At 61.4% G+C, this 57,671-nt stretch carries 46 protein-coding genes and 1 tRNA gene (1 of these 47 running past the window's edge); 16 read left to right on the plus strand and 31 right to left on the minus strand.

What is annotated here, in order from left to right:
• From A6U98_RS21205 to A6U98_RS21225, 5 genes are all read right to left on the minus strand, one after another.
• On the minus strand, nucleotides 1-3,093 hold a 3,093-nt coding region (locus tag A6U98_RS21205; RefSeq protein ID WP_197496419.1), incomplete at its 3' end, for a M10 family metallopeptidase.
• 257 nt (nucleotides 3,094-3,350) lie between these two features.
• Entirely contained in the window at nucleotides 3,351-3,599 is a 249-nt protein-coding gene (locus A6U98_RS21210) for a hypothetical protein (protein ID WP_064652494.1), read from the minus strand.
• 68 nt (nucleotides 3,600-3,667) lie between these two features.
• Nucleotides 3,668-4,471 (minus strand): hypothetical protein, encoded by an 804-nt coding sequence (locus A6U98_RS21215; RefSeq protein WP_064652496.1) that lies wholly within the window; start codon nucleotides 4,469-4,471, stop codon nucleotides 3,668-3,670.
• The gene (locus A6U98_RS21220) at nucleotides 4,468-5,073 is read right to left on the minus strand and encodes an RNA polymerase sigma factor (protein WP_062942521.1); all 606 of its coding nucleotides are present in this window, start codon (nucleotides 5,071-5,073) and stop codon (nucleotides 4,468-4,470) included. Before A6U98_RS21220 ends, A6U98_RS21215 begins: the two co-directional genes overlap by 4 nt.
• A gap of 48 nt (nucleotides 5,074-5,121) precedes the next feature.
• Nucleotides 5,122-5,658, minus strand: a complete 537-nt coding sequence (locus tag A6U98_RS21225) for a tetratricopeptide repeat protein (RefSeq protein WP_064652498.1) — start codon at nucleotides 5,656-5,658, stop codon at nucleotides 5,122-5,124.
• 168 nt (nucleotides 5,659-5,826) lie between these two features.
• On the opposite strand from A6U98_RS21225, the gene A6U98_RS21230 reads away from it, so the two are divergent.
• The 3 genes from A6U98_RS21230 to A6U98_RS21240 all read left to right on the plus strand — a co-directional run bounded on the left by A6U98_RS21230 (nucleotide 5,827) and on the right by A6U98_RS21240 (nucleotide 8,703).
• Complete coding sequence (locus A6U98_RS21230; RefSeq protein ID WP_064652500.1) at nucleotides 5,827-6,879, plus strand: type III polyketide synthase; 1,053 nt, start codon at nucleotides 5,827-5,829, stop codon at nucleotides 6,877-6,879.
• Nucleotides 6,876-7,379: an isoprenylcysteine carboxylmethyltransferase family protein gene (locus A6U98_RS21235; RefSeq protein WP_064652502.1), complete on the plus strand. Its 504-nt coding sequence runs from the start codon at nucleotides 6,876-6,878 to the stop codon at nucleotides 7,377-7,379. The genes A6U98_RS21230 and A6U98_RS21235 overlap by 4 nt, the downstream gene beginning before the upstream one ends.
• Before the next feature lie 76 nt (nucleotides 7,380-7,455).
• Entirely contained in the window at nucleotides 7,456-8,703 is a 1,248-nt protein-coding gene (locus A6U98_RS21240; protein ID WP_064652503.1) for an FAD-binding oxidoreductase, read from the plus strand.
• Here the strand turns inward: A6U98_RS21240 and A6U98_RS21245 are convergent.
• From A6U98_RS21245 to A6U98_RS21290, 10 genes are all read right to left on the minus strand, one after another.
• Nucleotides 8,693-9,232, minus strand: a complete 540-nt coding sequence (locus A6U98_RS21245) for a gluconokinase (protein ID WP_064652505.1) — start codon at nucleotides 9,230-9,232, stop codon at nucleotides 8,693-8,695. The genes A6U98_RS21240 and A6U98_RS21245 overlap by 11 nt on opposite strands.
• A 27-nt stretch (nucleotides 9,233-9,259) precedes the next feature.
• Entirely contained in the window at nucleotides 9,260-10,213 is a 954-nt protein-coding gene (locus A6U98_RS21250) for a peptide ABC transporter ATP-binding protein (protein ID WP_064652507.1), read from the minus strand.
• Nucleotides 10,210-11,226: an ABC transporter ATP-binding protein gene (locus tag A6U98_RS21255; RefSeq protein ID WP_064652509.1), complete on the minus strand. Its 1,017-nt coding sequence runs from the start codon at nucleotides 11,224-11,226 to the stop codon at nucleotides 10,210-10,212. Before A6U98_RS21255 ends, A6U98_RS21250 begins: the two co-directional genes overlap by 4 nt.
• Entirely contained in the window at nucleotides 11,226-12,116 is an 891-nt protein-coding gene (locus A6U98_RS21260) for an ABC transporter permease subunit (protein WP_064652510.1), read from the minus strand. Before A6U98_RS21260 ends, A6U98_RS21255 begins: the two co-directional genes overlap by 1 nt.
• Before the next feature lie 9 nt (nucleotides 12,117-12,125).
• A complete protein-coding gene (locus tag A6U98_RS21265) occupies nucleotides 12,126-13,130 on the minus strand; it encodes an ABC transporter permease subunit (protein ID WP_064652512.1) in 1,005 nt (334 codons plus the stop codon).
• 87 nt (nucleotides 13,131-13,217) lie between these two features.
• Nucleotides 13,218-14,813 carry an ABC transporter substrate-binding protein gene (locus tag A6U98_RS21270; RefSeq protein ID WP_064652514.1) on the minus strand — a complete coding sequence of 532 codons (1,596 nt, stop codon included), beginning with the start codon at nucleotides 14,811-14,813 and terminating at the stop codon, nucleotides 13,218-13,220.
• A 339-nt stretch (nucleotides 14,814-15,152) separates the two neighbouring features.
• Entirely contained in the window at nucleotides 15,153-15,635 is a 483-nt protein-coding gene (gene rirA / locus A6U98_RS21275) for an iron-responsive transcriptional regulator RirA (protein ID WP_029874102.1), read from the minus strand.
• A gap of 108 nt (nucleotides 15,636-15,743) precedes the next feature.
• On the minus strand, nucleotides 15,744-16,793 hold the full coding sequence (locus tag A6U98_RS21280; protein ID WP_064652516.1) for a M48 family metallopeptidase: 1,050 nt from the start codon (nucleotides 16,791-16,793) through the stop codon (nucleotides 15,744-15,746).
• Nucleotides 16,783-17,865 (minus strand): YjgN family protein, encoded by a 1,083-nt coding sequence (locus tag A6U98_RS21285; RefSeq protein WP_064652518.1) that lies wholly within the window; start codon nucleotides 17,863-17,865, stop codon nucleotides 16,783-16,785. The genes A6U98_RS21280 and A6U98_RS21285 overlap by 11 nt, the downstream gene beginning before the upstream one ends.
• A 168-nt stretch (nucleotides 17,866-18,033) precedes the next feature.
• A complete protein-coding gene (locus tag A6U98_RS21290; RefSeq protein WP_020048532.1) occupies nucleotides 18,034-19,530 on the minus strand; it encodes a CoA-acylating methylmalonate-semialdehyde dehydrogenase in 1,497 nt (498 codons plus the stop codon).
• A gap of 180 nt (nucleotides 19,531-19,710) precedes the next feature.
• Here A6U98_RS21290 and A6U98_RS21295 point away from each other — a divergent pair, with 180 nt between their 5' ends.
• Nucleotides 19,711-20,025 (plus strand): putative quinol monooxygenase, encoded by a 315-nt coding sequence (locus tag A6U98_RS21295; protein WP_064652519.1) that lies wholly within the window; start codon nucleotides 19,711-19,713, stop codon nucleotides 20,023-20,025.
• A complete protein-coding gene (locus A6U98_RS21300) occupies nucleotides 20,022-20,903 on the plus strand; it encodes a LysR family transcriptional regulator (protein ID WP_064652521.1) in 882 nt (293 codons plus the stop codon). The genes A6U98_RS21295 and A6U98_RS21300 overlap by 4 nt, the downstream gene beginning before the upstream one ends.
• Here A6U98_RS21300 and A6U98_RS37230 read toward each other — a convergent pair.
• The 3 genes from A6U98_RS37230 to traA all read right to left on the minus strand — a co-directional run bounded on the left by A6U98_RS37230 (nucleotide 20,900) and on the right by traA (nucleotide 26,520).
• Nucleotides 20,900-21,067 (minus strand): hypothetical protein, encoded by a 168-nt coding sequence (locus A6U98_RS37230; protein ID WP_017959047.1) that lies wholly within the window; start codon nucleotides 21,065-21,067, stop codon nucleotides 20,900-20,902. The genes A6U98_RS21300 and A6U98_RS37230 overlap by 4 nt on opposite strands.
• A 43-nt stretch (nucleotides 21,068-21,110) precedes the next feature.
• Nucleotides 21,111-21,548: a DUF4174 domain-containing protein gene (locus A6U98_RS21305; protein WP_017959046.1), complete on the minus strand. Its 438-nt coding sequence runs from the start codon at nucleotides 21,546-21,548 to the stop codon at nucleotides 21,111-21,113.
• Between the two features lie 325 nt (nucleotides 21,549-21,873).
• Nucleotides 21,874-26,520, minus strand: coding sequence for a Ti-type conjugative transfer relaxase TraA (traA, locus tag A6U98_RS21310; RefSeq protein WP_064652523.1), 4,647 nt, complete (start codon nucleotides 26,518-26,520; stop codon nucleotides 21,874-21,876).
• Between the two features lie 322 nt (nucleotides 26,521-26,842).
• Here traA and A6U98_RS21315 point away from each other — a divergent pair, with 322 nt between their 5' ends.
• Complete coding sequence (locus A6U98_RS21315; protein WP_064652525.1) at nucleotides 26,843-27,838, plus strand: nucleotidyltransferase and HEPN domain-containing protein; 996 nt, start codon at nucleotides 26,843-26,845, stop codon at nucleotides 27,836-27,838.
• A gap of 346 nt (nucleotides 27,839-28,184) precedes the next feature.
• Here the strand turns inward: A6U98_RS21315 and A6U98_RS21320 are convergent.
• Both A6U98_RS21320 and A6U98_RS21325 read right to left on the minus strand, forming a co-directional pair.
• Nucleotides 28,185-28,261, minus strand: a tRNA-His gene (locus A6U98_RS21320).
• Nucleotides 28,262-28,391: 130 nt separating this feature from the next.
• Complete coding sequence (locus tag A6U98_RS21325) at nucleotides 28,392-28,841, minus strand: phasin (RefSeq protein WP_003545621.1); 450 nt, start codon at nucleotides 28,839-28,841, stop codon at nucleotides 28,392-28,394.
• A gap of 213 nt (nucleotides 28,842-29,054) precedes the next feature.
• Between A6U98_RS21325 and A6U98_RS21330 the strand changes: the two genes are divergently transcribed.
• Nucleotides 29,055-32,906 (plus strand): ATP-binding protein, encoded by a 3,852-nt coding sequence (locus A6U98_RS21330; RefSeq protein WP_064652527.1) that lies wholly within the window; start codon nucleotides 29,055-29,057, stop codon nucleotides 32,904-32,906.
• A 215-nt stretch (nucleotides 32,907-33,121) separates the two neighbouring features.
• Here A6U98_RS21330 and A6U98_RS21335 read toward each other — a convergent pair whose 3' ends face one another.
• A complete protein-coding gene (locus A6U98_RS21335; RefSeq protein ID WP_064652528.1) occupies nucleotides 33,122-35,074 on the minus strand; it encodes an acetoacetate--CoA ligase in 1,953 nt (650 codons plus the stop codon).
• 280 nt (nucleotides 35,075-35,354) lie between these two features.
• Here A6U98_RS21335 and A6U98_RS21340 point away from each other — a divergent pair, with 280 nt between their 5' ends.
• Nucleotides 35,355-37,247, plus strand: coding sequence for an AsmA-like C-terminal region-containing protein (locus tag A6U98_RS21340; RefSeq protein ID WP_064652530.1), 1,893 nt, complete (start codon nucleotides 35,355-35,357; stop codon nucleotides 37,245-37,247).
• A gap of 31 nt (nucleotides 37,248-37,278) precedes the next feature.
• On the opposite strand, the gene A6U98_RS21345 is transcribed toward A6U98_RS21340, so the two are convergent.
• The 5 genes from A6U98_RS21345 to A6U98_RS21365 all read right to left on the minus strand — a co-directional run bounded on the left by A6U98_RS21345 (nucleotide 37,279) and on the right by A6U98_RS21365 (nucleotide 42,882).
• A complete protein-coding gene (locus A6U98_RS21345) occupies nucleotides 37,279-38,097 on the minus strand; it encodes an ABC transporter permease subunit (protein ID WP_020048525.1) in 819 nt (272 codons plus the stop codon).
• 3 nt (nucleotides 38,098-38,100) lie between these two features.
• Nucleotides 38,101-39,012 carry an ABC transporter permease subunit gene (locus tag A6U98_RS21350; protein WP_003545610.1) on the minus strand — a complete coding sequence of 304 codons (912 nt, stop codon included), beginning with the start codon at nucleotides 39,010-39,012 and terminating at the stop codon, nucleotides 38,101-38,103.
• Between the two features lie 4 nt (nucleotides 39,013-39,016).
• On the minus strand, nucleotides 39,017-40,159 hold the full coding sequence (locus tag A6U98_RS21355) for an ABC transporter ATP-binding protein (RefSeq protein ID WP_064652532.1): 1,143 nt from the start codon (nucleotides 40,157-40,159) through the stop codon (nucleotides 39,017-39,019).
• 89 nt (nucleotides 40,160-40,248) lie between these two features.
• Complete coding sequence (locus tag A6U98_RS21360) at nucleotides 40,249-41,346, minus strand: polyamine ABC transporter substrate-binding protein (protein ID WP_064652534.1); 1,098 nt, start codon at nucleotides 41,344-41,346, stop codon at nucleotides 40,249-40,251.
• A 126-nt stretch (nucleotides 41,347-41,472) separates the two neighbouring features.
• Entirely contained in the window at nucleotides 41,473-42,882 is a 1,410-nt protein-coding gene (locus A6U98_RS21365) for an XRE family transcriptional regulator (protein ID WP_064652536.1), read from the minus strand.
• Between the two features lie 188 nt (nucleotides 42,883-43,070).
• On the opposite strand from A6U98_RS21365, the gene aceA reads away from it, so the two are divergent.
• Nucleotides 43,071-44,360, plus strand: coding sequence for an isocitrate lyase (gene aceA, locus A6U98_RS21370; protein WP_064652538.1), 1,290 nt, complete (start codon nucleotides 43,071-43,073; stop codon nucleotides 44,358-44,360).
• A gap of 21 nt (nucleotides 44,361-44,381) precedes the next feature.
• Nucleotides 44,382-44,618: a hypothetical protein gene (locus A6U98_RS21375; RefSeq protein WP_003545603.1), complete on the plus strand. Its 237-nt coding sequence runs from the start codon at nucleotides 44,382-44,384 to the stop codon at nucleotides 44,616-44,618.
• 20 nt (nucleotides 44,619-44,638) lie between these two features.
• On the opposite strand, the gene A6U98_RS21380 is transcribed toward A6U98_RS21375, so the two are convergent.
• Nucleotides 44,639-45,508: a LysR family transcriptional regulator gene (locus A6U98_RS21380; RefSeq protein ID WP_064652539.1), complete on the minus strand. Its 870-nt coding sequence runs from the start codon at nucleotides 45,506-45,508 to the stop codon at nucleotides 44,639-44,641.
• 90 nt (nucleotides 45,509-45,598) lie between these two features.
• On the opposite strand from A6U98_RS21380, the gene A6U98_RS21385 reads away from it, so the two are divergent.
• A complete protein-coding gene (locus tag A6U98_RS21385) occupies nucleotides 45,599-45,835 on the plus strand; it encodes a hypothetical protein (RefSeq protein WP_064652541.1) in 237 nt (78 codons plus the stop codon).
• On the opposite strand, the gene A6U98_RS21390 is transcribed toward A6U98_RS21385, so the two are convergent.
• The 4 genes from A6U98_RS21390 to A6U98_RS21400 all read right to left on the minus strand — a co-directional run bounded on the left by A6U98_RS21390 (nucleotide 45,808) and on the right by A6U98_RS21400 (nucleotide 52,276).
• Nucleotides 45,808-47,655: a methyl-accepting chemotaxis protein gene (locus tag A6U98_RS21390; protein ID WP_064652620.1), complete on the minus strand. Its 1,848-nt coding sequence runs from the start codon at nucleotides 47,653-47,655 to the stop codon at nucleotides 45,808-45,810. The two genes, A6U98_RS21385 and A6U98_RS21390, sit on opposite strands and share 28 nt — an antisense overlap.
• Nucleotides 47,656-47,854: 199 nt before the next feature.
• Nucleotides 47,855-50,386 carry a HAMP domain-containing methyl-accepting chemotaxis protein gene (locus A6U98_RS21395; protein ID WP_064652543.1) on the minus strand — a complete coding sequence of 844 codons (2,532 nt, stop codon included), beginning with the start codon at nucleotides 50,384-50,386 and terminating at the stop codon, nucleotides 47,855-47,857.
• 311 nt (nucleotides 50,387-50,697) lie between these two features.
• Nucleotides 50,698-50,841 carry a hypothetical protein gene (locus A6U98_RS37235; protein ID WP_165422406.1) on the minus strand — a complete coding sequence of 48 codons (144 nt, stop codon included), beginning with the start codon at nucleotides 50,839-50,841 and terminating at the stop codon, nucleotides 50,698-50,700.
• A 214-nt stretch (nucleotides 50,842-51,055) separates the two neighbouring features.
• The gene (locus A6U98_RS21400) at nucleotides 51,056-52,276 is read right to left on the minus strand and encodes an NAD(P)/FAD-dependent oxidoreductase (protein ID WP_064652545.1); all 1,221 of its coding nucleotides are present in this window, start codon (nucleotides 52,274-52,276) and stop codon (nucleotides 51,056-51,058) included.
• A gap of 88 nt (nucleotides 52,277-52,364) precedes the next feature.
• Here A6U98_RS21400 and A6U98_RS21405 point away from each other — a divergent pair, with 88 nt between their 5' ends.
• From A6U98_RS21405 to edd, 5 genes are all read left to right on the plus strand, one after another.
• Entirely contained in the window at nucleotides 52,365-53,801 is a 1,437-nt protein-coding gene (locus A6U98_RS21405) for a glutamine synthetase family protein (RefSeq protein ID WP_003545596.1), read from the plus strand.
• A 10-nt stretch (nucleotides 53,802-53,811) separates the two neighbouring features.
• Nucleotides 53,812-55,110, plus strand: coding sequence for an FAD-binding oxidoreductase (locus A6U98_RS21410; protein WP_064652547.1), 1,299 nt, complete (start codon nucleotides 53,812-53,814; stop codon nucleotides 55,108-55,110).
• A gap of 136 nt (nucleotides 55,111-55,246) precedes the next feature.
• Entirely contained in the window at nucleotides 55,247-56,722 is a 1,476-nt protein-coding gene (gene zwf, locus A6U98_RS21415; protein WP_003556617.1) for a glucose-6-phosphate dehydrogenase, read from the plus strand.
• A 10-nt stretch (nucleotides 56,723-56,732) separates the two neighbouring features.
• Nucleotides 56,733-57,431 carry a 6-phosphogluconolactonase gene (gene pgl / locus A6U98_RS21420; RefSeq protein WP_064652549.1) on the plus strand — a complete coding sequence of 233 codons (699 nt, stop codon included), beginning with the start codon at nucleotides 56,733-56,735 and terminating at the stop codon, nucleotides 57,429-57,431.
• 77 nt (nucleotides 57,432-57,508) lie between these two features.
• Nucleotides 57,509-57,671, plus strand: partial view of a phosphogluconate dehydratase gene (edd, locus tag A6U98_RS21425; protein WP_064652550.1) — the start only. It continues 1,661 nt past the right edge of the window; the window shows 163 of its 1,824 coding nt (coding positions 1-163); it begins with the start codon at nucleotides 57,509-57,511; its stop codon lies beyond the right edge, outside the window.

Raw genomic sequence — 57,671 nt, forward strand, 5'->3', positions numbered from 1 at the left:
ATTGCCGGTGCCGGTGAAGCTGGCGGATCCCGTATAGAGCAGGTTCTCGACATTGCTGGCGAGCGTATAGATTGAAAGCGCCGTCTTGATCAGATCGGTTCCTGCATTCAGCCCTTCGGTGACCACGTCGCCAACGTCATCGACAATATAGGTGTCGTTGCCCGCACCACCGATCAAGCTGTCCGCACCGGCCTTTCCGTCCAGGGTGTCGGCACCTGCCGCGCCCCTGATCGTGTTGGCAAGGTCATTGCCCGTGCCGGTAAAGGCTACCGTGCCGATGTAGGTGAGGTTCTCAAGATCGCTGCCAAGCGTATAGCTTGCCAGGGCCGTGCGAACCGTGTCGGCTCCTTCATCGGCGGCTTCAGTGACGCTGTCGCCGGCATTGTCGACGCTGTAGGTGTCGTCGCCCTCACCGCCGATCAAGCTATCCGCACCGGCTCCGCCATCAAGCGTGTCATTGCCGGCGCCGCCAGTGATCGTGTTGGCCAGCGCATTGCCGGTGCCGGTGAAGTTGGCGGACCCGGTGTAGGTCAGGTTCTCGACATTGACCAATGCGGCGATCGAGTAGGCTGCAAGCACCGTGCGGATTTCGTCGGTGCCGGCGCTGTCCTTGATCACGTCGCTCGCACTGTCGAGCACATAGATGTCGTTGCCGGCACCGCCGTCAAGCGCGTCATTGCCGGCGCCGCCGTCAAGCGTATCGTTGCCAGCGCCGCCGTTGATCGTGTTCGCGAGACCATTTCCAGTTCCAGCGAAATCGCCGGTGCCGATGAAGGTCAGCTTTTCAACATTATTGGTCAAAGCATAGGAAGAAAGCGTCGTCTTGACCAGATCGGCTCCTTCATTCGGCCTTTCAGTGACGACGTCGGCAAGGTTATCGACAATATAAGTGTCATCGCCCGCTCCGCCGATCAGTATGTCTGCTCCAGCCTTTCCGTCCAGCGTGTCGGCACCCGCCGCACCCCGGATCGTGTTGGCAAGGTCATTGCCTGTCCCGGTAAAGGCAACTGCGCCCATGTAGGTGAGGTTCTCGACATTGCTACCAAGCGTATAGCTTGCCAGTGTCGTGCGAACCGTATCGATCCCCTCATTGGCGACCTCGGTGACGACGTCAGAAGCGTTGTCGACGATGTATGTGTCGTTACCCGTCCCGCCGATTAGCCTGTCGGCGCCAGCCCCGCCGTCCAGCGTGTCATCACCGGCACCGCCCGACAAAATATCGATGACCGCGCCACCGGTGATCGTATTGTTGAGGTTGTTGCCAGTGCCGGTAAAGGCAGTCCGTCCGAAGTTAATGAGGTTCTCGACGTTTGCGCTCAATGTGTAGCTCGCCAGATACGTCTTCACCGTATCTATGCCCTCGTCGGCGTTTTCAATAACGGTGTCGCCGTCACCGTAAACGACGTAAATATCGTAGCCGATCCCCCCAGCGAGCGAGTCATCTCCCCAGTCACCACTCAGGGTATCGTTTCCTGCCCCACCAGAGAGCGTATCGTCGCCTGTCCCGCCAGTGATTATATTGTCGAGGCTATTCCCGACACCGGTAGAATTGCCACTACCTGCGAAGTATAGGTCCTCGACATTAGCATTGTCCGCCAGCGAATAAGCCGCAAGATCGGTCCGGATCGTGTCAGCGCCGCTGTCGGCCGCCTCGACCACGACATCGCCGAGATCATCGACAATATAGGTATCGTTGCCCGCACCGCCGATCAGCGTGTCGGCGCCGGCCTTCCCATCAAGCCAATCAATACCTGTCCCGCCATTGATCACATTGGCCCCCGTATTGCCAGTACCGGAGAACCCAAAGGTGCCAATGTAGACCAGGTTTTCTACGTTGGTGCTGAGTGTATAAGAACCCGTCGTCCGGACCGTGTCCGTCCCCTCATCGACATTCTCAATTACAGCATCGTTGGCATTGTCGACGATGTAGACGTCGTTACCCGTCCCGCCCGACATCTTGTCGATTCCGGCACCGCCATCGAGTGTGTCATTGCCGGAATCGCCAGTAAGGGTATCGTTTCCGGCATTGCCCCAGAGCGCATTGTCCGCCTCGTTGCCGACAATCGTATCGTTGCCGGAGCCGGCCCGAACGTTCTCAATCAACGACGCGACATTGTCATGATAAAGAAGGGCGTTGAAAATGTTACCGCGGGCATAGCCATTATTCGGACCTCCGCCCAGGTCGGCCAACTGGCTCTGGGAAAAGACCGAGTAGCCCCCTGCTCGCAAGTCGATCTTGAGGGCGGTGGTATAAGCGCTCAAATCATAGGTATCGATACCGCCGCCGTCCCAGATTGTCGCGAAGATGCGGTTGGCAGCGGGCGTGATGGCCGCAACGCCGTTGACATAAGTGATGCCCTGGTTCGGATTCCACTTGTAGACGGTATCGCCGCTGTTCGTCGTGTAGTCCGCACCATACATTTCCTGCAGGGCGGCGATGTCGAGCATCATGAAGGTTTGTGGCGCGCCATCGTGCTCATACTTGGCCCCCCTCTCATCGTCTCCAATAAATGTGTGGTAGGTCATGATCGTGTATTCGAGCGAGTCGTAGGCGCTCGGAACGACTGTCCCCCCTTCGTGAGCATGTTTCAGTCCGAGAGCGTGACCCAGCTCGTGCGCCAAGACCTGGCCCGCATAGTTGCCGAACCTCGGGAACCGATAATCATCTTCGGTGCCAGCATATCCCGTCCCGAACCAGATATCCCCACCCCGCTCGCCGGCAGCTGGCAAATAGGCCCCTGCCGTCTCCAGATAGGGATCCGAGGTTTGCGCAAACCGCACCGTTGCGGTATTCGCGCTTCCGGCCTCAAAGTTGGCGTTCGTGAACCCCTCGACGGAGAAGCCGTCATTTGCCGCACTCCCGTAGGACTGCTCCATAAAGTACAAGGCGAGAGACTGCTGCTGCGACGATATTGGAGAGAAAGAATAGTACTTTTCGTAGTATAAATCGGCGCCATCATCGGCATAAGATGATGAGGTGGTGGGAAACGCATAGGTTATCGTTCCATCCCAAGCGGTGCCGCTGAAGAGCCCGTCTACTTTCTGATCCCCAGTCGAGCTGACGTTCTTCGTCGGAGTAATAAGATTCGTCATAAAATACCCGTTTGCCTATTCCATTCGCCGCGCCTAATGCCGGTTTCCCTCTGCCCGAAATCAGAGGAAAATTCAACTAAAAGCTTTATTTCTCTTCAGGAAAGTTTTTTTGACCTAGTAACTAACGCTCCTGAAGCGCTTTCTCCTCTATCGAAGGCCAGAAGACATATTCCAGGATCCTGGTGCTCGCCCGTCCGAACCTTCGCAATTGCTGCCACGGCGGCACTTAAATTGACGTTACGGTCATCTGCTGAAATTTAATAAGCCTCAGGCTTGGTGATATCGGGAAAGCGAGAGGTCCGCATTGTTTCGGCGCCGTCGAACGTTGTCTCCGGCCGTCGTGCCGCGGGGTCGCCCTCACGGCGTGCCGCGTCGGGTTCGAGGATCGCATCTGCCGCAATCTTGGTGACGTGGCCTGCGATCGTTCCGTAGCGAGTGAAGGGAAAGGCGTCGAGCTTGACGACAGTGTCCTGTCCGACCGTGGTGAAGCCGATGTTCTTGTTCAAAGCGTCAATTTCGAGCTCAAACGTGCTCCCCAAAAAAACCCGGCGAAGCTGAAGTCCTGCTGAGCTGGTCAGCTTGAAAGCCTGCTCCGGGCGTTCTCCGCCAATTCCTGCACCCGGTCTACGGGGATGCGGCCGATCAGCATGAAAGCGTGCGTCGCGTTCGACCAGTAGACGACATTCATACCTTTGCGGTTTTCGAGGTCCGGCGCCTTCGGCCCCTTGTCAGACTTGACGATGCAGAGCGCCATCGGGCCGGTTTCGGGGTCGAGATAGGCGATCTGGGCGAGCGCCTTACCATCATATTGCAGCAACAGGGCGCGTTTGAAATCAATCCCCGGCAGCGAGACGGCTTCGGGGGAGAGTGACAGGCCGAGCTTCTCGTCAAGACCGGCGAGCTGGGCGGCCTGATCCTCCCTGCCGGGGACGGGGCCGGCGAGCGTTTCGGCGGTATAGAGCGAGATATAGTCGGCGACCACGGCGCGCCATTCGCTGTTTTCGTCCTTTGCCGACAAGCCCCTGCCAATGCCGATGACGGCGCGGTCGATGGCGATGCCTGCGACCAGCGAGGCGGCGAGCGCGCCGAGGAAGCGGCGGCGGTTGGCGAAAGCGGGCGTGGAGGCGGATCTGGCGCTTTGCTGCGCCGGGATGGCGGCGAGCATCGCCTCCAGCTTCTCGCGCGGGGCTTCGGCGAGCAGCGGGGCGAAGGCTTGTTCGAAGGGCAGGCTGGCGCGCGCCAGGAATTCCAGCCGCTCGGCGGTGCTCTCGTCTTCGTTCACGATGGCTTCAATGCGCGCGGCCTCTTCAGCCGTCAGCTCGCCGTCGATGAAGGCGGTCAGGTCCTCGTCGGAGGGAATGGTGTGTTTCGTCGTCATTGCCGTCCCCCTTCCGGTCCGGCGTCGGAGAGCTTGGCGCGGGCCGCAGCCAGCCGGCTCATCACAGTTCCGATCGGGATATCCAATATGCCTGCAACCTCGCGATAGGAAAGTCCTTCCACATAGGCGAGGAAAACCACCGTCCTCTGCGCCTCCGGCAGCGCGTTCACCTGTTTCAGCACCTGACCCGCCATCACATGGGTTTCGGTGTCGTGCGCGCCGTCGAAGGTCAGCGTCTCCCCGGCATCAACGAAACCTTGGCCCTGGCGCACCCGGCGGGAGCGGATCTCGTTCAGCCAGATCGAGTGCAGGATCGAAAACAGCCAGCGGTCGAGCCGGGTGCCGGGGATGAACTGATCGGCGCGCTCCAGCGCGCGAAGGCAGGTCGCCTGCACCAGGTCGTCGGCGACATCGCGCTGATGCGAGAGAACGAGACCATAACGCCAGAGCCTTGCCAGATTTTCCGTCAGGCCGCTCCTGATATCCGCTTCGCTCGCGATGGCCGCCTCCGCCAATCCTGCATCCCTCGAAACCGCCGGATGAACCGGCGATTCCATTCTCGCGCGACTATAGGCAGGAAAATGGGTGCGCGCGACCGACATTCTTACATCCCTTTCGTGCTTCCATTTTCCCGCCCCGTGGCCTGTTGATCAGATCTTCGAGGGATCGAGGATTGCAGCGTTCAGATCCTGATATTCCTCGCAAGCCGTGCCGCAGATCGCCTTGATTGACTTCAGCTGGTCCTTGGCGAGGTCGAGCTGGCCCTTGATGACATAGGCTTCACCGAGATATTCGCGGACCTTGGCGTATTGCGGGTCCATCTTCACCGACTGCAGATAATAGGAAATGCCCTCGTCGGTGCGGCCGAGCTTGCGGGTGGCATACCCGCGATAGTTCAGCACTTCGGCGGTGTTCTGATCCTTGACCGTGTCGAGCACGGCAAGCGCCTCCTCATAACGGCCGGCCTTGGCCAGCGAATAGGCATAGTCGGCGCGGTTCTCGTCGGAGACGTTGGCGCTCTGCTGCTTGACGCATTTCTTGGTCTTCTGGTCGTAGATCTCGCCCTTCTTGCAGGTGGGTGTCGTGCTGCTATCATCGCCGATCGCAAAAACCGGGCCGGAGACAACAGAAGCGGCAAGGCAGCCGCCGAGAATGATGGAAGCGATGCGGGCTGTCATGATCGTCATGGGGAAACTCCTCGAAAGTGACGTTGCGACGAGAGAACACCGCTGCATCCAGCTTTATTCGGCTGCTGCTTGCATTTCTTTCTTCACCCTTTCGTGAAGCTTCAGAGCTGAATAATTTGGGCGTCCGCGTGTTTTCCTTCGTTCCGCCGGAGGGACAAGGAGAATTCTGTGACCGACACCGTCAAACTCGTCAGCCTCGCCGTTGCCACACCCGAACATGTCATTTTCCAAAAACAGGCGGTCGAAGCCTCGGCCCGGCTATTTGCCGACCGCTTCGAGGATTTCCGCCATCTTGCCCGCGTCTTCGATAGCGCCGGCATCGACAAGCGCCATGCGGCGCGGCCGCTTGCCTGGTTCGACGAGCCGCATGGGTGGCACGACCGGATGCAGGCCTTTGCTGAGGTGGCCGGCGGGCTTTTCGTCGAGGCTGCCAGCTCGGCCCTTCGCCAGGCAGGGCTTGAGGCCAGCGATGTCGATTGTGTCGTAACGGTCTCGTCCACCGGTTTTACGACGCCGAGCCTCGATGCGCAGCTTAGCCGCAGGATGGGTTTCAGACCCGATATCGAGCGCGTGCCGGTCTTCGGGCTCGGCTGTGCTGCCGGCGTCTCAGGTTTTGCGATCGCCTCGCGACTAGCGCGAAACCGGCCGGGCACTGTTGTGCTTTTCGTGTCGATCGAGCTTTGCACGCTGGCCTTCCGGCTGGACGAGCTGACCCGGCCGAACATCATTGCGACGGCGCTTTTCGGCGACGGCGCCGCCGCCTGCGTGCTGCGATCAGGCGAAGACGGGCTGGCGGAGGTGGAATCGACCGGCGAGCATCTCTTTCCCGACACGCTCGATATCATGGGCTGGAAGATCGATGACGGCGGCTTCGGCATCGTGCTGGCGCAATCGCTGCCGCCGTTTGCCGAAAAGGAGCTCGGCCCGGCAGTGACGGCCATTCTGGCCCGCAACGGGCTAAGGGTGGAGGATATCGACCGCTTCATCTGCCATCCCGGCGGCATGAAGGTGCTGGCCGCGATGGAGAGCGCGCTTTCGATGGTCCCGGGCACGTTGGATCACGAGCGAGCCGTGCTTGCCGAATACGGCAACATGTCCTCGCCGACCATCCTGTTCGTGTTGGAGCGGGCGATCCGCGCCGGGTTGCCGGAGCGCGCCGCGATGATCGCCATGGGGCCGGGCTTTTCGGCGAGCTGCGTGACGCTCAGGAGGGTCGCATGATGTGGCCGTCGATCGCGCTCCTTGCCTTCGTGACGCTGCAGCGGCTGGGGGAACTCGTGCTTGCCCGGCGCAATACGGCGGCGCTTGTTGCCAGGGGTGCCAGAGAGGTGGCACCCGAGCATTATCCCGTCATGGTGGCGCTGCATGCCGGCTGGATCATCGGCCTTTGGCTGCTTGCCCCCGGCAGGCCGGTCGCGCTCTTCTGGTTTCTGGTGTTCATGGGGCTGCAGGCGCTGCGGCTCTGGGTGCTGGCGACGCTGAAAGACCGCTGGACGACGCGCATCATCGTCCTGCCCGGCGCGCCGCTCGTCAGATCCGGGCCCTATCGCTTCCTCCGCCATCCGAACTACGCGATCGTCGTCGGCGAGCTTGCCGTCCTTCCCCTCGCCTTCGGCCTGCCGGTTTACGCGATCGTCTTTTCCCTTCTCAACGCGCTTATCCTCCTTGTCCGCGTGAAGGCTGAAAATGCCGCACTGAAAAGCGCAATGATTTTGAAATGAATGCGATTTTCCGTTTGCGTCGCGGTATCGGCACGGGCATTTTCACCCCGATAAACAAAGCGGAATGCAAGCGGAAATGACGAAGAACGCAATCGTGCTCGGCGCCGGCATCGTCGGGGTTTCCACGGCCATCCATCTTCAGCGGCGCGGCCGGCAGGTGACACTGATCGACCGCAAGGATCCGGGCAACGAAACCTCGTTCGGCAATGCCGGCCTGATCCAGCGCGAAGGTGTCGCGCCTTACGGCTTTCCCCAGCAGCTCGGCCTTTTGCTGCGTTATGCGCTGAATAACCGCATCGACGCGCATTATCACCTGCACACGCTGCCGAGCCAGATCGCCTTTCTCGCCCGCTATTGGTGGAACTCCAATGCGCGACGCCACGCGATCATCACCCGGGCCTATGCGCCGCTGATCGAAAATTCGGTTGTCGAACACAAGGACCTGATGGAGGCGTCGCAGGCCGAAGGGCTGATCCGCAAGGACGGCTGGATGAAGATTTTCCGCACTGAAGCCAAGCGCGACGGGGCTCTTGCAGAGGCAGCACTTTGGCAGAATGAATTCGGCGTGGAGTATGACAGCCTGACTCCGGCCGACATCGCCCGCATGGAACCGCATATGACCGGCGATTTCGCTGGCGGTATCCACTGGCGCGATCCCTGGTCGGTGCTCGATCCGCATGCGCTGACATCGGCCTATCGCCGCTATTTCGAAAGTATCGGTGGCCGCTTCGTCACGGGTGACGCCGCCTCGCTCGGCCCGTTCGGCTCCGGCTGGAAGATCCTGACGAGGGAAGGCCCGCTCGAAGCCGAGGATGTGGTGATGGCGCTCGGCCCGTGGGCGGCTGTTGCAACGCGCCGGCTCGGCTATTCCTTTCCGCTCGGCGTCAAGCGCGGCTATCACATGCACTATGCCACTGAGGGCAATGCCGTGCTCAACAACTGGACGCTCGATGCCGAACGCGGTTATCTCCTTGCGCCGATGCGCCGCGGCATCCGCCTGACGACAGGGGCGGAGTTTGCAACGCTCGACGCGCCGAAGACGCCGGTCCAGCTCGACCGGGCCGAAGCTGTGGCCCGCACCATCTTCCCGCTCGGAGGCAGGCTCGATCCGGAACCCTGGATGGGCGCGCGCCCCTGCACGCCGGACATGATGCCTGTTATCGGCAAGGCGGCGCGCCATCAGGGCCTGTGGTTTGCCTTCGGCCATGCGCATCACGGTCTGACGCTCGGGCCGGTGACCGGCCGCGTGCTTGCCGAACTCATCACCGGCGAGACGCCGTTCATCGATATCGCGGCCTATTCGCCGCAGCGTTTCAACCCGTAACGCCGAGCGCTGAAAGGCCCTTGAGCGCGGTTGCGGCGATGCCTTCGATCGTGTCGTCGATATCAACGGTGACGACGCCTGGCTCGCCGGTCGGCGGTTCCAGCGTCGCCAGCTGACTTTCGAGCAGCGAGGCCGGCATGAAATGTCCCTTGCGCGCTCCCATCCGTTTCGTCAGCAACGCTTTGGAGCCTTCGAGATAGACGAAGAACAGATTGCCGCCGGCAGCAGCCCGCAGCCTGTCGCGATAGATGCGCTTCAGCGCCGAGCAGGAGACGATGATGCCTTCGCTCTTCTCCAGCGAGGCTTTCATGTCTTCGCCGATGCGGTCGAGCCAGGGCATCCGGTCCTCATCGGTCAGCGGAATGCCCTTCGACATCTTCTCGACATTGGCGGCCGGATGCAGCGCATCGCCTTCGACGAAGGCCAGGTGGAGGGCTTCGGCGAGTTTCTCGCCGACGGAGGATTTGCCGCAGCCGCTGACCCCCATGACGATGATCGCATGAGGCCTGTTCATCTGCTCTTCCGGCATGTTTGCTCCTCAGGCTTATCTTCCCGCTCAATCGAGCGGGAAGTGACAGGCATATTGATGTGTACCTTCCCCAGCTAATTCGGGAGAAACCTGGCGACAATGGTCCTGCGCCTTCCAGCAGCGCGGATTGAAGTGGCAGCCCGACGGCGGCTTCAGCGGCGAAGGCAATTCACCTTGCAGGCGGATGCGGGTCTTTTCGCGATCGGGATCGGCGATCGGCGTCGCCGACAGCAAGGCGGCCGTATAGGGATGGCGCGGCCTGGCGAAGACCTCGGCGGCGGGACCGGTTTCCACGGGACGGCCGAGATACATCACCATCACCTCGTCGGCGATATGATGGACGACGGACAGGCCGTGCGAGATGAAGAGATAGGCAAGCCCCATCTCCTTCTGCAGGTCCATCAACAGGTTCAGCACCTGCGCCTGGATCGACAGGTCAAGCGCCGAAACCGGCTCGTCGAGCACCAGCACCTTCGGCCGCAGCATCAGGGCGCGGGCAATGGCGATGCGCTGGCGCTGGCCGCCTGAGAACATATGGGGATAGCGACCGTGATGCTCCGGGCGCAGGCCGACACGGGCCATCATCTCCTCCACCTTGCGACGGCGGGCGGCGGCATCGAGATCGGTATTGATCTTCAGCGGCTCTTCCAAAATTGCACCGACCTTCTGGCGCGGGTTGAGCGAGCCGTAGGGGTTCTGGAAGACGATCTGCACCTGGCTGCGCAAGCTGCGGTCGCCGACGCGCGCCGGCTTGCCGTCAATCAGCAATTCGCCGGCCGTCGGATCCTCGATCATGGTGACTAGACGGGCAAGCGTCGACTTGCCGCAGCCGGATTCGCCGACGACGGCGAGCGTCTTGCCGGAATGCAGGCTGAAGCTGACGCCGTTCAGCGCCTTGACGGTGGCGTCGGCTTTGAAGAGACCGCGGTTGACCGTGTAGAAACGGGCGAGATCCCTGCCCTCGAGAACAGCGCCCGTCATACCAGGTCTCCTGCAGTTTCAACGGCGATAACACCGGGATGCCCCAGCGGCGTGCCGTCCTTCAATGGATAATTGCACAAAGCCTGGCCGAGCTCCGGGCCCTGGCGCACCACGCCTCGATCGCATTCGACCGTGGCATAACCGCAGCGCGGCGCGAAGAGACAGCCCGTCGGGCGGCCGTGCTGGCCGGGAACGACGCCGGCGATCGAGGGCAGACGCTGGCCCACTTTGGCGCGTTCCGGCAGGGCGGCGAGCAGGGCTGCGGTATAGGGATGATGCGGATCGCGGAACAGCGCCCTCACCGGCTGTTCCTCGACCTTCTGGCCGGCATACTGCACCTGCACGCGTTCGGCGGTTTCGGCGACGACACCCATATCGTGGGTGATCAGCACCAGCGCCATGCCCTGCTCCTTCTGCAGGCGAACGAGCAGATCGAGGATCTGTGCCTGGATCGTCACGTCGAGCGCGGTCGTCGGCTCGTCGGCGATCAGGAGCTTCGGATTGCAGGCGAGCGCCATGGCGATCATGACGCGCTGGCTCATGCCGCCCGACATCTGATGCGGGAAGTTCGACAGGCGCTCTTCCGGCGCCGGAATGCCGACGAGGCTCAAGAGCTCGATAGAGCGTTGGCGGCGCTCCTTGCGGTTGAGGCCCATATGAAAGCGCAGGGTCTCGCCGAGCTGGAAGCCGACCGTGAAGCACGGATTGAGGCTCGACATCGGCTCCTGGAAGATCATCGCCATATCCTTGCCGACGATCCTGCGGCGCTGGCGGGCGGAGATGTCGCGAAGGTCCTTGCCGTCGAACTGCATCCGGTCGGCGGTGATCTTCGCCGTCCAGGGCAGAAGCCCCATCAAGGCCAGCATGGCCACGGATTTACCCGAGCCGGATTCGCCGACGACCGACAGGATCTCGCCCCTGTCGCAGGCGAGTGACACGCTATCGACGGCGCGGAAGAGGCCGGAAGAGGTCTGGAATTCGACCGTCAGATTTTCAATCTCGAGGAGTGACATCACGACCTCTTCAGTTTGGGATCGAGCGCGTCGCGCAGGCCGTCACCCATCAGGTTGATGGCGAGAACGGTGATGAGGATGGCAAGACCCGGGAATGTCACCACCCACCAGGCGCGCGAGATGAACTCACGGGATTCAGCCAGCATTGTTCCCCATTCGGGTGTCGGCGGCTGGGCGCCCATGCCGAGAAAGCCGAGGGCGGCGGCATCGAGAATCGCCGCCGAGAAGGCGAGCGTCGCCTGAACGATCAGTGGCCCAAGACAGTTCGGCAGGATCGTCTTGAACATCAACCGGAAGGTGCCCGCACCGGCGACGCGCGAGGCGATGACATATTCCTTCTCGCGCTCTGAAATGACCGAGGCGCGCGTCAGCCGGACGAAATGCGGCTGATTGACCAGCGAAATCGCGATCATCGCATTGGTGAGACCGGGTCCCAGCACGGCCACCAGAACGAGAGCGAGCAGCAGCGACGGGAAAGCCAGGATGATATCCATCAGGCGCATGATCGCCGTATCGATCTTGCCGCGGAAAAATCCGGCAACGAGGCCGATCAGAACGCCTGAAATGACCGAAAGCGTGACGACGACGACGCCGATGAACAGCGAGAACCGCGCGCCGTAGATCAGGCGCGAGAGGATGTCGCGGCCGACAGCATCCGTTCCGAGCGGGTAGGAGGCGCTGCCCGCCTCCATCCAGAACGGTACGGCCAGCAGCACCTGGCGGTTCTGCTCGTTCGGCTGATGTGGCGCAAAGAGCGGCGCAAGGATTGCGACGACCAGGATGATGACGAAAACCACCAGGCCGATGACGGCGCCCTTATTGCGGGAGAAATAATGCCAGAACTCCGCAACGGCGGATGGCTGGCCGGTTTTGACGGTGACCGTGCTCATGGGCCGCTCCTAATGACGAATGCGCGGATTGATGAAGCCGTAGAGAACATCAACAATCAGATTGACCAGCATGATGACGCCGGCGATCAGCAGAAGGCCGCCCTGGACCACGGCATAATCGCGCTTGAAGACCGAATCGACCATCCATTTGCCGATGCCCGGCCAGGAGAAGATCGTCTCGGTGAGGATGGCGCCGGCAAGAAGAACGCCGATCTGCAGACCGATCGTGGTAACGACAGGGATCATCGCATTTCGCAGCGCGTGCACGCCGACGACACGCAGCGGCTTCAAGCCTTTGGAGCGCGCGGTGCGGACATAGTCCTCACCCAGCACCTCGAGCATCGCCGAACGCGTCTGGCGTGCGATGACGGCGAGCGGGATGGTTGCCAGCACGATGGTCGGCAGAATGAGGTAGCTGACGGCCGAGGCGAAGGCTCCCTTCTGGCCCGACAGCAGGCTGTCGACAAGCATGAATCCGGTGACCGGCTTGAAGAAATACATCAGCGAGATGCGGCCGGAAACCGGCGTCCAGCCGAGATAGCCGGAGAAGAAGATGATGAGCAGCAGACCCCACCAGAAAATCGGCATGGAATAACCGATGAGGGCAACTCCCATCACGCTCTGATCGAACCACGTGCCTCGCTTGACGGCCGCAAAGACGCCGGCGGGCACGCCAAGACAGACGGCGATGATGATGGCACAGAGCGAAAGCTCCAGCGTTGCCGGGAACAATGTGAAGAACTCGCCGAGAACGGGCCGCTTGGTGACGATCGAGGTGCCGAGATCGCCTTGCAGCACTTTTCCGAGATAATCGAAATACTGCACATATATGGGCCGGTCGAAACCGAGATCGTGCATGATCTGGGCGTGACGTTCCGGCGCCATCACACGTTCACCCGACATAAGCATGACGGGGTCGCCGGGGATCATGCGGATGAACGAGAAGGCTATCAGCGAAACGCCAAGGAATGTCGGGATCAGCACCGCGAGGCGGCCGATGAAAAAACGCAACATAGCAGGTTTTCCAATAGTTTCCGGCGGTCAGGGGAACCTGACCGCCGGCCGCACCCGGCGTTGACCGGGCAGTTTACAGATTTTTTATTATTCGGAAATGTCCACACCGTCGAAGCGGTGAATTCCGAGCGGGTCCATGAAGAAGCCCGAGACCTTCTTGCTCATCGGAACGAAGACCAATGAGTGGTTAATCGTATTCCAGGGAGCTTCCTTCTTGAAGATCAGCTGAGCCTGTTCATAGGCCTTCGTGCGCTCGGCGACGTCGGCCGTCTGCTTGGCCTTCGTCATCAGATCGTCGAATTCCTTGTTGCACCACTGAGCGCGGTTGTTGCCGCCGACAGCGTCGCAGCCAAGCAACGTATCCATGAAGTTGTCAGGGTCGCCGTTGTCGCCGGTCCAGCCGAGGATGACGGCACCGTCGCGATTCTTGTCGGACGAGAGCTTCAGATATTCGGCCCATTCATGGGTGACGATTTCCGCATCGACGCCGACCTTGGCCAAGTCGGCCTGCATCAGTTCTGCGGCGCGGCGCGCGTTCAACATGTACGGACGCGAAACCGGCATCGCCCAGATCTTCATCTTAAGATCCTTGACGCCGGCATCTGCCAGCATCTTCTTCGACGCATCGGGATCGTACTTGTCGTCTACGACGGCGTCGTTATAGGACCACATCGTCGGCGGGATCGGGTTCTTGGCAACGGCCGCAGCACCCTGGAAGACGGCGTCGACGATCGCCTGCTTGTTGATCGCCATGTTCAGCGCCTTGCGGACTTCGGCCTTGTCGAAGGGAGCAATCAAGGTGTTGTAAGCGAGATACGAAACGTTCAGGCCGGCCTGCTCGAGCACGGTCAGGTTCTCGTCCTTCTTGAGTTCGGCGACGTCGGCCGCATTCGGATAAGGAATGAGGTGGCATTCCCCGGCCTTCAGCTTCTGCGCGCGGACGGCAGCATCAGAGGTGATCGCGAAAACCAGATCGTCGATCTTTTCCTTGCCCTTGAAATAGGTTTCGTTCGCCTTGTAGCGGATAACGGCATCCGGCTGGTAGGCGACGAAGGTGAACGGGCCGGTGCCGAGCGGCTGCTGGTTGAGCTGCGCCATCTTGCCGTCGGCGGCAAGCTTGTCGGCATATTCCTTGGAGACGATCGAGGCGAAGTCCATGGCCAGGTCGGCGAGGAACGGCGCTTCGGGATGATTGAGGACAAACTTGACGGTGAGGTCATCGACCTTCTCGATCGACTTGATCAGCTCGGGAAAGCCCATGCCGGCGGCGTATTCGTAAGAGCCGCCCTCGACATACTTGTTCCACGGATTGTCAGCCTTGAGCTGACGCTCGAACGAGAAGATGACGTCGTCGGCATTGAAGTCACGCGTCGGCGTGAAGAAGTCGGTGGCCTGGTACTTGACGCCAGGATGAAGCTTGAAGGTGTATTCCGTGCCATCGGCCGAAACGCTCCAGCTGTCGGCCAGGCCGGGCTCGATCTCGGTGCCGCCATGCTTGAATTCGACGAGGCGGCTATAGACCGTGCGCGACGACGCGTCGAAGGTCGTGCCTGCCGTATAGAGGCTAGGGTCGAAGCCTTCCGGCGAGCCCTCGGAGCAATAAACAAGGGTCTTGGACCAGGCCGACGTCGCCATGACGGAAATCAAGGCCGTCGCTGCCAGCAGGACAGAGATCTTTTTCATAATATTGTTTCCCGGTTGTTCTTTTTTGATGTTTGGAGACCGTAGATTGCCATCCCGGTCGACGCTCGATGGAACGATATTTATTTACTGAAAGCAACGGGCTACGCAGAAAATTTTTCCAGCTGGACAATTTTAGAAATTTTCCGTCAAAAATCAGCCTCATTCGGAAATATTCGCACAAAAAAGACCGAAATTTTGTCGCATTTGGTATAAAAGCGCGCCCATCGCGACACGCAGCCGGCATTTCCCCGTTCTGGAGGCCATGGGAGATGCCCGCAAAAACAAAAACCGCGGTTGCTGGGGGCAACCGCGGTTCAGAAGTTCATCCTGGTCTTTTGATCAGGCGGCGGGGGCAACGATCGCGGGTTTGCGATAGGCCGGCTCGCCAGTGATTCCGAGAAGGAAATTGATCTGCGGACGCGCCTTGACGAGGTCATCGATGGAATATTCCGACAGCACCGCGAAGAAGGCATTGAGCGCCTTGCGCAGCGCCGAATTCAAACCGCAGCTGTCGACCAGCGGGCAGTCGACCTCACCGTCATCCTCGAAGCATTCGGCCATGGCGAAGCTGTCTTCCGTCACCCGAACGACGTCGAAAAGACTAATGTCGGCGGCCGGTTTGCCCAGGCGCACGCCGCCGTTGCGACCGCGCACGGTTTCGACCAGGCCCGCCTTGTTGAGCGGCTGAAGGATCTTGAAAAGAAAGAGCTCGGAAACGCCATAGGCCCTGGCGATTTCCGGAATCCGGCTCAAGTGCCCGTCGTTGGCAGCACAATACATCAACATGCGAACCGCATAGTTCGTCTGCTTCGTCAACCGCATGCCATTCTCCTGACTCGTCTGTTCAGACCTATATAGGCGGTTTGCTAGTTTTGAACAATTCCAAAATATGAAATTCGCATTCAGCTTATGAGGCCATTTGCCGCGACGTCAATCCCGCCTCAGGACCTCGACGTAATCGAGGATCGCCTGTTTGCGCTCGGGTGTGCCTGGATGGGTGGACAACATGCTGGTGCGGGAGTGGTCGCCGAGCTTGGCTTCCAGCAGATCGAAAAACCTGGCGATCGCGACAGGATCCATACCGGCCTTGCGCATCAGTTCGACCGAGCGCCGGTCAGCTTCAGCCTCGGCGCTGCGGGAATAGGACAATGCGAGCAGACCGCCTCCTTGCGTCAGGATATCCTCGACGCCGGAGCCGATATCGCCGGCAATCAGCATGACGAGACCGGCGACGCCCGCGGCCCGATAGAGCTGCCTCAGGCTGTGCTTGTATTCGACATGGCCGATCTCGTGGGCGAGAACGCCTGTTATCATCTCGTCATCGCCACCCGCCAATTCAATCAACTGGTCGGTGAGGACGATATTGCCGTCGGGAAGCGCGAAGGCATTGGGACCGATCAATCCTCCATTGCGAAAATTCAGGACATAGCGGTCGGCGCCGCCTTCGGCATTGGCGGCCACCTTTCGAAAGCGATCGGCGATTTCGGCCTGCCGGATCTCCGTTATGTGACTTGGAGACAGCGCCGTCGTATCAAGCGTGTTGAGAGCGCCAGAGGACATCATCTCAGATACGACAGGCGGCGTCACGAAGATGGCGACTTCGACGAGCGCCGGCAACGCATAACGATAGATTCCGACGGCAAGCAAAACGACCGCGACCGCGAAGACGAAGATGCGGGGATGAAACTCCTCAAGCCGATGCACCCATCCGCTTTTGCCGCCAGCGCGAAGAAAGGCATCGATTGCGTCATTGTCGGCGCTCTCGAAGACCGAACCGTCGGTAAAGACCGCACGCCGGGGGATCGATCCGACGCGCGCCGTAAAGGAGACCTTTCCGATGGCGCCATCGGAAAGAGTCGCACCTTCCGCGGTGACGGCGATGAGGCGCCCGCCCCGCGACAGCAGGTGGGCGGGAACGGCGGCGCTCGAATGCGGCGGATACCATTCCCCCGTCGCGATGGTTTCTCCGTCAGAAACCAAAATCAAGCCCTTCCATGCTCATATATTCCGAACCGATGGCAGTGCCGCTGGCTTCAAACTGCGTAAAGACCTCGCCGATCTCGCCTTCGATGCGGATCGCTGTGTGCTCGGTGACATAACGCGCCAGCCGAACCGCCGCCCAGGGGCGCATCAGGCCGAGGGTGAGCACCGTCACCACGACGTTCGATATGGCGATCCAGGCATAGCGTGCACGGGAAAGATCGCTCCGCAAGACATGCCGGCCGTCGATCTGCGTCGACGACCAGACGATGTTGTGGACGGCCGCCCGATAGATGAGACCGGCAACGCCATAGATGATCAGGACACCGAAGACGGCCAGGTACATTCCCGACACTATCATCACAATATCGGGATCGCGCTCGAACGCGCCAGCGTCATTCGCCTGCATTCCGACGACCGCGATCGCAACCACCGCAACGAGCACGACGGCGCCTAGCACGACCATCAGGGCCGGGACGAGAAGCGCGCCGTAAAGCGCGCCAACTTTGGGATCCGTTTGGAACGGTCGGTTGCCGTAGCGGAGATTGTTGAAGATGTAGCGGTTGAGCCAGCGACTGGCGAAGGGCGCCAGCAGACCCAGCGACAGGACGGCGACGAGGCTTCCGAGCATGACGGAGACGAAGGCGCCGCCCGCAGTGCCGGTGAAATCAAATCGGACGTTGCGATAACTGGTCACGCGGGCGTTGAAACGAAGGCCCCTCACGATCAGCCAGGGAAGTGCGATGAGGATGAGGACCGTGGTCACTAGCGAGAACAGCGGATGGATCGCCGCCAGAATGTTGGCCACGATAACGAAGGCCACCACAATGAGGCGGCCGATAAGGATCTGCTTGCCGGTAGCATGATATTCGAAACCGCGGCCGAGCAGGACGGTATTGCCGTAGAAATAACGGTTTCGCCGCACCTTCGCCCAGGCCGAATAGATGCCAAGCGTTAGGATCGTCAGAAGAACGTTGACGATCCAGATGCCGAAATATTCCGATGCCGTGCCGGTGAACCTGGCACGCTCGAATGCGTTGGCCGCGGCGCCCGCGGACACTCGATTATCCATATTTTGCTTCCCCCAAAGCGTAACAGGCCCGACCGGCTCATGACTGGAATCACGCGCCCGGCTGCTCATCTGAAAGCAAATCGGGCAAAAATCAACAACTTAGAATCGAAAAATCCGGAGGCCGAAAGGCCCCCGGATTGCAGATTGAAGATTGGAAGCTTGTGGAGATCACTTCATCGTCGGCATGACGAATTCCGCGCCGCTCTTGATGCCGGAGGGCCAGCGGGCGGTGACGGTCTTGGTCTTCGTCCAGAACTTGATCGAATCCGTGCCATGCTGGTTGAGGTCGCCGAAGCTCGAGGCCTTCCAGCCGCCGAAGGAGTGGTAGGCGAGCGGAACCGGGATCGGAACGTTGATGCCGATCATGCCGATATTGATGCGCGAGGCAAAATCGCGGGCGGCATCGCCGTCACGGGTGTAGATGGCGACGCCGTTGCCATATTCGTGCTTCATCGGCAGAGACAGCGCCTCCTCATAGTTCTGGGCACGAACGACGGAGAGAACAGGCCCGAAGATCTCGGTCTTGTAGATATCCATCTCAGGCGTGACGTGATCGAACAGGCAACCGCCGACAAAATAGCCGTCTTCATAACCCTGGAGCTTGAAATCGCGGCCGTCGACGACGAGCTTGGCACCTTCCTCGATACCGCGGTCGATCAGGCCGCGAACACGGGTATAGGCTTCCTTGGTGACGAGCGGGCCCATGTCGGCCTTGTCGTCGGTATAGGGGCCGATGCGCAGGGATTCGATCTTCGGCGTCAGCTTCTCGACGAGGCGGTTGGCGGTCTCCTCGCCGACCGGAACGGCAACCGAGATCGCCATGCAACGCTCGCCAGCCGAACCGTAGCCTGCGCCCATCAGCGCGTTGACGGCCTGATCCAGGTCAGCATCGGGCATGATGATCATGTGGTTCTTGGCGCCGCCGAAGCACTGGGCGCGTTTGCCGTTCATCGCCGCGGTGCCATAGACGTAGCGGGCGATCGGCGTCGAGCCAACGAAGGAGACGGCGCCGATATCGGGATCGGTAAGGATCGCGTCGACCGCACCCTTGTCACCATTGACGACGTTGAGGATGCCGGCGGGCAGACCGGCCTCGATCATCAGTTCGGCGAGGCGGATCGGCAGGGAGGGATCACGCTCGGAGGGCTTCAGGATAAAGGCGTTGCCGCAGGCAATCGCCGGCGCAAACATCCACATGGGGATCATGCCGGGGAAATTGAAGGGCGTAATGCCGGCGCCGATTCCGACCGGCTGGCGGATCGAATACATGTCGATCGCCGGCCCGGCGCCTTCGGTGAACTCGCCCTTGGCGAGATGGGGAATGCCGCAGACGAATTCGCAGACTTCGAGGCCGCGGATAACGTCGCCCTTGGCATCCTCGATCGTCTTGCCGTGTTCCTTGGAGAGGATTTCGGCGAGCTCGTCCATGTGCTTGTTCAGGAGTTCGACGAATTTGAAGAAGACGCGGGCGCGGCGCTGCGGATTGGTGGCAGCCCATTTCGGTTGCGCAGCCTTGGCGTTTTCGACAGCGGCGCGCAGTTCCTCGACGCTTGCGAGCGCGACCGTCGCCTGCACTTCGCCTGTTGCCGGATTGTAGACGTTGCTGACGCGGCCGCTGGTGCCGGCAACCTGTTTGCCGCCGATGAAATGACCGATCTCACGCATGGGTGTTCCTCCTGTTTTTGGATGGCCGACAATCGCACTTCAATTTGCACAAATCAATGCGCTGATATAAGCAACCGTTGTGCGCAAATTATAGCTCTATCATTGCATCAGGCGCTGCCGTTGCTTCCAAACTTGGCACCGCACGCCAACAAGTCAAACCCCAAAGGGGAGGTCAAACCGATGAGCCGGAAACCCGTCGTCAGAATGGCGGAGTTGGAGATCGATCCGGACACGCTTGAAACCTATCGCGCAGTGCTCACGGAAGAAATCGAAGCATCCCTAGCGCTGGAAGACGGCGTCCTTTCCCTGAGCGCCGTTTCCATCAGGGACACCCCAAACCGGATCCGTATCCTTGAAGTCTACGCCGACCAGGAAGCATACGACGCCCATCTGCGAACACCGCATTTCCTTAAGTACAAGAACCAGACGGCGCACATGGTGACATCGCTGACGCTTATCGAGGTCGATCCGATCGCAATACGTGCCAAGCCATGAACTGGGACGATGTTCGTATTTTCCTCGCCGTCGCCCGCACCGGGCAGATCCTTGCCGCCTCGAAGCGGCTGGGGCTCAATCACGCCACGCTCTCGCGTCGACTGACGTCGCTGGAAGAGGCGCTGAAGACGCGGCTTTTCATCCGTCGCACGAATGGCTGCGAGCTGACGGCCGAAGGCGAAGTGTTCCTGGCATCCGCAGAGCGGATGGAAACGGAAATGCTGGCCGTGCAGGCCTGCCTCGGCCACACAGATACGGCAATTGCCGGGACTGTGCGCGTCGGGGCGCCCGACGGCTTCGGTGTTTCCTTCCTTGCGCCGCGCATGGGCAGATTGATCGAGCGCCATCCGGAGCTGAAGATCCAACTCGTACCGGTTCCCCGGTCCTTCTCGCTCTCGCAGCGCGAGGCCGATATCGCCATCACGCTCGAGCGACCGGACCAAGGCCGGCTCGTTTCCTCGAAGCTGACGGATTACACGCTCGGCCTTTATGCCTCGCGAAATTATCTGGCGTCACAGGGAGCACCTGCCGATATCGACGCGCTCAAGGCCCATCGCCGCATCGGCTATGTCGAAGACCTGATCTTCACCGCGTCCCTGAATTTTTCCGGCGCAGTCATGCGGAGTTGGGATGCAGGCTTCGAGATTTCGACGGCGATCGGACAGACGGAGGCGGTGCGAACAGGCGCCGGCATCGGCATCCTGCATGATTATATCGCCAGGCAATATCCGGAACTCCAGCGCATTTTGCCGGAGGTTTCGATCCGGCGCGCTTACTGGACGACCTATCACGAAACCGCGCGCGACCTGCTACGCGTCAGGAGCGTCGCCGATTTTCTTCAGGAACTCGTCAGCGCCGAACGGCACATCTTTCTTTAAGTCTCGAAAGTGTGTTTTGCCGGTTCGTCGTTCTCGTCGGGATTTGGAACCGGCGCTTCGTCGGGCAGCCGGTCAGGCTCGGGTTCCTTGATCGGAGGCTCTGGCTTCCAGCCAGGCCCGGGCATCGGCGGCTGGTCGGGAATGGGTTCGTTGGGCACGGACATGACCGCCTCCCTTTCATGATTTCCGTTTACGCGACGTTCGGGTTTATTTGTCCGGCTTCAGCGATTCCGCAGCACGCATCGGCATGCTGTCGATGATGGCGAAGAGCTCGCCATCGGTAATCGGCTCGCTGGCCTTGAGCTTCACGGTGCCGTCCTTGCCGAGAAGGAAAGCGGCGAATTCGCCGACCTCCGCCGCCTCGAGATCGCGGCGGATCGCTTCGCCGTCGAGATCGTCGGCCGCACCGAAGAGCGGACGGACGCCGGCGCCGGAAACCTTCAGCACCACCAGGTCGCGCTCATCGAGGGCCGAACGGTTGGCGAGCAGGTGATTTTCCTGCCGGGCAGCGCGGGAATTATCCCTGTCGGCGAATAGGATGAAGACGCGGTTCTTCCACTGGAACTGGGCGAGGCTCTCGATCGGCGCATAAGCGCTGTTGGTCTCGTCGATCTTCGTCGCGCCGTAGAGCAGGGTTTTCGACATGCGTATTCTCCCGTCAGCTGGAGAACGGCCCGAAACGGCGCGGGTTCCATCGAAACGTCAGGATCCGTATTTTTGTCGGCGAAGATCTTCCTCATTTCCAGCAGCGGCATTCGGCTCCAATCCAATCGGAATTAGTCGTTTGGCATTTTCGCCGGCGCCCCTTATCGCCTATGCGTCTGGATAAACGCATTCTGCTCACCTGAGCTGCGATACCTTCTTTGCCATCCGTTCGTTTCCCAGCCCGGATAATGCAACCGGAACACTCCCGCCAAGACTGATCCATTTTATGGATACAGATCAACAGAAATGGCCTCTCTTGTTTTGCTTAAGGGCCATTCATATCGATGCCATGCCCACGGCTGACAGCCCGCTGGCGCCGCTCCGAGATGATCTGCTCGCTGCTTTCCATACGAGCGGCCTGCTGCAGAACCTTCAGCTTTTCCTTCATCGCCTCGAAGGCATGGCGCTGCATCTGTGGTACGCGGTGGATGAGATCCTTTTCGCCGCGGAGGATCGCATTGCGACCGAAGCGCTCATCGAGCGCCCTGCTGACAGCGGCAAATTCCTGGCGAATAATTGGATCGAGAGAAACGGCCGTTGCATTCCGCTTGCGACCGTTGTTCTTCACCTCAGCGGTCAGGCGCGTGAGCGCCTCTTCCGCCGCCTTCGACAGGCCGGGAATGGCGACTGTCATGCGCCGTCGCTCCTCGGCAATAGCCTGGCGTTCGGCATCGAGCACATTGACGTAGGCCGAACCGAGCGCGCGCAGGCGGGCGGCGGCTTCAGGCACGGCCTGCACTGCCTCCTTCCGCTCCCGGCCGGAAGCCAGCATCCGATCCATCAGGCGATCAGAACCGCGCAAGGCGCCGTAGGCGGCCGGATCGTTGGTCACCGCAGCGGCGATGCGCTCACCGGCAAAACCTTTGGCAAGTAGTTCTTCGATCTTGCCGACGGCGCCTGCCGGATCGCGCCAGATCATGCTTGCCACGGTCGCCAGCGCGGCGCGCTGCTGGCGATACAGCGGCGTGGCGAGAGTGCGCGATCTCGCCTCCTCGTCGATCGGGGTCTTGAATTCGGTGACTGCGGCGAGCATAGGCAGCACCGCGGCATTCTCCTTGCCTGCCTCCATCCCCTGATCGGCACTGGCGCCAGCAACGATCCTCGAGCGATCCCGCCGCTCGGCGAGATGCTGCTCGTCGGCAAAACGCTTCACGGCTTCGAATAGGCCAACCAACTTCTCGCGTCTGGTGCTCGCGAGGTCCTCCGGCATACGCTCGACGACGTTGCGTTCGGCAATCGCATCGGCCTTCGAGGTAAAGGCGCTCCAGCCGAAGCGGGCGGTGAGCGCCTCGCTGACGGCCTTGATCTCCTGCACGAGCGAGCGGTCTTCTGTGGCGAGCGCAAAGGCGCTCTTGTAGGCGTCGTCCCCTCCCTGCCTGCGCACCGCCTCGATCTCGACGAGACGCTTCATCGCCTTTCTGGAGGGCGCCGGGATCGGCAGGGACATATGAGCGCGGCGCTGTTGCTCACGGAGATCGAAGCGTTCGGCACTCCGGCGGAACTCCGTCGCATGGGCGCGGGCCAACGGTATCAGTTCCAGCAATGCCGCGGTCGCGACGCTGCGCTCGTCACGTGCGGCCCGACCGTCGACGATCAGATCGGAACCACGCAGGCGGCCGAGCCGATCGGGTGCAGCGGCAAGATCGTCGGCGAGCTTGCGGGGTTCGAGGCCTGCATCCGAGGAAAGCGCGTTCAGGGCGACAAGTGCTGCATCCGGGTCACGATAGATCTTCTCCAGCAGCGGCCGCAGAATTGCTTCCCGCTCCTTCCAGGCCGGCGACGCAAGCTGAGCCAGCCGCGCATCTTCGGCGACGGTCCTGGCAAAGACCGTGGTGGGCGCGATCAGATACCGCGCACGGCCAGTGTCTGCATCCGAGACAGGTTGCGTTTCAATTCGCTCCTCATTGTAGGAGATACGTCGTTCCCGCTCGATCGCGAAGCCGAGCGCCATGCTGGTCCGCTCCCAGAGCTCAGCCACCTGCTCGCGCTTCTCGGCAATCCACGCCCACTGCCGCGAGACCTCCTCTTCCATGCCGGCCGCAGCTTGGGAAAGAGCGTCGAGCCCCCGGCGTCGCGCAAAGTCGTCGGCATGGGCGCGATAACCGGCCTCGCTTTCAAAATCGAGCGTGGTCGTCTTGGCACCGGAGCGCGACAGACGTTCGACGAGCTGCTTGAACACATCCGGCCGATGGCTTTCCCGCTCGACGCGCTCCAGCCGGGCTTGGGCGGTTTCGATGCGTTTCGCGGTCCAGACATTGCGGTCGACTTCTCTTTTCTCGAACCGCTTCTGGCCGGTTTGCTCATCGACGATCGGAACCTGAACCTTGACCCGCTCCACGCCATCCTTGCGCAGGGTGACGGTGTCGCCTTCTGAGACACCACCTTCTTCGAGCGCCTTCGGCAAGCTCACACCCTTGAGACGATGGACGGCTCCGTCGTCCGTCTTTACGTCGGCATAGGGACTGTCGTCCGCATCCTCATCATTCGGCCGGAATTTGGCTTGTCCTGTTTCCACGAGCTCGCCGGTCACACCGGCAGCATGATCGACACGCGCCTTCCTCCCCCATTCCGGCCTCGCTTCAAAATCTTCCTTTGCCGCATAGAGGTCGGCGCGGTCGCGATGTCGGGTCATCGACACATAGGTCAGATGCTGGTCCATCATGCCGGTGGCAAGCACGAAGGTTCGCTCGACGGTGGCACCTTGTGATTTGTGAATGGTCGCGGCGTAGCCACGATCGACATTGCGATAGCTGTTCTCACTGATGACGACGTCCCGGCCATTGTCGAGACGCACCGAAAGCAAAACCTCGCCCCGTTTGTCGCCGGTGGATACGACCGTCCCGAGCATGCCGTTCTTGACATATTGCGGACCGAGACGGGGAGCACGTGGCTCGAGGAAGCGGGCATTCTCCAGGAAGATGATGCGGTCGCCGGCGGCGAATTCTCGTGCGCCGCGTTCGGCCTGGAAAGAGCGGCCCTCACGAAGCGCGCCCTCTCCTGTCATCACCGATCGCAGCGCTTCGTTCAGACGCTTCACGTCGGCATTGGTATGGGCAAGCACCAGAAGCTCGTCACCGCGGAGACGACCGTCATTGCCTTCGAGGACCGACGTCTCGATTGCCAGTTTGCGCGCTTCGCTCCAATCGGCGACGATCCGCCCGATGACTTCGTCGCGCGTCTCTGCCTCGATGAGATGACCCTGTTGCGCATAGGCGTCGAGACCTTTCTCGATCTCGCCGCGCGCAAAAAGCCGCGACGCCTCACGCGCCCAGGGTTCCCGCTGGCGGCGCACGCCGGCGAGTTCGGCAAAACCGATCCGCTCGGTGATCGCCCGGAAGGCCGCACCCGCCTGGATCGGCTGAAGCTGCATCGCATCGCCGACCAGAACGACTTTCGCCCCCGCCTGTTCCACGATCTTCAGCACACGCGCCATTTGCTGCGACGACACCATGCCGGCCTCGTCGACAACCACCACGTCGCCGCGGTGAAGCGTCTCGTGTCCGCTGGCCCAGGCGAGTTCCCAGGAGGCCAGTGTTCGCGACCTGATGCCGGAACTGTCTTCCAGTCCTTCGGCGGCCTTGCCGGCAAGGGCAGCACCGATCACCCGGCGACCTTCGCTTTCCCAGGCAACACGTGCGCCGGCAAGCAGAGTCGATTTGCCGGCACCGGCAAGGCCGACAATGGCCGCAATGCCGCTGTCGCCGGCGACATGACGGATGGCGTCCACCTGTTCTGCATCGAGCTTGAAAGGCTTTTCGGGATCGCGGGTTTCGATGTTCTTGACGGCGGCCGCGACATGCCGTGACGGAACGGCAAAACCGCGACGTTCCGACAAGACCTGCGCCGACCGCGCCATGTCATATTCGATGCGAAGAATGTCGCGCGTGGTAAACACGGCAGGTTCGCTCGCCTTTCCCGTTTCGGCATCGACCTGCTGCGGCTTCAGCATGACCAGATCGTCCGACGCCATCAGCCGCGCCCGGATATTGGCGAAGTCTGCGGGATCGTCGACGTAGCGATGCAGCGCCTTGGCGATATCGCGCTCATCGAAGGTGGAGCGTTCATTGCTCAACTGCTTCAGCAGAAGCGCAGGATCTACCAGCAGCCGGTCGGCCATCTCGTGGCGACGGGCAAGATCGGCTGGCGCGAAATACATCTCGGCACCCCGGCGGGAAAGGGCTGCCTTTTCCGGCCCGAGGTGTCTTTGCGCGATGCCATCGAGACCCTGCTCGGCATAGGAGCGGCCATCGAGCCGGATCTCGTGGCCTGCAAGCGCCAGGTGCCGGTTGGCCGTCTCCGCCCAGGCGACTTTCCAGGCCTGCAAGGTTTCCTTGTCGCCGCCCCATGACTTATAGACAATCCGACCCCCGGGCCGCCCGGGCGGGAAGAAACGCAGTGGCTCGCCATTCTCTCCCAAGACAGGAGCGTTTTTCGGCCCGAAGCCCTCTTCCGTCAGCGGTCTCACGGTCGTCAGCAGATGAATATGCGGGTTGCTATCCTTGTCGTGGTAGACCCAACCGGCGACCATTGCCTCGGACGTGAAATTATCACGGACGAATTCGCGCACCAGTGCGATGTTCTCGGCCCGCGTCAGCTCTTCCGGCAGCGCGATAATCAGCTCTCTCGCCAGCCGCGCGTTTGCCAGTTTCTCGAAAGCTTCAACAGCATTCCACAGCGCTTCACTGGCACCGGCAACGGAACGCCCCTCAACCGCCGACCGCAGCCAATTCGGCGCCTGATCCGGCAGGGCCAGTTCCTCGTGCACCAGCTCGGAGGCGCCGCGCCGATAGCTGAACGACGTGCCGGCCTGTTCGTCCATCATCCTGGTGCGATGACGATAGGCGGCGGCCGCGACGATGTTGCGTCCCGCTCCCCGGCTGATCACCTGCGCTCTGACGAACATGATCGCCATGATTGTCCTCGCATATTCGGAGCAGTTGCACCAACGAGCGACATCGCTCTTTCACAATAGTCAGACCGAACGACTGACGCGCTCCGCGCTTGTCTCCGGTTTTCGCGCGGGTCCATCAACTGCGACAAATAGGCGATTTAACTGTTTTATTCAAGACAGTATAATCTAAGCCGGATTTCATGCTTTGTTCGCCCCAAGGCATGGCGTTCCAACTACGCCGAATTCAGACAATCCTCGTCCCTAAGCGCTTGAAGCTTTTCATCAATCCTCAGCGTGGGGTTGGCAACCGGATGAGACGTAAGGGCAAAACTGGAGTTGAGCGATGCTAAAATTGCCAGTAGACGATATTGGATCTTTCGCCTATCGATTGCTTATGAAATCGTCGCTTGAACATATGCCGCTTCGCAAGCAGCGAGAACTCGGCCGCGTCCTGGAAATCCTCCACGAGGAATTCGAGGACGCGTTGAAAGAGGGTACCGCCGATTTCAAGAAGCGCGGCAGGATCCTGAAGATCATTCTGTTCGGCTCCTACGCCAAGGGCGGATGGGTCGATGAACCTTTCACCATGAAGGGGTATCGCTCCGATTTCGATCTGCTGATCATCGTCAACAACCGCAAGCTCTGCGAGTTCGCCGAGTACTGGTACAAGGCCGCCGACCGCCTCATTCACGACGCCTCGATCGAAACGCCGGTGAGCTTTATCGTCCATTCCAGACGCGAGGTGAATACCTACCTCAGGGAGGGGCAATATTTCTTCTCCGACATCCGCAAGGAAGGCATCGTTCTCTACGAACTGGACGATGAGCCGCTGGCGGAGCCCGAACCGCTTCCGATCGAGGATCGGCTCCGCGTCGCGAAGGAGCATTTTGATCACCGGTTTAAGGCAGCATCGAAATTCTACAAGGGCGCGATGTTTTATTCGCGAGAGAGCGATTTCAACGAATCTGCCTTCTTGACTCATCAATCGCTCGAGCAAGCCTATTCCTGCGTCGTGCTCACTCTGACCAATTACGGCCCACCATCGCACAACATCAAGTTCCTGCGCTCGATTGCGGAGGAGCAGGACCGCCGCCTCGCCGAAGCCTTTCCGCGCGATCAGCACAAGGAACGCGCCTGGTTCAACACACTGAACGAGGCGTACGTGAAGGCGCGCTACTCGAAACATTACGAGATCAGTGAAGAGGCGTTAGGCTGGGTTCACGAGCGAACGACCGTGCTTCTCGAACTGGTCGAGACGGTTTGCGAAGGGCACCTGGAGACCCTTAGAGGAGTAGTTGGCAGCGACATAATCAAGCGAGATTCGCTTTCATGCGATTGACCAACTGCGCGAACGGAATTCGCCATCTCGGGCACGACCGGCTACAAAATCTTCAATTCCTACAAAGATGATGGCCCGGAAGCCCTGAACGGATCTGTCTTGCGCCCGGTGCGCTGCGCCAACCAACTACCTCAGCCGGTCGAGTCGATGATCATCTGGCAAAAGAAGCCGCATTGGGGTGCCAGGAAGGTCAGAGAACTGCTGGTCAAGCGCCTACCCAGCGATGTGCGCGTGCCGTCATGCAAAGGACTTTGCGATCGATCGACGACCCGTTTCTGCACGAGGTTGCCACCCATGTCTTAGGGACGATCTGTTACCTATGTCTTCGATATGGACAAGTGGGAGATGGTACGGTTGGGGGGTCTCGAACCTCCGACCTCAGGTGCCACAAACCTGCGCTCTAACCAACTGAGCTACAACCGCATAAATCGCGCTTGGCGCGACGGGGGTCACATACGAGGACTTGGAGATGAATTCAAGCCCCATTCCTCGTCAATATACAAAAAGGCTGGACGCGAGGTCCAGCCTTTTATCTCCGATCGGTAAAGACCGATCAGGCAACCTTGAAGGAAGCCATGGCCTTTTCGGCGGCGTCCTTGGAGGGCTTTGCGAGCTTTTCGGCCACCTGCTTGGTGGTTTCCTGGATCGACTTGGCCTGCTCGACGGTGAGTTCGGCCTGCTTGCGGATGAACGAGGTCTGCAGCTCGAAGAATTCGGCCGGCGACTTGACGCCGAGCAGCGCTTCGAAGTGCGACAGCGAGTTCTCGGAATTGATGCGCAGGATGTCGATCGCCTTCAGGCCGATCTCGACCGAGCCGGCCTGAGCCGTCTGGACGGTGGCTTCGAGCGTCTTGCCGGCTTCCTCGCCAGCGGTCTTCAGCTTGGCATAAGCGTCTTTCGACTGCTGAGCGCCCTTTTCGGCGAATTCACGGAAGGATTCCGTGAACTTGGACGGGTCGAAAGAAGCGATTGAAAAAACGTCGTCGGTCTTTATGGTAGCCATGGGTCGCATCCTTTGGGTTGAGGCAGCCGCTGCCTGCGTTAGTTGGATGATGCTTATATAAGACATTTCATTGTGCATTGCAACAATTATTGTGCAGTGCACAAGACGTTAACCTTTCCGGCCGAAAACCCCCTCCTCTTCTGGACCGGCATGCGCCCCGCAGTTATTAATAAGCCGTTAATTTAAGAAGGCCGACAGCGACAAGGTTCGAACATGCCCGCAGTCCAATATCCGTTCATCGATATCGCCGTGCATGCACGGGTGCGGGAACGCTTTTCACGCGGCGAGGCCATGGTGCTGTTTTCGGCCGATCTTGCGCGTCTGCTCTGGGCGAACGGTGCGGGTGCGGAGCTTTTCGGCCATTCGGCAGTCTATGACCTGCTCGATCAGGGGGTCGACCGCGCCGACATCACCTTCCGCCAGCTGGAAACGGCGGCGCGCCAGCTGACCGATATCGGCGACAGCCGCAGCCTGATGATCCGCATCACCAAGGGCTTCCAGCGAGCACAGGTGCAGGCGGCGGCCGAACTGATTCGGCTTTCCCAGGGAGAAAAGGCCATCCTGTTTTCGGTGCCGGTCTCGGCAAAGCCCCTCGCGGCCGGCGCATCGGCCGCCCAGATGCTGCAGGGACTCGATGATCCCGACACGCATATGGCGGTGATCGGTGCCAATGGCGAGGTCATCGCGGCTTCGCCGGGCTTTGCCTCGCTCGGGATCTCCGAGCAGACGGCAAAGACCTTGATCAACCTTGCCGGCGCGCATCCCGACCGGTTGGTGAAGCGACCTGTCGCGACCGCCAGAGGCAATCTTCCGGCCGCGGTCGGCAAGCTCAGCGACGATCCAGCGCTCAATCTGCTCTTTGCGGTGGAGGCCGCGATCGGTCATCTCGACCCGCTCGACGCGCCCACGCTCGATCCCGTCGATGCGCCCGCGCATCCAGTCGATGCGCCCACACAGGAAGAAAGCGCGCCGCCGGCCGAAGTGCTTCAGGACGACCCTGTCACCCCAGCAGGCTTTACCGAAATCATCGACGTGGTTTCGGGGATCGAAGAGGTCGAGGAGACGCTCGAGGAGATCGCCGGCGAAAGCGAACAGCCGGCCGAGACAGCCGCGGCATCCGCAGACGAGGCGGTTGAAGAGACGCCTCCTGCCGCGGATGCGGAGCCGAAGAGCGACGGCAACATGATCGATAGCGGCGCGGATGAGGCCACCGAGCCCGCCGCGGTCATTGAGGACGATTTGACCTCCATTGCGGAGACGGTGGAAACGGTGACGGCGGAACCGCTTGCCGAAGCCGGCGAAACGCCTGTCGAAGAGGCGCCGGCAGCGGTTCACGAAGAACCCGCCATCGCACCGTCTCTCGTCCCCGATACGCCCCCTGCCCCTGAGCTTGCGGCTGAGCCCGGCTTCGTCTTCAGGCCGAATAGCCGCGCCACGCGCTTCGTCTGGAAGATCGACGCCGAAGGCCGGTTCACCGAGGTCAGCCACGAATTTGCCGAGGCCGTCGGTCCGCATGCGTCCGATATCATCGGCTCTGCTTTCGGCGATGTCGCCGCCCTCTTCAATCTCGATCCTGACGGCAAGCTTTCCGAGGCGCTCGCCCGCCGCGACACGTGGTCGGGCAAGACGATCCTCTGGCCCGTCGAAGGCACCAGCCTCGTCGTTCCGGTCGATCTGGCGGCGCTGCCGACCTATACCCGCAACCGCGACTTCGATGGCTTCCGCGGGTTCGGCGTCGTGCGGCTTTCCGATGCACAGGAAGATCCGCTGGCGCTCGGCCTGACGCTTGGCCCTGATGGTATCGGCCATGATGCAGCGAGCCTCGGCCCGGTGGCAGAGCCCGTCGCCGAAGTGGCAGGTGAAGCGGAAGCCGCCCCCCAAGAGGTCTCGGCCGAAACCATCGAAGCGGAAGAGATCGACGACCAAGCGTTTACGGCAGCCGAGCCGGAGACCGAAGAGACAGGACCGGAAGAGATCACTGCCGAAGAGGCGATCGTGGAGACATCAGCGCCGGAGAATGCCGTAGAAGAACAGGCGGTCGGCGCCGACGAAGCACCTGCCGCCGAGCCGGCAGCGGATGTTTCGGACGAGCCGCCGGCGCTTCGGATTTCGGAAACGCCCAATCGCCGTTTCTCCGACAAGATCGTTCAGCTCCACAACAGCGGCGCCGGACTGACGGCTGCCGAACAGGCCAATTTCCGCGAGATCGCCAAGCGCCTCGAAGCCTTCGGCGCCAACAAGGACGAGCCTAGCAGCCCGGCGCCGGCGGAACCCGCGGTCACGGAAACGGCCGGCTTCGAAGAGGCCCCCGGACCCGAAGCGTTCGAGGCCGAAACACCCACCACTGAGCAGGCGGACATACCGTCTGACGAGGAGATCGCGCCGCAGGAGGCGATTTTCGAGAATGCCGTCGAGGCGGAGCGCGAAGACGATGGCGCCACCGAAGAGCCGAACGTTATATACGAGGACGAGGCAACGGAAGGGCTGGAGGAGACGGCCAGTCAGATCGAGGTTCTCACCAGCTTCATCCCGCCGCGCATCAAGATGACGGACGGGCTTTCGGTGGGAACGGTCGACCAACTGCCTGTTGCCGTGCTCATCCATATCGGCGATGCGCTGATCCATGCCAATCCGGAATTCATGCGGTTGACGGGCTACGGCACGCTCGAGGCATTACGTGAAGTGGGCGGCATCGAAGCCCTGCTGCAGCGTCGCGAACTCGAGGAGAATGCCGCAGGCTCCGGCACTATGATGCTCGTCAAGGCCGATGATACGCTGGCGCCGGTGACCGCGCGGCTGCAATCTGTGCGCTGGGAAGACGCCAACGCCCTGATGCTGGCGCTGATGCCGGTGGAAGGCAAGGAAGATGGCCGCAGCGACGCAAGCCGCTCCGATGGCCGCTCTGAAGGCCGCCCCGAGCGGATGGTCGAGAAAGTCGCTAAACTCCAGGTCGAAGTGGAAGAATTGCGCTCGATCCTGGAAACGGCGACCGACGGCGTCGTCGTCATCGGCACGGAGGGCGACATCCGCTCGATGAACCGGTCGGCCAGCGCGCTTTTCAACTACGACGAACAGGAGACGCGCGGCAAACCCTTCGTCATGCTATTTGCCCATGAGAGCCAGAAGGCAGTCATCGACTATCTGAACGGCCTCTCCGACCATGGCGTGGCAAGCGTGTTAAACGACGGGCGCGAAGTGATCGGCCGCGAGGCCGCCGGCGGCTTCGTACCGCTGTTCATGACGATGGGCCAGCTCACCTCCTCCAACGGCTACTGCGCGGTCATCCGCGATATCACCCAATGGAAGCGCACCGAGGACGAGCTGCGCAACGCCAAGGGTGCGGCCGAAACCGCCAACGCCCACAAGACCGATTTCCTCGCCCGCGTCAGTCACGAGATCCGCACGCCGCTCAACGCCATCATCGGCTTTTCCGACATGATGGCCGGCGAGCGCTTCGGGCCGATCGGCCATCCGCGTTATATCGAATATGCCAACGACATCGGCCGCTCCGGCCGGCACGTCCTCGATATCGTCAACGACCTGCTCGACATTTCGAAGATCGAGGCGGGCGAGATGGATCTCGATTTTGCCGCCGTCGGCCTCAACGAGGCGGTCTCCGAGGCCGTGGCTCTGGTACAGCCGCAGGCGAACGGCCAGCGCGTCATCATCCGCACGGCGCTGTCGCATGCAGTGCCCGAGGTCGTGGCGGATCTGCGCTCGATCAAGCAGATCGCGCTCAACATCCTGTCGAACGCCATCCGCTTCACCCCGTCAGGCGGGCAGATCGTCGTTTCCACCTCCTATGAGGCGAATGGCAGCGTCGTCCTCAGGGTCCGCGATACCGGCATCGGCATGACGCGCAGCGAGCTCGACCAGGCGATGAAGCCGTTCCGGCAGGTCTCCTCGACCCAATCGCGTCATCGCGGCGACGGCACCGGGCTCGGCCTGCCGTTGACCAAGGCGATGGTGGATGCCAACCGAGCCACCTTCTCGATCAATTCGGCGCCGAACGAGGGCACGCTCGTCGAGATCACCTTTCCGTCGCAGCGGGTGCTGGCCGGTTGATAAAGAAAAGGCAGCCAGGAGGCCGCCTTTGAATTTGGTGCTGTTCAACAAGAGCTCAGTCGATCAACGTCATGTTTCGGAGGCCCGAAGGCCCCAGGCCGCATCGTTCATGTGCGGCCCCCAAGTTAGCTTCACCTTTGACAAACCTTTCTTAACGAAAGGTTTCCATGACAGGAAATTGATAAAGGGTGAAAGCTTGTAATCTACGATCGCTGTCAATCCTTCAGCTCGCTTAGCCCGGCGAAGAGCCCCAACGCCTCTGGATTGGCAAGCGCTTCCTGGTTCTTCACCGGCCGGCCGTGAACGACCTCGCGCACGGCAAGCTCGACGATCTTGCCGGACTTGGTGCGGGGAATATCGGCAACCGCGATGATCTTCGCCGGCACGTGCCGCGGCGAGGCGCCGGTGCGGATGCGGGTCTTGATCGCCTTGACGAGATCCTCGGTCAGCGTCACATCCGGGGCAAGTCGGACGAAGAGGATGACGCGCACGTCGTCGTCCCAGTCCTGGCCGATGCAGAGCGCCTCGGCCACCTCCTCCATCTGCTCCACCTGATTGTAGATCTCGGCCGTGCCGATGCGAACGCCGCCAGGATTGAGCGTCGCATCCGAACGGCCGTGAATGACAAGGCCGCCATGCTCCGTCCATTCGGCGAAATCGCCGTGGCACCAGACATTGTCGAATCGTTCGAAATAGGCGGCGCGATATTTGGCGCCGTCGGGGTCGTTCCAGAACATCACCGGCATCGAGGGGAAGGCCTTGGTGCAGACGAGCTCACCTTTCTCCCCACGTACCGGCTTGCCGTCATCGTTCCAGACGTCGACCGCAAGGCCGAGGCCGGCCCCCTGGATTTCGCCGCGCCAGACCGGCTGCAGAGGATTGCCGAGCACGAAGCAGGAGACGATATCGGTACCGCCTGAGATCGAGGCGAGCTGTACGTCTTCCTTGATGCCCTCGTAGACGAAGGTGAACCCTTCTGGCGACAGCGGCGAACCGGTGGAGGTCATCAGCCGCAGGCTGGAGAGATCGTGGCTCGCGCGCGGCGTCAGCCCGCCCTTGCGCACCGCATCGATATATTTCGCAGAGGTGCCGAAGATGGCGAATTTTTCGGCCTCGGCATAGTCGAACAGCACGTTGCCATCGGGGGCGAAGGGCGAACCGTCGAACAGGCAGAGCGTCGCGCCGCTGGCGAGACCGCTGACCAGCCAGTTCCACATCATCCAGCCGCAGGTGGTGAAATAGAACAGCTTCTCGCCCGCCTGCAGGCCGCAATGCAGCCGCTGCTCCTTGAGGTGCTGCAGCAGCGTGCCGCCGGCCGAATGCACGATGCATTTCGGCACGCCTGTCGTGCCCGACGAAAAGAGGATGTAAAGCGGGTGCGAAAAGTCGAGCCGCGTGAACTCGACCTCCCTTGCCTCATAGGGCGCGACAAAGGCCTCAAGCGTTAAAGCCCCCGGCATCTTGCGCGCCACGGCCTCCGCATCGCCGGCGTAGTGGACGATGACCGCGGGCACACCCAGACTTTTTGCGACCGTGGCGACCTTGGCGCCGACATCCTGCAGCTTGCCGGAATACCAATAAGCATCGCAGGCGATGAACAGCTTCGGACCGATCTGGCCGAAGCGGTCGAGCACGCCCTGCTCGCCGAAATCAGGCGAACAGGACGACCAGATGGCGCCGATCGAAGCGGCGGCGAGCATGGCGGCGACGGTTTCCGGCATGTTCGGCATCATCGCGGCGATGCGGTCGCCCTTGCCGATGCCGAGTGCTGCGAAGGCCTGCTGCAGCTTCGAGACCAGCACATGGAGCCGGTCCCACGACCAGCGGTCCTCGGCTTTGTCCTCCCCGCGGAAGATGATGGCATCGCCCTCGCCGCGGCCCGACAGCAGGTTTTCGGCGAAGTTCAGCGTCGCATCGGGAAAGAAGCGGGCTTCCAGCATGCGGTCGCCATTGGCAAGCACCTTTGCGCCAGGCTCTCCCTTGACGCCGCAGAAATCCCAGACGGTCGACCAGAAATTCTCCCGCTCGGCCACCGACCATGCATGCAGATCCTCAAAGCCCGAAAGAGAAAGCCCGAAATCGGCATTGCAGCGCTCCATGAAGGCATGGATCGGGCTTTTTGCAACGGCATCCTCCGAGGGTACCCAAAGTGGTCTGTTATCCTGCATTCAATCCTCCTCCCCAATACCGTCTTTATATCATGCTGCATTGCATTATAAAGTGCGGAACCGACGCGATCCGGCGCGATCCGATACCCAGCGTATCGGTCCGGAGATCGGAATCGATTTTCTGAAAGCACGATGCGAGGATTGAAAGTGTTACAGCGTCGTTTGTGCGTCTTAAATGACGCGTGGGGCACCCTATGGGATTTGCATATGCCTGGCATTTCCTATATCCGGCGAAATCAGCGCATAACGGGATGACCGGCTGAATTTGCCGGCGGAGATCATGAGCACGTCAAGACATCGCAGGTGGCGCAGGAAGATCGGACCCGTTTCGCGCTGGCTTCCGGCCTTCGCCCGCCTGTCGACGGTGTTCCTGCTGATCGCGCTGGCGCTTTTCGTGGCGCTCAGGGTTGCGGCCCCCTATCTCATCTCGACCGGCTTCGTGCGCTCCGGCATCGAGGACACGCTGTCCAAATGGACGGGCTACCATGCCGAGATCAAGGGCAGTCCGGTTCTCGAATTCTGGCCGACGCCACGCATCACGCTGAACCAGATCACCATCCGCCAACCGCGCGAAAGCGGCGACAAGCTGCTCGGCAGCATTGAAAGCCTGTCGGCCGATTTCAGCCTCATCGATGCGTTGAGGGGCCGGACGAGCTTTCACGAGTTCCACCTGGTGCGCCCCAAGCTGGCGCTCACGCGCGACGAAAAAGGGCTGATCGACTGGAGTTATGCCGGCCTGCTCGCACGCGCGATCAGCGGCGTACGTTACGAAAACGGAGCTGAGGTGCTCGATCCCGATCTCGATGCCGAGATCGGCGCGGTAACCGTCGAGGACGGCACGCTTGTGGTAACCGACATCGAGTCCGCCACGACCTATCATTTCGACAGCGTCACCGCCGATATCGCCTGGCCGAGACTATCCGGCGGGATCTCGGCGGTGGTCATCGCCCGTATCAACGGCGAGGACCTGAAAGTCGATTTCGCCTCGCGCCAGCCGCTGCTCGCCTTTGCCGGCAGGAATGCCGAGACACGGACGTCGCTCACATCAAACCTTTTGACCGCGCACTTCCAGGGCATTGCCAGTATCGCGAGCCTTTCGGCCTTTTCCGGCAATGTCACCGCCAGCATTCCCGATGTGCCCGCACTTCTGACATGGTCGGGCAAATCGATCCCCGGCATCGAAACGCTTAAGAGCGCCTCGCTGGAATCCGACATCATGTCGTCGGGCAACGGGCTGCGTTTCAACAATCTCAGCCTCTCGCTGAACGAAGCGAGCGCCACCGGGGTGATGGACCTCTTCACCCAACCAGGCAAACGGCCGAAAATCGGCGGCACGCTTGCCTTCGACCAGATGAACCTCAAGCCCTTCCTCGACGCCTTCGCGCTCAGGCTCGCGGCCGGCGAGGCGGAGGACATTTCCACCGGCATAAGCGGACGGCTGCGGGCGCTGGATGTCGACGTCAGGCTTTCCGCGCGGCGCGCGCAGATGGGTCTCTTCGAGCTTTCGGATGTCGGCGCCAGCATGATCGTTGCCGGCGGCGAGGCGAAATTCGATATCGGCGACAGCCAGTTCGAAGGCGGTGAAATGACCGCGCATCTCGAAGCAACGCAGCGCGACTTCGACGGCGGCGGCAAGCTGCAGCTGTCGATCCGCAATGCCGACTTCGCAGCCCTTGCCGAGCGCCTGCAGCTGAAGGGTCCGCTGCCGCTTGCAACCGGATCGCTCGATCTCGACCTGCAGTCGCCGAAGGCGATCTGGACGACCGGCCTTGCCGACGTCACCGGCAGGCTGCACTTCTGGACGGGAGAAGGCACGATTCCCGGCATCGATGCCGCAGCACTTCGGACGCAGGCGGCCGAAAAGCCGTTCTTTCCGCTGAGCGCGGCAGCAGGCGGCGCCTTCGCCTTCAACCAGCTCAACCTTCAGGCCGATTTTGCCAACGGTTCCGCCGAAATGCACGACGCCCGCATCGCCGGCGCCACACAGACGCTGACGCTTTCCGGCGTCATCACCTATCAGTCGAACGGGCTGGCGCTTTCCGGATCGCTTGATGCAACCGATCCTGCCAAGGCGGCGGAGCTACCGCTTCTGCCGTTCTTCATCGGCGGTTCATGGCCGAACCCGGTGATCTCGCCGGTTCCGCTTTTCGGCAATACGCCTCAGGCGCAATAAAGCGCGTCACACGGCATCAAGCAGCCATAGGTCATGCGCCGGCGGCGGCCGCACGCTCGTCCCGCTGGCGCTGGATTTCACGGCGCTTGGTGACGACCGAGGCGCAGATGACACCAACGGTCACGATCGCGATCAGGATCGTGCACACCGCATTGATCTCAGGCGTCACGCCGAGGCGCACCTGGCTGTAGATCCTCATCGGCAGCGTGGTGGCGCCTGGCCCCGACGTGAAACTGGCGATCACCAGGTCGTCGAGCGACAGGGTGAAGGCAAGGATCCAGCCGGAGAGCACAGCCGGCGCGATGATCGGCAGGGTGATCTCGAAGAAAGTCCGCACCGGCGGCGCGCCGAGATCCTGCGCCGCTTCCTCGATCGATTGATCGAAGCTCAACAGGCGCGACTGCACGACGACGGCGACGAAGCACATGGTCAGCGTCGTATGCGCGAGCGTGATCGTCCAGAAGCCGCGGTCGAAACCGATCGCGACGAAGAGCAGCAACAGCGACAGGCCGGTGATGACGTCGGGCATGACGAGCGGCGCGTAAATCATGCCCGAAAACAGCATGCGGCCACGAAAGCGGGTGTAGCGCACCAGCGTCAGCGCCGCCATCGTGCCGAGGATGGTTGCGACCGTCGCCGACAGCAGGCCGACACGGATCGTCACCCAGGCGGCGTCAAGCAGGCCCTGGTTCGAGAGCAGCGAGACATACCACTTGGTGGAGAAGCCGCCCCAGACGGTGACGAGCTTCGATTCGTTGAAGGAGAAGATCACCAGGAGCACGATCGGCAGGTAGAGAAAGGCAAAGCCGAGCGTGACGGAGATGATGTTGAAACGGGTCCATTTCAGCATGAGTTATTTCCCCCGCTCTTCGGCCTTGGCCTGGGCGTTCTGGAAGAAGACGATCGGGATCACCAGGATCATCAGCAGGATCGTTGCGACCGCCGAGGAGACCGGCCAATCGCGGTTGGCGTTGAATTCGTTCCAGAGCGTCTTGCCGATCATCAGCGTCTGCGAACCACCGAGCAGGTCGGGAATGACGAATTCACCGACGGCGGGAATGAAGACCAGCATGCAGCCTGCCACCACGCCGGGGATCGACAGCGGAAAGGTGACGCGCCAGAAGGCCTTGATCGGCGTGCAACCAAGATCCTGCGCCGCCTCGATCAGCGTACCGTCCATCTTCTCCAGAGCCGAATAAAGCGGGAGCACCATGAAAGGCAGATAGGAATAGACGATGCCGATATAGACGGCGGTATTGGTGTTGAGGATGATCAGCGGGCTGTCGATGATGTGCAGCGACAGGAGAAGCTGGTTGAGAAGCCCTTCCGGCTTCAGGATCGCGATCCAGGAATAAACGCGAATCAGGAAGCTCGTCCAGAACGGCAGGATGACCAGCATCACCAGCGTCGGACGGATGCTGCGCGGCGCTTGCGCCATGCCATAGGCGATCGGATAGGCGATCAGCAGTGTGAGGAAAGTGGAGATCCCGGCAATCACCACGCTCGAGACATAGGCATTGAAATAGAGCGAGTCCTCTGTGAGGTAGCTGTAATTGTCGAAAGAGAGCTCTCCGATCTTGCTCCAGAGCCCGGCCCAACCGTCGGCAAGTGAGAAGACGGGCTCGTAAGGCGGCATGGCGATCGCCGTCGTTGACAGCGAAATGCGGAAGACGATGAAGAAGGGCGCCAGAAAGAAGAGCAGCAGCCAAGTGTAGGGGATGGCGATGACGAGGCGATTGTAGAGGCCGGAGGTGAGCTTGCCCATCATGTCAATCCTTCAGCAGAATGCCGGCGTTCTCATCGAAAGAGACCCAGACTTCCTGGTCGTAGGTGAAGGGGTCGTCGACGGAGCGCTGCGCATTGAGGGACGAGGCCTTGACGATATTGCCGCTCTGCAATTTCACATGGAAGACGGTCATGTCGCCGAGATAGGCGATGTCCCAGAGTTCGCCCCTGGCGGCGTTGACCAAAGCGTTGGCAGGAGGCGTGCGCCCGACCCGCATCTTTTCCGGCCGGATGGCGAAGCCGACGGCGCTGCCGGCCGAGGGTGTCTCGGCGGCGGCAACGCGCACGCTGAAGCCGCTGTCGATGGCGATCTCGATGGTGCCGTTGCCCGATGAGGTGACCTTGCCGTCGAAGATGTTCACGTCGCCGATGAAATCCGCGACGAAGCGGGAATTCGGCGCCTCGTAGATCTCCGCCGGCGTCGCCACCTGCACGACCTTGCCGTGGCTCATGACGGCGATGCGGTCGGCCATGGTCATCGCCTCTTCCTGGTCGTGGGTGACGACGACGAAGGTGAGGCCGAGGTTCTGCTGCAGGTCCATCAGCTCGAACTGGGTTTCCTCGCGCAGCTTCTTGTCGAGCGCGCCGAGCGGTTCGTCGAGCAGAAGCACCTTTGGGCGCTTGGCAAGCGAGCGCGCCAGCGCCACGCGCTGGCGCTGGCCGCCGGAAAGTTGGTTCGGCTTGCGGGAGGCGAACTGCTCCAGCTTGACCAGCTTCAGCATCTGCGAGACGCGGTCAGTCATCTCGTCCTTCGACATGCCGTCCTGCCTCAGGCCGAAGGCGATATTCTTCTCGACCGTCATATGCGGGAAAAGCGCATAGGACTGGAACATCATGTTGACCGGCCGCCTGTAGGGCGGCGTGCCGGCCATGTCGGTGCCGTCGAGAACGATTTCGCCCGAGGTCGGCTGCTCGAAACCGGCGAGCATGCGCAGGAGCGTCGACTTGCCGCAACCCGACGCGCCGAGCAGCGCGAAGAACTCGCGGTGATAGATATCAAGCGACAGATCATCGACGGCGGTAAAATCGCCAAAGCGCTTGGTGACATTCTTGAAAGCAATGAAGGGTTTTGCAGACGGATCGGTCCAAGGCGCAAAAGCGCGGCGGATATTGCCGAGAGACTTCATATTATTCCCCGAAATACAAGGTTCTGCCGGCCTCCACCCCGGCCGGTAATTGAAAGGCCCGGACGTTTCCGTCCGGGCCCAAGGCTGAATTACTGGCCGGTCACGACCTTCGTCCAGAGGCGCGTCCCCAAGCGCTGCGTTTTCGGATCCCACGGCTTGACGGTGAAGAGGTTCTTCATCACCTCCTCGGTCGGATAGATCGCCGGGTCTTCCAGAATCTCCTTGCTGACAAACTGCTGCGAAGCCTTGTTGCCGTTGGCATAGAAGGTGTGGTCGCTGGCCTTGGCGATGACCTCAGGCTTCATCATGTAGTTCAGGAACTCGTGGGCTTCCGCGACATGGGGCGCATCGGCGGGGATCGCCATCATGTCGAACCACATCTGGGCGCCCTGCGAGGGGATCGAATAATTGACCTCGACGCCGTTCTTGGCTTCGGCCGCACGGTCACGTGCCTGCAGCATGTCGCCGGAATAGCCGAAGGCGATGCAGATGTCGCCGTTGGCAAGCGCATTGATGTATTCGGACGAGTGGAACTTGCGGATATTGGGGCGGACGGCCGTGAGCAGCTCTTCGGCCTTCTTGAAATCCTCAGCCTTTGTGGAGTTCGGGTCGAGGCCGAGATAACGGAACGCCGTGGAGATGACGTCCTTCGGCGTGTCGAGAACGTAAATGCCGCAATCCTTGAACTTTTCGGCGACCTTCGGATCGAAGATCACTTCAAGGCCGGGCTTGACATCGGGGCCGAGGATTTCAGCGACCTTCTTGACGTTGTAGCCGATGCCGTCCGTGCCCCACATGTAATCGACCGCGTGTTCGTTACCGGCGTCATATTCGGCGGTGCGCTGCTGGATCACATCCCACATGTTGGAAATGTTCGGCAGTTTCGACTTGTCGAGCTTCTGGAAGACGCCGGCCTGGATCTGGCGCTGCAGGAAGTCGGCAGTGGGAACGACGACGTCATAACCCGTGCCGCCGGCAAGCAGCTTGGTTTCCACGGTCTCGTTGGAATCGAAGGTGTCGTAGACGACCTTGATGCCGGTTTCCTTGGTGAAGTCGGTCAGGATGGAGTCGTCGATATAATCCGACCAGTTGTAAACGTTGACCACGCGCTCCTGCGCATAGGCCGGCGCGGCAGCAAGGAGTGCGGTAACGGCGGCGGCCGTCACGCATAGGATGGTTGACCTCATGACTTCTCCTGTTTTTTTCAAAGATTCCGCACCCGGGGCATCTTTTCCCTCTGGTTTTCGACGCAGACTAAGAAGGAATTTCTAAGCCCACAAGCGCAAAATCCTGCGCGCTCAATGATTTCACAATCACTGGAAGTCGAAGGCGCTGAGGCCTGCCACCATCTCGTCGAGCCCGAGCGGTCTCGTCACCGGCGGCTCGGCCCGGGAAAGGCATCCACGCCGCTCGCAAAGGCGACAGGCCGGACCGACTGCGACCGGCTCGAGCGCCATCGCCTGCCCATAGACCACGCCCTCGCCAAGGGCGGCATCGCAGCCGATCAGGATCGCGGTGCGTCTGACCCTTTCGCCGAATTCGACGCTCGGTCCCTCCAGGGTGCGGGCGACCGTCAGGAAGGATGCGCCGTCAGGCATGACGACCGTTTCGGCGAGGATCTGGCCCGGCTGCAGGAAGGCGGCATGGATATTGAGCTTCGGACAGCCGCCGCCGAAACGGGCCTGCGGAAAGCCCTGCGCGCCTGCCCTGCGCAGCCGGTGGCCGGCGGCATCGATCTCGATTAGGAAGAAGGGAATGGCGGCCGCCCCAGGGCGCTGCAGCATGGCAAGGCGCGCAGCCGCCTGGCCGAAAGAGACGCCGAAGCGCGCGCGCAGAATATCGATATCGTAGCGCGTCGCTTTCGCCGCCGAAAGAAAGGCCTCGTAGGGCATTGCAAGCGCTAAGGCCGCGATGCGGGCAAGCTCGAAGCGAGCGATGCGGCGCGCCTCGGCGGAGGAGAGCGAGAGATCGGCGAGTTCGGCATCGATTGCCGGCAGCAAAGCGAGAGTCGCGGCCTCGATTGATATCTCATGCGCACGGTCGGCCTGTGACAGGCGCTCCGAGATGAAAAGCCGCATCGAATGGCGATCGAAACGGCGGCGCAGATCCGGCATGACGTGGACGGGCAGGACACGTACCGCGATGCCGCGCTCGGAACGCAACCAGTCCTTCAGCCCGGCGGCAAGATCGAGGCCGCCGGGGAGCGTTGCAGCAAAGGCTTCCGCCGCCGTCTCGATCTGTCCGAAATAGCCGGACCTACGCTCCAGCGTCTCGCGCACCTCGTCCAGCGGCAAGCGGCCGGCGGCGACCGGCGCATGCCCTTCGGCGGCCATCAGCGCCGTCAGATCGGACAGCCTTGCCGCCTGCTCGCGATAGGCGCGGTAGAGCTTGATCATGCCGCTCGCGGCGTTGGGTGCGGCCTCGGCCACCTCCACCAACTCCTGATCACCCGGCAGCTCGCCCAAAAGCAGTGGATCGGCAAAGACCTCCTTGAGCTGGCCGAGACTGCCGCCGGTCTGCCCCCGCAACTCTTCCAGATCGACCCTGTAGACGCTTGCAAGCTTGAGAAGGAGCTGCACCGTCAACGGCCGCTGGTTGCGCTCGATCAGGTTCAGATAGGACGGCGATATTTCAAGCGCCTCGGCCATGGCGGTCTGCGTCAGCGCCAGCGCATTGCGGATGCGCCTGACTTTCGGGCCTGCGAATATCTTCCGTTCCGCCATGTCACACCCTTTGACAGGAAGCAGCGCTCATGTTTACAAAATTTTACAAATTCACAGCGCCACTCTGTCAATCCTCCTCATCTTAACCTCTTTCCGCCCCGGAAATCAAAGGTTTTTCTGGTCATAGCGCGTCATATTGTCAATCTTGTCACGCAGCACCTTTGTCGGGCTTCTAGTGAGGAGAGCACATGACTGATTTTTACAAGCTTGTTCCAAATGCATCAGCCAGCCGCTTCGACGGCATCGAGAGACCGTACTCGGCCGAAGACGTGCAGCGGCTCAGAGGCTCGGTGGCGCTCAGTCATACGCTGGCCGAAATGGGGGCGGACCGGTTGTGGCGGCTTCTGCATCAGGAGGATTTCGTCAATGCGCTCGGCGCACTTTCCGGCAACCAGGCCATGCAGATGGTGCGCGCCGGGCTGAAGGCGATCTATCTCTCCGGCTGGCAGGTGGCGGCCGATGCCAATACCGCATCGGCGATGTATCCCGACCAGTCCCTTTATCCGGCCAATGCCGGTCCGGAACTGGCCAAACGCATCAATCGCACGCTGCAGCGCGCCGATCAGATCGAGACCGCGGAAGCCCAGGGGCTTTCCGTCGAGACCTGGTTCGCACCGATCGTAGCCGATGCCGAAGCAGGCTTCGGCGGGCCGCTCAACGCCTTCGAAATCATGAAGGCCTATATCGAGGCGGGTGCCGCGGGCGTTCACTTCGAGGACCAGCTCGCCTCGGAGAAGAAATGCGGCCATCTCGGCGGCAAAGTGCTGATCCCGACGGCCGCCCATATCCGCAATCTCGACGCCGCGCGGCTTGCCGCCGACGTCATGGGCGTTGCGACGCTGGTGATCGCCCGCACCGACGCGGAAGCGGCAAAGCTCTTGACGTCAGACATCGACGAGCGCGACCAGCCCTTCGTCGACTATGATGCCGGCCGCACGGTCGAAGGTTTCTATCAGGTGCGAAACGGCATCGAGCCCTGCATCGCACGCGCCGTCGCCTATGCGCCGCACTGCGATCTCATCTGGTGCGAGACCTCGAAGCCGGACCTCGAGCAGGCGCGGCGTTTTGCCGAAGGCGTGCACAAGGTCCATCCCGGCAAGCTGCTCGCCTATAATTGCTCGCCTTCGTTCAACTGGAAGAAGAACCTCGACGAAGCGACGATCGCAAGGTTCCAGCGCGAACTCGGAGCGATGGGCTACAAGTTCCAGTTCATCACGCTCGCCGGCTTCCACCAGCTGAACTACGGCATGTACGAACTGGCGCGCGGCTATCGGCAGCGGCAGATGTCGGCCTATTCCGAGCTGCAGCAGGCGGAATTCGCCGCTGAGGTCAATGGCTATACCGCCACAAAACATCAACGCGAGGTCGGCACCGGCTATTTCGACGCCGTGTCGCTCGCCATCACCGGCGGCCGGTCTTCGACCACGGCGATGCACGGCTCGACCGAACATGCGCAGTTCAAGCCGGCTGCGGAATAAATCGAAGAGGAGGAGAAGATCATGGCATCCATTACACGCGTCAGAGAACGGGCCGAAGAGCAGGCAAGCAGCATGAGCGAGGATCAGCAGACGACGATCCGCATGCTCGCCAACGACCTGCATCGGCTGAACCAATCGGTCATGAAGGCCGTCGAGGCCGGCGTCTCGGTCGAACTGGTGCGCTCGGCCCGTCATCACGGCGGCGACGGCCACTGGGGGGACCTGCTGATCCCGGTCGTCGTCACCAACCGGCATTGACGAAGTCCGGCCGCGGCGCTCTAGCCGCGGCTCGGTCGTTTTCCGGCGAAGAGATCGGCATAACTTTTAATGAGCTTGGTCATGCGGTCGGCGACCGTCCGGATCTCCGGGCGGTGGCGGTCCTCGGCATTCATGACGATCCATTGCCGGTGGCGCAATTCCGGCAACTCGCTGCCTTGCCGCTGCAATTCGGGATGGAGATCGCCGACGAAACAGGGAAGCACCGTCTTGCCGGCGCCAGCGCGCACCAGATCCGGCAGCGAACGCGGCCGATTGACCGTGGCGACGATTCCCGTCCCGGCATGGGCGTGCGGCCAGCGCAGATAGGCCGATATCGCCTCTTCCTCGGCGACGGCAATCCAGCGCTCGTCGGTCTCGGCGGCATTGCGCCTGACATAGACGGCATAGGCCACCTCGCCGAGCAGACGTGCGGCAAGATTGGCTTCTTCAGGCTCGAAGGCGCGAATACCGATATCGCTTTCACGATAGGCAAGGCTCGCCCGCGCCTCGCCGATAGTGAGCGAAATGGCGAAGGCATCGCCCGGCATGCGGATTGCGGCGAAATTCTCGGTCAGCAGCCAGGCGAGCCAGGTGCCGGCGGCGACCCTGACGGTGGTGGCGCCCTCGCCGGATTGCCGCCACGCCGCCACCTTGCGGGCAGCGGCCTCCATTTCCTGCAAGTGATCGAGCAGCGCCTGGCCATCCTGGGTCAGACGGTATCCGGTCTGGCTGCGCGAAAACAATGCGCGGCCAATCTCTTGCTCGAGATCGAGCATGCGCCGGCCGACGGTCGCAGGACTGAGCCCGCTTACGCTGCTTGCCCCCGTCAGCCCGCCGAGCCGGGCCACCTGCAGGAAAAGCTGATAGGAATCCCAACTCGCGTTTTTCATTGATGAAAAACATAGCGGGATTTTTCCCGTTTATAAAGAGAAATTCGACGCCTAGATCAGGTGATGTCTTACACAGGAAAGGACATTGTCATGATCGACATGATCACCATCGCAGGCACCATCGGCTATCGACACTATCCCCAGCGAAGCGGTGGCAAGGCGGACGAGGACAGATTCTATGCCGAGTTCGGAAACAATAGCCTCATTGGCTTTATCGCCTGGCTGACGTCGCTCGACCTCAATCTAGGAAGGCGCCGCAAGGGCGCGGCGCAATCCCGTAGCGGCTGCGGCTGCGCGGTTCAGGCGACTCTTCTTGCTCCGAGATGAGCCGGTGCCGATTCTGCGACGATGCGGAACCGCTCGATCAGCGCCATCAGCGTATCGGCCTCGCCGGCAAGCAGGCGGCTTGCCTGCGTCGTCTCGGCAACCATCGCCGCGTTCTTCTGGGTCATCTGGTCCATGGCGTTGACCGAACCGTTGACCTCCTGCAGCGCGGCCGACTGATCGCGGCTGGCGGTGGCGATGGTTTCGACATGGCCGCTGATCGCGATGATCTCCTGGCTGATCGAGGCAAGGACGCTGCCGGTCTTCTGGACCAGTTCGGACCCTGCCGTCACTTCGCGGCTCGATGTCTCGATGAGCGACTTGATCTCGCGCGCCGCATCGGCCGAGCGCTGGGCGAGTTCGCGGACTTCCTGGGCGACGACGGCAAAACCCTTGCCCGCCTCGCCGGCCCGCGCCGCCTCGATGCCGGCATTCAGCGCCAGAAGATTGGTCTGGAAGGCGATGTCGTCGATCACCTCGATGATCTGCTCGATGCGCTGCGAAGCCTGCTCGATGCGATCCATGGCAGCAACGGCATCGCCGACGACGGCGCCCGAATTGTCGGCCGTCTTCTTGGTCGCAGCCACGACATTGTTGGCTTCACGGGCACGCTCGGCGGACGAACGAACCGTCACGGTAATCTCTTCCACCGCGGCCGCAGTCTCCTCGAGGTTGGCCGCCTGCGCCTCGGTGCGTTTGGAAAGCTCGCCGGCAGAGGCAGAGACGGCGCCGCTATTGCGCTGGATCGTCGCGGCGCTGTCACGGATACCGGACAGCGTATCCTGGAGCCGCAAGAGGGAAGCGTTGAAATCGACGCGCAGCTGCTCCAGCCGGCCGACAAAGGGCGTGCCGATCGTCTGCGAGACATCGCCCTGCGACAGGCGCCCGAGGCCGGCGGCAAGCTGGTTGACGGCAAAGTCGATCTGGCCGTCGAGCGAGCGCTTGTCGGCATCGTTTCTGGCGCGTTCGGCATCGCTCAATTCGCGCTGTTCGGCAGCCTGGGTTTCCAGGTCGCGCCTTGCGCGAGCACTGTCGCGGAAAAGCGCCAAGGCCCGGCCGATGTCGCCGAACTCGTTCCTCTTTTCGACACAAGGGATCGCCCCTTCGAGATCGCCCGCGGAAATCGAGTGAACGCTCGCGGTCAGCGCCTGCAAAGGCTTCACCGACAGGCGGATCGCATAGAAGGCAAGAACACCGACGAGCAGCATGACGATGCCGCCGACGCCGAGAACCAGCATCTGCAGCTCATACATGCGCTGGTAATAGAGCTCCATCGGAATGCCGATGAAGAGAATGCCGACATTGGCGTTCGAGGCATTCTTGATGGGGAAATAGCCGGTCATGAACTTGCGGCCGAAAAGCTCCGCCGGTCCATAATAGGCTTCACCCCTGGCGAGAACCGGCTGGGCGGGGTGCTCGGCGACCAGCTTGGTGCCGACGGCCCGGTCGCCGTTTTCCTTCTTGACGTTGGTGGAGATGCGGACGTAGTCGCTGCCCTGCTTTTGAAAGATGGTCGCAACGCCGGCGATCGATTGCGCCGTGCGGTCGACCAGCGAATGGTCGGCAAGGGCGGGAATGGCGTCTTCCGTGACAGTGGAGAGCTGATTGTCCTTCAGCTCGATCTTTGCAGCCTGATCGGCCGCGCCGTAGAGAACGGCCATCGCGCGGGTGGCATCCCTGGCGTCGGAGACAGCCCCGTCCATGACATGATGGCTCAGATTGTAATAGGTCACGCCGACGATGGCGGCCGTGCTGATGGCCAGCAGAAACAGCGTGATCGCAACGATCTGGCGTACGATCGACGTAGAGAAAAGGCGCAGCATCGAGACCCCCGGGAGATAGACCAAGGTTAAATTAGACTAAAAGCGTTAAGGAAGATTCTCCGTAAATCAGGGTTGTCGGAGGTATTCATCGGGTAGCGCGGCCGCTCGCAATCCGACCGGATCGCGATTTCTGCGGAATAAATAGAAGCGGCCCCGGAAAGTCCCGGGGCCGTTCGAATAGAGACAGGTCGGTCGATGATCAGGCGGCGCGGTAGACCGGAGCAACGGTGGCTTCGCCGTCGATCTTGAACTGCTGGATGAGCCTGCGCAGCGAATCGGCCTCGTCGGCCAGTTCGCGGCTGGCGGCAGTCGTCTCCTCCACCATGGCGGCGTTCTGCTGCGTCATCTGGTCCATCTGGTTGACTGTCGCGTTGACGCTCTGCAGCGCGTTGGACTGGTCGTGGCTGGCGCGGGCGATCATCTCGACATGCTGGCTGATCGTGACGATCTGGGCGCTGATCTTGGCGAGCACCGTGCCGGTCTCCTGCACGAATTGCGAGCCTGAATTGACCTCATTGGTCGACTTGTTGATCAGCCCCTTGATCTCCTGCGCCGCGGCTGCGGAGCGCTGAGCCAGTTCGCGGACTTCCATCGCGACCACCGCGAAGCCCTTGCCGGCTTCACCGGCGCGCGCTGCCTCGATGCCGGCGTTGAGCGCCAGGAGGTTGGTCTGGAAGGCGATCTCGTCGATGACGCCGATAATCTGCTCGATCTGGCGCGAGGCACCTTCGATGCGGCTCATCGCGTCGATCGCATTGCTGACGACGACGGCGGAATCGTCGGCGCTGCGCTTGGCCTGACGGACGATCTGGTCGGCATCCTTGGCGCGTTCGGCCGACGAGCGGACCGTGACGGTGATCTGGTCGACGGCAGCCGCGGTCTCTTCGAGCGAGGCAGCCTGCTGTTCGGTGCGCTTGGAGAGGTCCTCGGCCGACTGGGCCATCTGGTTGCCGTTGCCCTGGATCAGTTCGACATTGTCGCGGATCTGGCTCATCGTCGCCTGCAGGCGCATCATCGAACCGTTGAAATCCTGGCGCAGCTGTTCGAGACGGCCGATGAAGGGCGTTTCGATCGTCGTCGAGATATCGCCCTGCGACATGCGTTCGAGGCCGGCGGCAAGCGCGTTGACCGCGAATTCGATCTGACGATCCATCTCGCGCTTTTCGGCGTCGTTGCGCTGGCGCTCGTGTTCGGCGGCGGCGCGTTCCTCGTCGCTCTGCTCCTCGATGCGGATCTTCGAGATGGCGTTTTCCTTGAAGATGCCGAGCGCGCGGGCCATGTCGCCGATTTCATCGTGGCGCTGCTCGCCGGAGATGCTGGTATCCAGCGCGCCTTCGGCAATGCGGCGCATGGCGCCGGTGATATGGCTGATCGGCCGCTGCAGCGTCAGCACCAGGGCAATGCCGCCGAGGATCGACAGCAGGATGCCGAGACCGGTGGTCATGACGGAGATGCTGTTTGCCTGGGTGCGCTCGGTACCGGCCGTCTGCTTCTGCAGTTCGGCGAAATCGGTCAGCTTTTTCCAGATCTGGTCAAGCTCTTGGCGGGCCGCGGCATAGGCGGTGACGCGCTCGCCGATCGTGTCGACGATCTTCGAGCCGCCGCCGGAGATGACGTCCAGCGCCGGCTGGATCGCGCCGGAGATGCCTTCGGCAAAGCCCATGCCCTTGGCGCTGGTGACCAGCACCTGCATGTCCTTGCCGAGCGTGCCGGCCTGCTGCTGCAGGCGCACGAGATTTTCCTTGCTGGAATCGGCGAGGAAATCGGAAAGAACGATCTGCAGCGAATAGACGGAATTTTCGAGACGTCTGGTATCCTGCAGGACCGAATTGGCCTGGGCGATCCGGCCGTCGAGCGCGGCGAATTCCTGGGTCGCGTCACGCATCTTCTGCGTTGCGGTCAGTTGCGTATAGGTCGCGGTCTGGCGGAAGCGCGAAACGAGACGGCCGAGTTCGGTGGCGGTCTCGTCGGTCGGATTGGGCGTCTGGGCGATCGTCTTGATGCCGTCGATGGTCGCAGCCAGCGCGTCGACGACATTCTTCTGGTTGCTCGGAACCGAGATGGCGATCAGACGCTGGGATTTGACGATCTCCGGCATCTGTTCGTTGATGAAGGCGATCTTGTCCTGCGGTGTCTGCGGCTTGCTGAAGCCGCTGGCGACGGTGCCGAGAAAATCGCCGCCCTTCAGCAGGCGATCAGCGGTGCGAAGGGTAGCGGTGGCGGCACTCTCATCGCTTTGGACAGTGTTCTGCAATTCCTCGGCCTGGTAGGACACGGTGAAGCGGGTGCTGATCACGCTCTTCTGCGCTGCGTCGATCTGCTCATGCAATGCCTTCTCCTGCTCGTGCAGCGCCCAGAGCTTGTCGACGACGCCCGAAATTTCCTTGGTGCGGCGCGATGCCTCCGCAAGACTGTCACGGCCGGCGGCCTCGTCACCGACCTGGCTCAGCGTCTGGTCGAGCACGCCTTGCTGGGTCTTCAGATCCGCGATCAGCTTGTCGCGCGCCTCAGGGCTGGTGACGCGCAGGAAATCGTCCATCGAGCCATAGAGATCCTTGAAGCCGCTCAGCGACTGCAGCACGCTGTTGGATATTTCCATGCGGCCCTGCAGAAGGCCCGAAGCGTAGAGGCCGGTCAGGCCCACCGCCGAAATGGTGACGACGAAAGGCAGAACGAAGATCAGAACCTTGGTCTTGATCCTGAAGCGGGAAAGAATCTTGTCAATCAACATGGCGTTCCGGGCCTTTCATACACCACTCCTCCCGCAGGCAGCCACATGGCGCCAGCCGGGTGCACATCGAGCTATTCTTAATTACATTGGGGAACCCGGAGGCCAGGCGGCAGTCATTGCCAGTTCATGTCCAAGCAACTTGGAGATGCCCAAATATTCGCGAGCAATTGTGTCAGATTAGATCTTAATTTTCGGATAAGCGGTCGTGGCGGGTTAAGCCAAGGCAGTGAAATAGTTGCAAATAATGGGCCGCGACGCCGCGGTGCGACAATGAGCATGTCGCAACGCTCGTTCCAGGTCTGCCGACAGGATCAGATGACGTGCGAGAGCAGCAGCGCAAGGCTGGCGGCGGTGGCGCCGGCTGCAAGCATCAGATAGCGCAGGGCGACCATTCGAGCGTTCGGCTTTGCCTCGGCAATTGCGATGGCGCGGGCGCGTCGTGCGTTTCTGTTCATGGTCGAAACCTCACTTCTCTCTGACACAACAACAATCCAACAAATCGGCTTGCCGGTAAAGCTTAATTTAGGGACGACCTTACAAACCGCCAATTGAGACAGGATGGCGCAGCTCTATTAAGAAGTCTTGAATCGGTATCTCCGGATATTTCCAAGGCATGTCAAAAAATGTGCAGCGGTTTTAGGCCCATGACATGCATCAGAACAAAGAGCTTTAGACGCATTCGCCCGCGGCAAATCCGGAAGCCCAGGCCCACTGGAAATTATAGCCGCCAAGCCAGCCGGTGACGTCGACGCATTCGCCGATGAAATAAAGGCCGGGCACGGCTTTTGTTTCCATGCTGCGGGAATCAAGCCCTGCCGTGTCGATGCCGCCGAGCGTCACTTCGGCGGTGCGGTAGCCTTCCGAGCCGGACGGTTTGACCGCCCAGTTCTGGACGCCGGCGGCAAGACGCAGCAGCGCATTGTCCGGCAGGTCGGCCATGTTGCCGGAGATCTTTTCGCGCTCGACGAGAAACTGTGCCAGCCGCTTCGGCAGGATGTCGCCGAGTGCGGTCTGCGGCGACTGACGGCCATTGAGCTGTTTTGCCGTCTTCAGATGGGCGGCAACGTCGATATCCGGTTCGATCGAGACCACGACCTCGTCGCCCTCGCGCCAATAGGAAGAGATCTGCAGGATGGCGGGGCCACTCAGGCCGCGATGGGTGAAGAGCAGCGCTTCGCGGAAGGCGGTCCTGCCGTGGCGGATTTCGGCCGGGGCGGCAATGCCGGCGAGCGGTGCGATGCTTTCCAGCAGGCCGGGATCGAGCGTCAGCGGCACGAGGCCGGGTCGGGTTTCGAGCACGGCCAAGCCGAATTGTTCGGCGAGGCGATAGGCAAAGCCGGTGGCGCCCATCTTCGGGATCGACTTGCCGCCGGTGGCGACGATCAGCGACGATGCTTCACGGTGACCTTCGCTCGTCGATACCCGGAAGCCGGATTCGGTCTTTTCGACGCCTGATATTTCGGTGCCGAGATGCAGCACTGCACCGGCCATCCGCATCTCCGCCAGCAGCATGCGGATGATGTCTTTGGCGCTATCGTCGCAGAAAAGCTGGCCGAGCGTCTTTTCGTGCCAGGCGATGCCGTGACCGTCGACCATGGCGATGAAATCGGCGGGCGTGAAACGTGCAAGCGCCGACTTGCAGAAATGCGGGTTGGCGGAGAGGAAATTCTTCGGGCCGGAATGGATATTGGTGAAATTGCAACGGCCGCCGCCTGATATGCGGATCTTCTCGCCAGGCGCCCTGGCATGGTCGAGGATGACGACCGAGCGGCCGCGTTTTCCGGCACGGATGGCCGCCATCATGCCCGCCGCTCCGGCGCCGATGACGATAACGTCGCTTTTGCGCTGCAAACCCGTTTCCCCGATCAAACCCGCGTCTTCTTTTTCCATCAAAGGGCGAAAGTCAACGTTTGCCACCCCTCGCCAATTGACAAAGTCTGGTTATGATGGCGCCACGATCAACGCAAACCGGTGTGTCATGTCCCCAAAAAAGACGACGCTGAAGCCTGCCAGAAACGTACCCGCCTCGAAAAAAACTCCCCCGGAGCCCGGATCCCTGCGCGGTGTTGCGAACTGGAAGGAAGCAGCGCGGTGGCTGCGGGACAGGGGCATCGAAGACATCGAATGCATCACACCGGACCTTGCGGGCGTTGCGCGCGGCAAGATGATGCCGAGCTCGAAGTTCACCTCGAACACTTCGCTGGCGCTGCCGTCGGCAATCTACCGGCATACGATTTCGGGCGAATATCCCGACGAGACGGAGAGCTTCCGCTACGAACCCCGCGACAGCGACCTGAAGCTGATGCCCGACCTTTCGACGCTTTCCGTCGTGCCCTGGGAGACCGACCCGACGGCGCAGGTGATCTGCGACATCGTCGATTCGGACGGCGGAGAAGTGCCCTATACGCCGCGCAACGTGCTGAAGCGGATCATGAGCCTCTATCACGAGCGCGGCTGGAAACCGATCGTGGCGCCGGAGATCGAATTCTACCTGGTCGCCAAGAACGACGATCCCGACTATCCGCTGCACCCGCCGAAGGGCCGGTCCGGCCGCTCGATCCTCGGCGGCCAGGGTTATTCGATCGCCGGCATCAACGAGTTCGACGAGCTGATCGACGACGTCTATCATTTCTCGGAGAAGCAGGGGCTGGAGATCGATACGCTGATCCATGAAGAGGGACCGGCGCAGCTCGAAATCAACCTGCGCCATGGCAATCCGATCGAGCTTGCCGACCAGGTGTTCCTGTTCAAGCGCACGATCCGCGAGGCGGCGCTGAAACACGACATCTATGCGACCTTCATGGCCAAGCCGATGCAGGGCCAGCCGGGCTCGGCGATGCATATCCACCAATCCGTGGTCGATATCGAGACCGGCAAGAACATCTTCTCCAATCCCGATGGCTCGGCTTCGAAGGAATTCTTCCATTTCATCGGCGGCATGCAGAAATTCGTGCCCAGCGCGATGGCGATGCTGGCGCCCTATGTGAATTCCTACCGGCGCCTGCAGCCTGATATGTCCTGCCCGGTCAACAATGCCTGGGGTTACGACAACCGGACGACGGCCTTCCGTGTCCCGGTCTCCGATCCGCAGGCGCGGCGCGTGGAAAACCGGCTGCCGAGCTCAGACGCCAATCCCTATCTCGCGCTCGCCGCTTCGCTCGCCTCCGGCCTGCTCGGCATCATGAAGCAGATCGAGCCGACGGCGCCGACCGAGGATTCGGCCAATGAGGGTTCGATCGACCTGCCGCGTGGCCTGCTGGAAGCCGTGGCGCTGCTCGAGGACGAACCCGCCTTCGAGGAGATATTCGGCAAGCAGTTCATCGGCCTTTATGCCGGCGTCAAACGCGGCGAGTTCGAGACCTTCATGCAGGTGATCAGCCCCTGGGAGCGGGAATTCCTTCTGCTCAACGTGTGAGGCAACCATCATGGCATTGCAGGAGACGTGGCAAAGCCCGATCGCGCCCGGGCTGTCCTGGTATCAGGCAACCGTCGGGGAGCGGCCCACCTACCCCGCTCTCGACGGATCGAGAACATCAGACGTCGCGATTGTCGGCGGCGGTTATACCGGCCTGCAGGCCGCCTATAACCTTGCCAAGTCAGGCGTTTCGGTAGTCCTGATCGAGGCCTGCCGCTTCGGCGACGGGGCATCCGGGCGCAATGGCGGGCAACTGGGCACCGGTCAGCGATGGTGGCCGGAAGAACTCGAGGAGAAGATCGGCTACGAACGCTCGAAGGCGCTGTTCGATCTTGCCGAAGCGGCCAAGCGCCATCTCATCGATTTCGCCCGCGAGCATCAGATCGAGATCGACTATGCGCCAGGCCAGCTCAACGTCGCACACAAGGCGAGCTACAAACGCGACTATTACGAAAATGCCGAAATCGCCGCCTTGCGCTACGGCTATCCGCATCTCAGCTTCATGGACGAGGAGGAAACGCAGGAGAGGCTCGGTTCGAAGCGTTTCCATTGCGGCGTGCGCGATGTCGGCACCGGCCACATCCATCCGCTGAAGCTGCTCGTAGGGCTGGCGCGGGTCGCCGCCAATGCCGGTGCTGAAATCTTCGAGATGACCAAGGCGACGGCAATCCGCCAAGGCGGCGGCAAAGTGACGATCGAGACCGAAAAGGGGACGATCACCGCCAACCGCGCGTTGATCGCCTGCGACGGCCATATCGACGGCCTCGAGCCGGTGACGGCAAGCCATGTCATGCCGATCCGCTCCTTCATCGGCGCCACGGCCCCGCTCGACGGGCATCCCGATGTGCTGCCCGGGGGCGAGGCCGTGGCCGATTCGCGCTTCGTCGTGCGCTACTTCCGCAAATTCGGCGACGGCCGCCTGCTGTTCGGTGGACGCGAGGCCTACACGTCGGACAATCCGCGGGACATTTCAGAGCACATCCGCCGGCAGATCGCCGAGATCTATCCTGGCCTGAAGGACGTCGAGATCACCCATGCCTGGGGCGGCAGCGTCGGCATCACCATGCCGCGCCAGCCCTTCGTGCGCGAGGTCATGCCCGGCGTCATCTCGATTGGCGGTTATTCCGGCCATGGCGTCATGCTGTCAAACTACTGTGGCAAGCTCTACGCGGAAACGGTGCTTGGAAAATCCAGTGATCTCGATCTCTTCACATCGCTTGATATTCCCGCCTTTCCCGGTGGTGCCCGCATGCGGGCGCCGTTGCTTTTCCTCGCCTTGTCGTGGTTTGCGCTTCGCGACAAGTTTTAGTCCGATTGCGGATTTCCTCTTCCGGAAATTCGCTCTAAAACCGGTGCCTGACAGATTCATTGCACTGCACACTGGCTTTTTTAAATCGATTAGATTAAAAGGGCCGCCAACCAAAGCCTGATTGAGAGACAAGCTCATGAGCAGCCAGATCATTCCCGTTGAGCCTTTTGATTACGTCGTCTTCGGCGGCAGCGGCGACCTTGCCGAGCGCAAGTTGCTGCCCGCCCTCTATCATCGCCAGATCGAAGGCCAGTTCAGCGAACCGACCCGCGTGATCGGCGCCTCGCGCAGCCCGTTGACCCATGAGGAATACCGCAAATTCGCCAAGGACGCGCTGAACGAGCACCTGAAGAAGGGCGAATATGACGAGGCTGAGGTGGAGAAATTCTGCGCCCGCCTCTACTACGTCTCGGTCGACGCCCGCACGGATGCCGGCTGGGATCAGCTGAAAAAGCTGCTCGATGAAGGCAAGGAACGCGTTCGCGCCTTCTATCTGGCGGTCGCTCCCGGCATCTTCGGCGATATCTCGCAGAAGATCCACGACCACAAGCTGATCACCAAATCGACCCGCATCGTCGTCGAGAAGCCGATCGGCCGCGACCTCGCCTCGGCGCTGCAGCTCAACGACACGATCGGCCGCGCCTTCAAGGAAGAACAGATCTTCCGCATCGACCATTATCTCGGCAAGGAGACGGTGCAGAACCTGATGGCGCTGCGTTTTGCCAATGCGCTCTACGAGCCGCTGTGGAACGCCAACTACATCGATCACGTGCAGATCACGGTGGCTGAATCGGTCGGCCTCGAAGGCCGCGCCGGCTATTACGATACGGCTGGCGCGCTGCGCGACATGGTGCAGAACCACATCCTGCAGCTCCTCTGCCTGACGGCGATGGAAGTACCCTCGTCGATGGATTCGGAAGCCGTTCGCGACGAGAAGCTGAAGGTGCTGCGCGCGCTGAAGCCGCTCAATGCCTCAAACGTCGAGCAGGCGACGGTGCGCGGCCAGTATCGCGCTGGCGCATCGGGCACCGGCCCGGTCAAGGGCTACCTCGAAGAGCTCGAAGGCGGCGTCTCGAACACCGAGACCTTCGTCGCCATCAAGGCCGAGATCAACAACTGGCGCTGGGCCGGCGTTCCCTTCTATATAAGAACCGGCAAGCGCCTGACCGGGCGCATGTCCGAAATCGTCATCACCTTCAAGCCGATCCCGCACGCGATCTTCGACCAGGCGGCCGGGCGCATCAACGCCAACCAGCTGATCATCCGCCTGCAGCCGGATGAGGGCGTCAAGCAGTCGCTGATGATCAAGGATCCGGGTCCAGGCGGCATGCGCCTGCGCAACGTCTCGCTCGACATGAGCTTCGCCCAGGCCTTCAACGTCCGCAATCCCGACGCCTACGAGCGTCTGCTGATGGACGTGATCCGTTCCAACCAGACATTGTTCATGCGCCGCGACGAAGTGGAAGCCGCATGGAAATGGGTGGATCCGATCCTCAAGGGTTGGGAAACGACCGGCCAGCAGGTGCAGGGCTATACGGCCGGCACCTGGGGGCCGAGCCAGGCCATCGCGCTGATCGAGCGTGACGGCCGCACCTGGCATGACGAAATCTAGGACGACATCGATGGCATCGACCCTGCATTCCTTCGCCAGCGCCGCAGACCTCGCCGGCAGTCTCGCCGACAAGGTCGCGGATACGCTTTCGGCGGCGATTGCCGCCCGCGGAACGGCGTCCATCGCCGTTTCCGGCGGCTCCACGCCGAAGGTCTTCTTCCAGGCGCTTTCGACGCGCGACATCGCCTGGGACAAGGTGACGATCACGCTTGTCGACGAACGCTTCGTGCCGGCCGACAATCCGCGCTCGAACCATCTGCTGGTCGATGCCAATCTGCTGCAGAACAAGGCAAAGGCGGCACACTTCCTGCCGCTCTATCAGGACGCGGCCTCCGCGGAGGAGGCGGCAAGGCTCGCAACCGAGAAGACCAGGGCGATCAGTTCACCCTTCGACATCGTCATCCTCGGCATGGGTGGCGACGGACACACCGCCTCGTTCTTTCCCGGCGGCAGCAATCTTGCCAAGGCGATCGATGCGTCGACGCCGCGCGGCATCATCACCATGGAAGCGGAAGGAGCCGGCGAGCCGCGCCTGACCTTCACCTTCTCCAGTCTTCAGGATGCCGCACTCCTGGTTCTCCATATTGAGGGCGAAGGCAAAAAAGACGTTCTCGCCAAGGCGGAAGGCAGCGGTGACGAGGCAGAAATGCCGATCCGCGCCGTTCTGCGCCGGGCCACTTCCCCGGTCGAGATCTACTGGGCTCCCTGATCCGCCGTCATCCGGATTGAGATTCAGGCCAGAGCCGCCGAAACAGATAGAGACAACGAACAAGGCAGGGATTTTCCATGTCCGCTCACGCACGCATTTCTGCGATCACCGATCGCATCGTCGAACGCTCGAAGCCATCTCGCGAGCGCTACCTGGAACGCCTGCGCGCCACCGCTTCCAAGGGTGTCGCGCGCTCGGTGCTTGGCTGCGCCAACCTTGCCCATGGCTTCGCGGTCTGTT

This window comes from Rhizobium sp. WYCCWR10014, from assembly GCF_001657485.1.
In the GTDB taxonomy this organism is placed as follows: Bacteria; Pseudomonadota; Alphaproteobacteria; order Rhizobiales; family Rhizobiaceae; genus Rhizobium.

Coding starts and splice junctions, on each gene's coding strand:
- A6U98_RS21335 (WP_064652528.1), bottom strand. CDS start 35,074: ATGCAGGATAACAGACCACTTTGGGTACCCTCGGAGGATGCCGTTGCA.
- A6U98_RS21300 (WP_064652521.1), top strand. CDS start 20,022: ATGAACTGGGACGATGTTCGTATTTTCCTCGCCGTCGCCCGCACCGGG.
- A6U98_RS21365 (WP_064652536.1), bottom strand. CDS start 42,882: ATGGCGGAACGGAAGATATTCGCAGGCCCGAAAGTCAGGCGCATCCGC.
- A6U98_RS21315 (WP_064652525.1), top strand. CDS start 26,843: ATGCTAAAATTGCCAGTAGACGATATTGGATCTTTCGCCTATCGATTG.
- A6U98_RS21220 (WP_062942521.1), bottom strand. CDS start 5,073: ATGTCGGTCGCGCGCACCCATTTTCCTGCCTATAGTCGCGCGAGAATG.
- A6U98_RS21250 (WP_064652507.1), bottom strand. CDS start 10,213: ATGACGGGCGCTGTTCTCGAGGGCAGGGATCTCGCCCGTTTCTACACG.
- zwf (WP_003556617.1), top strand. CDS start 55,247: ATGAGCAGCCAGATCATTCCCGTTGAGCCTTTTGATTACGTCGTCTTC.
- A6U98_RS21405 (WP_003545596.1), top strand. CDS start 52,365: ATGTCCCCAAAAAAGACGACGCTGAAGCCTGCCAGAAACGTACCCGCC.
- A6U98_RS21345 (WP_020048525.1), bottom strand. CDS start 38,097: ATGCTGAAATGGACCCGTTTCAACATCATCTCCGTCACGCTCGGCTTT.
- A6U98_RS21395 (WP_064652543.1), bottom strand. CDS start 50,386: ATGTTGATTGACAAGATTCTTTCCCGCTTCAGGATCAAGACCAAGGTT.
- A6U98_RS21290 (WP_020048532.1), bottom strand. CDS start 19,530: ATGCGTGAGATCGGTCATTTCATCGGCGGCAAACAGGTTGCCGGCACC.
- A6U98_RS21360 (WP_064652534.1), bottom strand. CDS start 41,346: ATGAGGTCAACCATCCTATGCGTGACGGCCGCCGCCGTTACCGCACTC.
- A6U98_RS21325 (WP_003545621.1), bottom strand. CDS start 28,841: ATGGCTACCATAAAGACCGACGACGTTTTTTCAATCGCTTCTTTCGAC.
- A6U98_RS21215 (WP_064652496.1), bottom strand. CDS start 4,471: ATGACGACGAAACACACCATTCCCTCCGACGAGGACCTGACCGCCTTC.
- A6U98_RS21410 (WP_064652547.1), top strand. CDS start 53,812: ATGGCATTGCAGGAGACGTGGCAAAGCCCGATCGCGCCCGGGCTGTCC.
- A6U98_RS21225 (WP_064652498.1), bottom strand. CDS start 5,658: ATGACGATCATGACAGCCCGCATCGCTTCCATCATTCTCGGCGGCTGC.
- A6U98_RS21245 (WP_064652505.1), bottom strand. CDS start 9,232: ATGCCGGAAGAGCAGATGAACAGGCCTCATGCGATCATCGTCATGGGG.
- A6U98_RS37235 (WP_165422406.1), bottom strand. CDS start 50,841: ATGAACAGAAACGCACGACGCGCCCGCGCCATCGCAATTGCCGAGGCA.
- A6U98_RS21390 (WP_064652620.1), bottom strand. CDS start 47,655: ATGCTGCGCCTTTTCTCTACGTCGATCGTACGCCAGATCGTTGCGATC.
- A6U98_RS21260 (WP_064652510.1), bottom strand. CDS start 12,116: ATGAGCACGGTCACCGTCAAAACCGGCCAGCCATCCGCCGTTGCGGAG.
- A6U98_RS21235 (WP_064652502.1), top strand. CDS start 6,876: ATGATGTGGCCGTCGATCGCGCTCCTTGCCTTCGTGACGCTGCAGCGG.
- A6U98_RS21340 (WP_064652530.1), top strand. CDS start 35,355: ATGAGCACGTCAAGACATCGCAGGTGGCGCAGGAAGATCGGACCCGTT.
- A6U98_RS21350 (WP_003545610.1), bottom strand. CDS start 39,012: ATGGGCAAGCTCACCTCCGGCCTCTACAATCGCCTCGTCATCGCCATC.
- A6U98_RS21375 (WP_003545603.1), top strand. CDS start 44,382: ATGGCATCCATTACACGCGTCAGAGAACGGGCCGAAGAGCAGGCAAGC.
- traA (WP_064652523.1), bottom strand. CDS start 26,520: ATGGCGATCATGTTCGTCAGAGCGCAGGTGATCAGCCGGGGAGCGGGA.
- A6U98_RS37230 (WP_017959047.1), bottom strand. CDS start 21,067: ATGTCCGTGCCCAACGAACCCATTCCCGACCAGCCGCCGATGCCCGGG.
- pgl (WP_064652549.1), top strand. CDS start 56,733: ATGGCATCGACCCTGCATTCCTTCGCCAGCGCCGCAGACCTCGCCGGC.
- A6U98_RS21270 (WP_064652514.1), bottom strand. CDS start 14,813: ATGAAAAAGATCTCTGTCCTGCTGGCAGCGACGGCCTTGATTTCCGTC.
- A6U98_RS21380 (WP_064652539.1), bottom strand. CDS start 45,508: ATGAAAAACGCGAGTTGGGATTCCTATCAGCTTTTCCTGCAGGTGGCC.
- A6U98_RS21255 (WP_064652509.1), bottom strand. CDS start 11,226: ATGTCACTCCTCGAGATTGAAAATCTGACGGTCGAATTCCAGACCTCT.
- A6U98_RS21400 (WP_064652545.1), bottom strand. CDS start 52,276: ATGGAAAAAGAAGACGCGGGTTTGATCGGGGAAACGGGTTTGCAGCGC.
- rirA (WP_029874102.1), bottom strand. CDS start 15,635: ATGCGGTTGACGAAGCAGACGAACTATGCGGTTCGCATGTTGATGTAT.
- A6U98_RS21385 (WP_064652541.1), top strand. CDS start 45,599: ATGATCGACATGATCACCATCGCAGGCACCATCGGCTATCGACACTAT.
- A6U98_RS21285 (WP_064652518.1), bottom strand. CDS start 17,865: ATGGATAATCGAGTGTCCGCGGGCGCCGCGGCCAACGCATTCGAGCGT.
- A6U98_RS21265 (WP_064652512.1), bottom strand. CDS start 13,130: ATGTTGCGTTTTTTCATCGGCCGCCTCGCGGTGCTGATCCCGACATTC.
- aceA (WP_064652538.1), top strand. CDS start 43,071: ATGACTGATTTTTACAAGCTTGTTCCAAATGCATCAGCCAGCCGCTTC.
- A6U98_RS21355 (WP_064652532.1), bottom strand. CDS start 40,159: ATGAAGTCTCTCGGCAATATCCGCCGCGCTTTTGCGCCTTGGACCGAT.
- A6U98_RS21240 (WP_064652503.1), top strand. CDS start 7,456: ATGACGAAGAACGCAATCGTGCTCGGCGCCGGCATCGTCGGGGTTTCC.
- A6U98_RS21295 (WP_064652519.1), top strand. CDS start 19,711: ATGAGCCGGAAACCCGTCGTCAGAATGGCGGAGTTGGAGATCGATCCG.
- A6U98_RS21330 (WP_064652527.1), top strand. CDS start 29,055: ATGCCCGCAGTCCAATATCCGTTCATCGATATCGCCGTGCATGCACGG.
- A6U98_RS21305 (WP_017959046.1), bottom strand. CDS start 21,548: ATGTCGAAAACCCTGCTCTACGGCGCGACGAAGATCGACGAGACCAAC.